The sequence below is a fragment of the Bordetella muralis genome (assembly GCF_054781015.1).
On record NZ_BAAGVF010000003.1, the window covers coordinates 170,694 to 227,230 of the forward strand.

The 56,537-nt window shown below is 60.7% G+C and carries 55 protein-coding genes (1 of these 55 only partly in view); 43 read left to right on the forward strand and 12 right to left on the reverse strand.

Annotated elements, in window-relative coordinates:
• The first annotated feature begins 88 nt into the window (after window positions 1-88).
• The 4 genes from trpB (at window position 89) to ACYVIT_RS05950 (ending at window position 3,798) form a co-directional block, all read left to right on the forward strand.
• Window positions 89-1,288, forward strand: a complete 1,200-nt coding sequence (gene trpB / locus ACYVIT_RS05935; protein WP_415808669.1) for a tryptophan synthase subunit beta — start codon at window positions 89-91, stop codon at window positions 1,286-1,288.
• Between the two features lie 4 nt (window positions 1,289-1,292).
• Window positions 1,293-2,153 carry a tryptophan synthase subunit alpha gene (trpA, locus tag ACYVIT_RS05940; RefSeq protein ID WP_415808668.1) on the forward strand — a complete coding sequence of 287 codons (861 nt, stop codon included), beginning with the start codon at window positions 1,293-1,295 and terminating at the stop codon, window positions 2,151-2,153.
• 33 nt (window positions 2,154-2,186) lie between these two features.
• Entirely contained in the window at window positions 2,187-3,062 is an 876-nt protein-coding gene (gene accD / locus ACYVIT_RS05945; protein ID WP_415808666.1) for an acetyl-CoA carboxylase, carboxyltransferase subunit beta, read from the forward strand.
• Between the two features lie 196 nt (window positions 3,063-3,258).
• The gene (locus ACYVIT_RS05950; protein ID WP_415808665.1) at window positions 3,259-3,798 is read left to right on the forward strand and encodes an acyloxyacyl hydrolase; all 540 of its coding nucleotides are present in this window, start codon (window positions 3,259-3,261) and stop codon (window positions 3,796-3,798) included.
• 207 nt (window positions 3,799-4,005) lie between these two features.
• On the opposite strand, the gene ACYVIT_RS05955 is transcribed toward ACYVIT_RS05950, so the two are convergent.
• Window positions 4,006-7,497 carry an Rne/Rng family ribonuclease gene (locus ACYVIT_RS05955; protein ID WP_415808664.1) on the reverse strand — a complete coding sequence of 1,164 codons (3,492 nt, stop codon included), beginning with the start codon at window positions 7,495-7,497 and terminating at the stop codon, window positions 4,006-4,008.
• A gap of 541 nt (window positions 7,498-8,038) precedes the next feature.
• Between ACYVIT_RS05955 and ACYVIT_RS05960 the strand changes: the two genes are divergently transcribed.
• The 4 genes from ACYVIT_RS05960 to msrQ all read left to right on the forward strand — a co-directional run bounded on the left by ACYVIT_RS05960 (window position 8,039) and on the right by msrQ (window position 11,389).
• Window positions 8,039-9,007 (forward strand): RluA family pseudouridine synthase, encoded by a 969-nt coding sequence (locus ACYVIT_RS05960; RefSeq protein ID WP_415808663.1) that lies wholly within the window; start codon window positions 8,039-8,041, stop codon window positions 9,005-9,007.
• A 2-nt stretch (window positions 9,008-9,009) separates the two neighbouring features.
• Window positions 9,010-9,669, forward strand: a complete 660-nt coding sequence (locus tag ACYVIT_RS05965; protein ID WP_415808662.1) for an HAD family hydrolase — start codon at window positions 9,010-9,012, stop codon at window positions 9,667-9,669.
• 98 nt (window positions 9,670-9,767) lie between these two features.
• Window positions 9,768-10,733 (forward strand): protein-methionine-sulfoxide reductase catalytic subunit MsrP, encoded by a 966-nt coding sequence (gene msrP, locus ACYVIT_RS05970; protein ID WP_415808661.1) that lies wholly within the window; start codon window positions 9,768-9,770, stop codon window positions 10,731-10,733.
• Between the two features lie 38 nt (window positions 10,734-10,771).
• The gene (msrQ, locus tag ACYVIT_RS05975) at window positions 10,772-11,389 is read left to right on the forward strand and encodes a protein-methionine-sulfoxide reductase heme-binding subunit MsrQ (protein WP_415808675.1); all 618 of its coding nucleotides are present in this window, start codon (window positions 10,772-10,774) and stop codon (window positions 11,387-11,389) included.
• Here the strand turns inward: msrQ and ACYVIT_RS05980 are convergent.
• The 3 genes from ACYVIT_RS05980 to ACYVIT_RS05990 all read right to left on the reverse strand — a co-directional run bounded on the left by ACYVIT_RS05980 (window position 11,369) and on the right by ACYVIT_RS05990 (window position 13,622).
• Window positions 11,369-12,163 (reverse strand): N-acetylmuramoyl-L-alanine amidase, encoded by a 795-nt coding sequence (locus ACYVIT_RS05980; protein WP_415808674.1) that lies wholly within the window; start codon window positions 12,161-12,163, stop codon window positions 11,369-11,371. The two genes, msrQ and ACYVIT_RS05980, sit on opposite strands and share 21 nt — an antisense overlap.
• Window positions 12,164-12,294: 131 nt before the next feature.
• Window positions 12,295-13,011: an SAM-dependent methyltransferase gene (locus ACYVIT_RS05985; RefSeq protein ID WP_415808660.1), complete on the reverse strand. Its 717-nt coding sequence runs from the start codon at window positions 13,009-13,011 to the stop codon at window positions 12,295-12,297.
• Window positions 13,008-13,622, reverse strand: a complete 615-nt coding sequence (locus tag ACYVIT_RS05990) for a Maf family nucleotide pyrophosphatase (protein WP_415808659.1) — start codon at window positions 13,620-13,622, stop codon at window positions 13,008-13,010. Before ACYVIT_RS05990 ends, ACYVIT_RS05985 begins: the two co-directional genes overlap by 4 nt.
• Before the next feature lie 166 nt (window positions 13,623-13,788).
• Between ACYVIT_RS05990 and ACYVIT_RS05995 the strand changes: the two genes are divergently transcribed.
• From ACYVIT_RS05995 to ACYVIT_RS06095, 21 genes are all read left to right on the forward strand, one after another.
• Window positions 13,789-14,406 carry a YceD family protein gene (locus ACYVIT_RS05995; protein ID WP_415808658.1) on the forward strand — a complete coding sequence of 206 codons (618 nt, stop codon included), beginning with the start codon at window positions 13,789-13,791 and terminating at the stop codon, window positions 14,404-14,406.
• A 52-nt stretch (window positions 14,407-14,458) separates the two neighbouring features.
• A complete protein-coding gene (gene rpmF, locus ACYVIT_RS06000; RefSeq protein ID WP_094820226.1) occupies window positions 14,459-14,641 on the forward strand; it encodes a 50S ribosomal protein L32 in 183 nt (60 codons plus the stop codon).
• Between the two features lie 49 nt (window positions 14,642-14,690).
• Window positions 14,691-15,755 (forward strand): phosphate acyltransferase PlsX, encoded by a 1,065-nt coding sequence (gene plsX / locus ACYVIT_RS06005; protein ID WP_415808657.1) that lies wholly within the window; start codon window positions 14,691-14,693, stop codon window positions 15,753-15,755.
• Window positions 15,755-16,741, forward strand: coding sequence for a beta-ketoacyl-ACP synthase III (locus tag ACYVIT_RS06010; RefSeq protein ID WP_415808656.1), 987 nt, complete (start codon window positions 15,755-15,757; stop codon window positions 16,739-16,741). Before plsX ends, ACYVIT_RS06010 begins: the two co-directional genes overlap by 1 nt.
• 105 nt (window positions 16,742-16,846) lie before the next feature.
• Window positions 16,847-17,782, forward strand: a complete 936-nt coding sequence (gene fabD / locus ACYVIT_RS06015; protein ID WP_415808655.1) for an ACP S-malonyltransferase — start codon at window positions 16,847-16,849, stop codon at window positions 17,780-17,782.
• Window positions 17,783-17,824: 42 nt separating this feature from the next.
• Complete coding sequence (gene fabG, locus ACYVIT_RS06020) at window positions 17,825-18,577, forward strand: 3-oxoacyl-ACP reductase FabG (protein WP_415808653.1); 753 nt, start codon at window positions 17,825-17,827, stop codon at window positions 18,575-18,577.
• A gap of 128 nt (window positions 18,578-18,705) precedes the next feature.
• Window positions 18,706-18,945, forward strand: a complete 240-nt coding sequence (gene acpP / locus ACYVIT_RS06025) for an acyl carrier protein (RefSeq protein WP_003813816.1) — start codon at window positions 18,706-18,708, stop codon at window positions 18,943-18,945.
• Between the two features lie 177 nt (window positions 18,946-19,122).
• Window positions 19,123-20,352, forward strand: a complete 1,230-nt coding sequence (fabF, locus tag ACYVIT_RS06030) for a beta-ketoacyl-ACP synthase II (protein WP_415808652.1) — start codon at window positions 19,123-19,125, stop codon at window positions 20,350-20,352.
• A 1-nt stretch (window position 20,353) separates the two neighbouring features.
• The gene (locus ACYVIT_RS06035; protein ID WP_415808651.1) at window positions 20,354-20,692 is read left to right on the forward strand and encodes a hypothetical protein; all 339 of its coding nucleotides are present in this window, start codon (window positions 20,354-20,356) and stop codon (window positions 20,690-20,692) included.
• Window positions 20,689-21,288, forward strand: coding sequence for an RNA polymerase sigma factor RpoE (gene rpoE / locus ACYVIT_RS06040; RefSeq protein ID WP_415808650.1), 600 nt, complete (start codon window positions 20,689-20,691; stop codon window positions 21,286-21,288). The genes ACYVIT_RS06035 and rpoE overlap by 4 nt, the downstream gene beginning before the upstream one ends.
• A 12-nt stretch (window positions 21,289-21,300) precedes the next feature.
• Window positions 21,301-21,801 carry a sigma-E factor negative regulatory protein gene (locus tag ACYVIT_RS06045; RefSeq protein WP_415808649.1) on the forward strand — a complete coding sequence of 167 codons (501 nt, stop codon included), beginning with the start codon at window positions 21,301-21,303 and terminating at the stop codon, window positions 21,799-21,801.
• Window positions 21,798-22,856 carry a MucB/RseB C-terminal domain-containing protein gene (locus ACYVIT_RS06050; protein WP_415808648.1) on the forward strand — a complete coding sequence of 353 codons (1,059 nt, stop codon included), beginning with the start codon at window positions 21,798-21,800 and terminating at the stop codon, window positions 22,854-22,856. The genes ACYVIT_RS06045 and ACYVIT_RS06050 overlap by 4 nt, the downstream gene beginning before the upstream one ends.
• 44 nt (window positions 22,857-22,900) lie before the next feature.
• Window positions 22,901-24,385 (forward strand): DegQ family serine endoprotease, encoded by a 1,485-nt coding sequence (locus ACYVIT_RS06055; protein WP_415808647.1) that lies wholly within the window; start codon window positions 22,901-22,903, stop codon window positions 24,383-24,385.
• A 273-nt stretch (window positions 24,386-24,658) separates the two neighbouring features.
• Window positions 24,659-26,452, forward strand: coding sequence for a translation elongation factor 4 (lepA, locus tag ACYVIT_RS06060; RefSeq protein ID WP_415808646.1), 1,794 nt, complete (start codon window positions 24,659-24,661; stop codon window positions 26,450-26,452).
• A gap of 21 nt (window positions 26,453-26,473) precedes the next feature.
• Window positions 26,474-27,358, forward strand: coding sequence for a signal peptidase I (gene lepB / locus ACYVIT_RS06065; RefSeq protein WP_415808645.1), 885 nt, complete (start codon window positions 26,474-26,476; stop codon window positions 27,356-27,358).
• A gap of 1 nt (window position 27,359) precedes the next feature.
• Window positions 27,360-28,121, forward strand: a complete 762-nt coding sequence (gene rnc / locus ACYVIT_RS06070) for a ribonuclease III (protein ID WP_415808644.1) — start codon at window positions 27,360-27,362, stop codon at window positions 28,119-28,121.
• Window positions 28,118-29,008 (forward strand): GTPase Era, encoded by an 891-nt coding sequence (gene era / locus ACYVIT_RS06075; protein ID WP_094820239.1) that lies wholly within the window; start codon window positions 28,118-28,120, stop codon window positions 29,006-29,008. Before rnc ends, era begins: the two co-directional genes overlap by 4 nt.
• Complete coding sequence (recO, locus tag ACYVIT_RS06080; RefSeq protein ID WP_094820240.1) at window positions 29,001-29,588, forward strand: DNA repair protein RecO; 588 nt, start codon at window positions 29,001-29,003, stop codon at window positions 29,586-29,588. Before era ends, recO begins: the two co-directional genes overlap by 8 nt.
• 131 nt (window positions 29,589-29,719) lie before the next feature.
• A complete protein-coding gene (locus tag ACYVIT_RS06085) occupies window positions 29,720-30,328 on the forward strand; it encodes a flavodoxin family protein (protein WP_415808643.1) in 609 nt (202 codons plus the stop codon).
• A 105-nt stretch (window positions 30,329-30,433) separates the two neighbouring features.
• Entirely contained in the window at window positions 30,434-30,670 is a 237-nt protein-coding gene (locus ACYVIT_RS06090) for a hypothetical protein (protein ID WP_415808642.1), read from the forward strand.
• A 151-nt stretch (window positions 30,671-30,821) separates the two neighbouring features.
• Window positions 30,822-32,054, forward strand: a complete 1,233-nt coding sequence (locus ACYVIT_RS06095; protein ID WP_415808641.1) for a VWA domain-containing protein — start codon at window positions 30,822-30,824, stop codon at window positions 32,052-32,054.
• A gap of 76 nt (window positions 32,055-32,130) precedes the next feature.
• Here ACYVIT_RS06095 and ACYVIT_RS06100 read toward each other — a convergent pair whose 3' ends face one another.
• From ACYVIT_RS06100 to ACYVIT_RS06115, 4 genes are all read right to left on the reverse strand, one after another.
• A complete protein-coding gene (locus ACYVIT_RS06100) occupies window positions 32,131-32,841 on the reverse strand; it encodes a Bax inhibitor-1/YccA family protein (RefSeq protein ID WP_415808640.1) in 711 nt (236 codons plus the stop codon).
• 238 nt (window positions 32,842-33,079) lie between these two features.
• A complete protein-coding gene (locus tag ACYVIT_RS06105) occupies window positions 33,080-33,649 on the reverse strand; it encodes a hypothetical protein (RefSeq protein ID WP_415808639.1) in 570 nt (189 codons plus the stop codon).
• Window positions 33,650-33,669: 20 nt separating this feature from the next.
• The gene (locus tag ACYVIT_RS06110) at window positions 33,670-34,113 is read right to left on the reverse strand and encodes a DNA polymerase III subunit chi (RefSeq protein ID WP_415808638.1); all 444 of its coding nucleotides are present in this window, start codon (window positions 34,111-34,113) and stop codon (window positions 33,670-33,672) included.
• A 128-nt stretch (window positions 34,114-34,241) separates the two neighbouring features.
• On the reverse strand, window positions 34,242-35,738 hold the full coding sequence (locus tag ACYVIT_RS06115) for a leucyl aminopeptidase (protein WP_415808637.1): 1,497 nt from the start codon (window positions 35,736-35,738) through the stop codon (window positions 34,242-34,244).
• A 54-nt stretch (window positions 35,739-35,792) separates the two neighbouring features.
• On the opposite strand from ACYVIT_RS06115, the gene lptF reads away from it, so the two are divergent.
• Window positions 35,793-36,890 (forward strand): LPS export ABC transporter permease LptF, encoded by a 1,098-nt coding sequence (gene lptF, locus ACYVIT_RS06120; protein WP_415808636.1) that lies wholly within the window; start codon window positions 35,793-35,795, stop codon window positions 36,888-36,890.
• 12 nt (window positions 36,891-36,902) lie between these two features.
• On the opposite strand, the gene ACYVIT_RS06125 is transcribed toward lptF, so the two are convergent.
• The gene (locus ACYVIT_RS06125) at window positions 36,903-37,823 is read right to left on the reverse strand and encodes a LysR family transcriptional regulator (protein WP_415808635.1); all 921 of its coding nucleotides are present in this window, start codon (window positions 37,821-37,823) and stop codon (window positions 36,903-36,905) included.
• 143 nt (window positions 37,824-37,966) lie between these two features.
• Here ACYVIT_RS06125 and ACYVIT_RS06130 point away from each other — a divergent pair, with 143 nt between their 5' ends.
• The 4 genes from ACYVIT_RS06130 (at window position 37,967) to ACYVIT_RS06145 (ending at window position 42,758) form a co-directional block, all read left to right on the forward strand.
• On the forward strand, window positions 37,967-39,184 hold the full coding sequence (locus tag ACYVIT_RS06130; RefSeq protein WP_415808634.1) for an ABC transporter substrate-binding protein: 1,218 nt from the start codon (window positions 37,967-37,969) through the stop codon (window positions 39,182-39,184).
• Between the two features lie 139 nt (window positions 39,185-39,323).
• Window positions 39,324-40,817 (forward strand): CoA-acylating methylmalonate-semialdehyde dehydrogenase, encoded by a 1,494-nt coding sequence (locus tag ACYVIT_RS06135; protein ID WP_415808633.1) that lies wholly within the window; start codon window positions 39,324-39,326, stop codon window positions 40,815-40,817.
• Window positions 40,818-41,254: 437 nt separating this feature from the next.
• Window positions 41,255-42,199 carry a CysB family HTH-type transcriptional regulator gene (locus ACYVIT_RS06140; RefSeq protein WP_415808595.1) on the forward strand — a complete coding sequence of 315 codons (945 nt, stop codon included), beginning with the start codon at window positions 41,255-41,257 and terminating at the stop codon, window positions 42,197-42,199.
• 247 nt (window positions 42,200-42,446) lie between these two features.
• A complete protein-coding gene (locus tag ACYVIT_RS06145; RefSeq protein WP_415808594.1) occupies window positions 42,447-42,758 on the forward strand; it encodes a DUF2325 domain-containing protein in 312 nt (103 codons plus the stop codon).
• 54 nt (window positions 42,759-42,812) lie between these two features.
• Here the strand turns inward: ACYVIT_RS06145 and ACYVIT_RS06150 are convergent, their stop codons facing one another.
• A complete protein-coding gene (locus ACYVIT_RS06150; RefSeq protein ID WP_415808593.1) occupies window positions 42,813-43,457 on the reverse strand; it encodes a C40 family peptidase in 645 nt (214 codons plus the stop codon).
• Window positions 43,458-43,712: 255 nt separating this feature from the next.
• On the opposite strand from ACYVIT_RS06150, the gene ACYVIT_RS06155 reads away from it, so the two are divergent.
• The 6 genes from ACYVIT_RS06155 to ltaE all read left to right on the forward strand — a co-directional run bounded on the left by ACYVIT_RS06155 (window position 43,713) and on the right by ltaE (window position 51,973).
• A complete protein-coding gene (locus ACYVIT_RS06155; RefSeq protein ID WP_415808592.1) occupies window positions 43,713-45,602 on the forward strand; it encodes a propionate--CoA ligase in 1,890 nt (629 codons plus the stop codon).
• Window positions 45,599-46,006, forward strand: a complete 408-nt coding sequence (locus tag ACYVIT_RS06160) for a heme-binding protein (protein ID WP_094820258.1) — start codon at window positions 45,599-45,601, stop codon at window positions 46,004-46,006. Before ACYVIT_RS06155 ends, ACYVIT_RS06160 begins: the two co-directional genes overlap by 4 nt.
• The gene (locus tag ACYVIT_RS06165) at window positions 46,003-47,343 is read left to right on the forward strand and encodes an MFS transporter (protein WP_415808591.1); all 1,341 of its coding nucleotides are present in this window, start codon (window positions 46,003-46,005) and stop codon (window positions 47,341-47,343) included. Before ACYVIT_RS06160 ends, ACYVIT_RS06165 begins: the two co-directional genes overlap by 4 nt.
• Window positions 47,344-47,786: 443 nt before the next feature.
• Window positions 47,787-49,766 carry an acetate--CoA ligase gene (gene acs, locus ACYVIT_RS06170; RefSeq protein ID WP_415808590.1) on the forward strand — a complete coding sequence of 660 codons (1,980 nt, stop codon included), beginning with the start codon at window positions 47,787-47,789 and terminating at the stop codon, window positions 49,764-49,766.
• 238 nt (window positions 49,767-50,004) lie between these two features.
• Window positions 50,005-50,889 carry a DMT family transporter gene (locus tag ACYVIT_RS06175; RefSeq protein WP_460478168.1) on the forward strand — a complete coding sequence of 295 codons (885 nt, stop codon included), beginning with the start codon at window positions 50,005-50,007 and terminating at the stop codon, window positions 50,887-50,889.
• 73 nt (window positions 50,890-50,962) lie between these two features.
• Window positions 50,963-51,973 (forward strand): low-specificity L-threonine aldolase, encoded by a 1,011-nt coding sequence (ltaE, locus tag ACYVIT_RS06180; RefSeq protein WP_415808589.1) that lies wholly within the window; start codon window positions 50,963-50,965, stop codon window positions 51,971-51,973.
• 44 nt (window positions 51,974-52,017) lie between these two features.
• Here the strand turns inward: ltaE and ACYVIT_RS06185 are convergent, their stop codons facing one another.
• Together ACYVIT_RS06185 and ACYVIT_RS06190 are read right to left on the reverse strand one after the other, a co-directional pair.
• Complete coding sequence (locus ACYVIT_RS06185) at window positions 52,018-52,854, reverse strand: NAD-dependent epimerase/dehydratase family protein (protein ID WP_415808588.1); 837 nt, start codon at window positions 52,852-52,854, stop codon at window positions 52,018-52,020.
• 3 nt (window positions 52,855-52,857) lie between these two features.
• Window positions 52,858-54,504 carry an electron transfer flavoprotein-ubiquinone oxidoreductase gene (locus ACYVIT_RS06190; RefSeq protein ID WP_415808587.1) on the reverse strand — a complete coding sequence of 549 codons (1,647 nt, stop codon included), beginning with the start codon at window positions 54,502-54,504 and terminating at the stop codon, window positions 52,858-52,860.
• A gap of 174 nt (window positions 54,505-54,678) precedes the next feature.
• Between ACYVIT_RS06190 and ACYVIT_RS06195 the strand changes: the two genes are divergently transcribed.
• From ACYVIT_RS06195 to ACYVIT_RS06205, 3 genes are all read left to right on the forward strand, one after another.
• Complete coding sequence (locus tag ACYVIT_RS06195; protein WP_415808585.1) at window positions 54,679-55,134, forward strand: acyl-CoA thioesterase; 456 nt, start codon at window positions 54,679-54,681, stop codon at window positions 55,132-55,134.
• Window positions 55,135-55,258: 124 nt separating this feature from the next.
• Window positions 55,259-55,957: a CoA transferase subunit A gene (locus ACYVIT_RS06200; RefSeq protein WP_415808584.1), complete on the forward strand. Its 699-nt coding sequence runs from the start codon at window positions 55,259-55,261 to the stop codon at window positions 55,955-55,957.
• A gap of 12 nt (window positions 55,958-55,969) precedes the next feature.
• Window positions 55,970-56,537: the 5' portion of a CoA transferase subunit B gene (locus ACYVIT_RS06205; RefSeq protein WP_094837561.1), read on the forward strand. 83 nt of this gene lie beyond the right edge of the window; only the first 568 of its 651 coding nucleotides appear in the window; the start codon lies at window positions 55,970-55,972; its stop codon lies off the right edge, out of view.

Genomic DNA, 56,537 nt, shown 5'->3' on the forward strand with positions numbered 1-56,537 from the left:
CGTCTATGGCGCGCTCGGGTAAAATAATGGGTTGCGAAACGGGTTGAGCGGCGAATGCGGTGTTCGCCTCCTGCCCAGGAGAAACTTGGTGAATTCTTACGATCTTCCGGATGCCCAGGGCCATTTCGGCCCCTATGGTGGCGTGTTCGTAGCTGAAACGCTGATGCATGCGCTCGACGAGCTGCGTGCCGCGTACGACAGCTGCCGCGTCGATCCTGCATTCATTGAGGCGTTCAACTACGAGCTCAAGCACTTTGTCGGACGCCCCAGCCCGGTCTACCATGCCGAGCGCTGGTCGCGCGAGCTGGGCGGCGCGCAGATCTGGTTCAAACGCGAGGATCTCAACCATACCGGCGCCCACAAGGTCAACAATTGCATTGGCCAGGCGCTGCTGGCTCGCCGCATGGGCAAGCCGCGCGTCATTGCCGAGACCGGTGCTGGCCAGCACGGTGTAGCGACGGCCACTGTCGCGGCCCGCTACGGTATGGAATGCGTGGTGTACATGGGTAGCGAGGACGTCCGGCGCCAGGCTTCCAACGTCTATCGCATGAAGCTCCTGGGCGCGACCGTCGTGCCGGTCGAGTCGGGGTCACGCACACTGAAAGACGCCCTGAACGAAGCCATGCGCGACTGGGTGACCAACATCGAAAACACGTTCTACATCATCGGCACGGTGGCCGGGCCCGATCCCTATCCGCGCATGGTGCGTGATTTCCAGACGGTAATCGGCAACGAATGCCTGCAACAAATGCCTCTGGACGCCGGCCGCCAGCCGGACTACGTGCTGGCCTCGGTGGGCGGCGGCTCGAATGCCATGGGCATTTTCCATCCCTATATCCCCTACGAAGACGTCAAGCTGATCGGTGTCGAGGCGGCCGGTGACGGCATGGAAACGGGCCGTCATGCGGCATCGCTGGCTGCCGGGCAGGTGGGGGTGTTGCACGGCAACCGCACGTACATTATTCAGAACGAGGACGGCCAGATCCTGGACACGCATTCTGTCTCGGCGGGCCTGGATTATCCGGGAGTCGGCCCCGAGCATGCCTGGCTGAAAGATAGCGGCCGTGCCGACTATGTCGGAATTACCGACGAAGAGGCCTTGGCGGCTTTCCATGATTGCTGCCGCATCGAGGGCATCATGCCCGCGCTGGAGTCTTCGCACGCCATTGCTCAGGCCGTGAAAATGGCGCCTGCGCTCTCGAAAGACAAAATCATTCTGGTCAATTTGTCGGGCCGTGGCGACAAAGACATGCACACCGTCGCCGAGCGCGCGGGCATTCAGTTCTGACACCATGACTAGCCGAACCGACCGTATCGCAGCAGCATTTTCCCGTGTGGCCGAATCCGGGCGCGCCGCTGCGTTGATTCCCTATATTGCTGCGGGTGATCCTTCACCCAGCGCCACGGTGCCTCTGATGCATGCCCTGACGAAAGCGGGCGCCGACATCATCGAGTTGGGCGTACCGTTTTCCGATCCCATGGCCGATGGGCCGGTGATCCAACGTGCCGCCGAGCGCGCCATTGCCCAAGGTGTGGGACTGCGCCGGACACTGGAGCTGGTTGCCGAGTTTCGGCGCGATGATGCCGAGACGCCAGTGGTGTTGATGGGCTACGCCAACCCGATCGAACGCATGGGCCAGGCGGCCTTTGCCCAAGCCGCTCAGGCTGCCGGTGTCGATGGCGTGCTGGTCGTCGATTATCCGCCCGAAGAGGTCGATGCCTTTGCCGGCCAACTCGAGGCCTGCAGCGTCGCGCCGATTTTCCTGTTGGCGCCGACCTCGACCGAGGAACGCATCAAAGCGGTGGCACGTGTTGCGCGTGGCTACGTTTACTATGTTTCGCTCAAGGGCGTGACGGGGGCTGGCAGCCTGAACACGGATGATGTGGCCGAACGCGTGGCGTTGATCAAGCAGCACGTTCGCATTCCGGTGGGCGTGGGCTTCGGCATTCGCGACGCGCAGAGCGCCCAGCGCATTGCCGGCAAGGCCGACGCCGTGGTCATCGGTTCCAAACTGATCGAAACCCTGGAACAGGCGGTTGCCTCTGCGCCCGCCGGCCAACAGACCGAGTCTGCCGTTACCGCCGCCAGCCAGTGGCTGGCCGGTATCCGTCAGGCACTCGACCAAGTCAAACGAGACGGCGCCCCGGCCTGAGGCTGGCGCGCGGTTTCCTCATGGAAAAAGACAATGAGCTGGATTGATAAACTCCTGCCTCCTCGTATCAACAAGACAAATGACAGTGGTGCACGCCGTGTACCCGAAGGCCTCTGGGTCAAGTGTCCGTCTTGCGAGTCAGTGCTCTACAGCGAAGACCTCGCTGCCAACTTGCATGTGTGCCCCAAATGCGATCATCACATGCGCATTGGTTCGCGTGCTCGCATCGATTCGTTGCTGGACGTCGAGGGGCGGGTCGAGATCGGCCAGACCACGCGGTCGGTGGATTCGCTCAAATTCAAGGACACGCGCAAGTATCCTGAACGTGTCCAAGAAGCTATGAAGCAAACCGGCGAGACTGATGCGCTGGTAGTCATGAGCGGCGCCATTCGCGGCGTGCCGGCAGTGGTGGCCTGCTTTGAGTTCGAGTTCATGGGCGGCTCGATGGGCTCGGTCGTGGGTGAGCGCTTTGCGCGCGGAGCCCAGGCGGCGCTGGACAACAAGACCCCCTTCATTTGTGTGGCGGCCTCGGGCGGCGCACGGATGCAGGAAAGCCTGCTGTCGCTGATGCAGATGGCCAAGACCAACGCCATGTTGACGCGTCTGTCCGCGGCGGGGCTGCCATTCATCAGTGTCTTGACCGACCCGACCATGGGCGGCGTATCGGCCAGTTTTGCTTTTATGGGCGATGTCGTGATTGCGGAGCCTAAGGCATTGATCGGTTTTGCCGGTCCGCGTGTGATTGAGCAGACCGTCCGCGAGAAATTGCCCGAGGGGTTTCAGCGAGCGGAGTTTTTGCTGCAAAAGGGCGCCATCGATATGGTGGTTGACCGGCGTCAGCTGCGCGAGGAAATTGCCCGTCTGTTGGCGTTGCTCACGGATCAGCCTGCAGACGTCGTCGCCGCTTGACGCTTTGTTGTGCCAGATAGGCGATACCGGTGGCGCGAGATACTCGGGCGATATTTCCATATTGAACAGGAATGCGCCCGGTATTCACCACGAGATGTCGGATTTTCCTAGAGAACTGTTGTCTGGGTCATACATAGGTTGCAGACAATTGCCGAATTTCTGATAACTTAATGGCGCACCCCATTCAGGAGCTTTCATGCTGAGTTTCAATAATAAAAACATGCTGGCAGCTGCGGCTGCCTTGTCGTTGGCTGGCCTGGCGTGCTCGGCCCAGGCTCAAAGCCAGGGCGGCATTGGCCTGCATTATGGCGTGGGCGACCATTATTCGCGCGCCGAGTTGGTGTACGAAACCCCCTCCCTCGAGTTGTATCGATTTGGCGGTAATTGGGGTCATATTGACCTGAACGGCGAGTTCGGTGCGGCCTATTGGTCTGCCAATGGTTCGCGTGATCCGAGCCACGTCTGGCAGTTCAATGCGATTCCGATGTTCCGCTGGTGGATGAGCGATCGTTTCTATGTCGAGGCGGGTATCGGCGCGACATTATTCACGCACACCAGGTTTGCAGACGAGAATATCAGTACGGCATACCAATTTGGCGATCACCTCGGTTTGGGCTTCTTGGTCACGCCGAACAACCGCTTGGGTCTGCGTTATTCGCATTTTTCCAATGCCAGCATCAAACGCCCGAACCCGGGTCTGGATATCTTGCAGTTGACGTACACGTATCAGTTCTGATGTTTGGTGAAGCAGGGTAGTTCCCTGCCTTGTTCAATGCGCTTGCCGCCGTCTGTGCGGGCTATGTCGCAGCGGACCTGATAACGCGCAACCCCGGCTTCGGCCGGGGTTTTGTTTTTTGCGCCGTCTCTGAATGAGCGGAGGTGGTCAGCAATAAAAAAACGCCGGCATTGCTGCCGGCGTTTTTGGGGCTCGCGTGACGCTGGTTTATTGGCGCTGCGTTTCCACTTGCACCAAGGGGGCGTTCGAGGCCGGGGCGACCGGCTTGCGTTCGCGGCCCAGACGGGCTGGGACATGGCCGGCAGCGATACGTTGCTGCGTCTGCGCATGGCGTTCCGGATCGGTTTCTACCCATTTCAGACCCGCCGCGTGCACGACGTCGTGCAAGGACTGGTTCGACGTGGCCGGTGCTGCCGGTACGACGATGGGTTGCGAAGCCGCAGACGCTGCGGCAGCGGCCGTAGCAGGGGCTTGAGCGACGGGCGCAGCGGCCGCCGGAGCGGGCGTTGCAGCGGCTTCGCTCGCTGCGGCTACCGAGGTGGCTGCCGGGGCCTGGGGCGCAGCGGCACTGGCTAGAGCCTCTGTTGCTGTCGCATCCGCGAGGCCGGCCGGGACCGCCACCGGGGCGACAGGCTCGGACGCAGTGGGAGCAGCCTCAGGGCTCGCAGGCTCGTGGACAGGGGCCGGTGCCGAAGGCGCGGAGGCCACAGCTTCGGTCGCTGTTGATACGCTTGCCACAGGAGCAGTGGTCACCGGTGTGGTCGTGTCGGCCTCAGTCGATGGCGTGGCGGTAGCGGGCTCCGCCTTGATCGCCGCCGTTTGGACGGGTGCTTCGGTCGTTCCGGCCTGGTCTGCTGCTGCGATGACCGGGGCTTCGCCTGCTGCGGGTTGAGCCGGTGCTACGTTCGCCGCGGCAGGTTCGGTCGTCGCCGGTTGCTCAGTCGTCGCCGCGGAGAGGGTGTCAACGGGTTTGGCCGTTTCGGCAGCGGCGGCGTTGCGCACGGCAGCGGCGGCTGCCGCGGTCGTTGCAGCGGCTGCTGCCGTTGCCGCAGCCGCTGCTGCTGTCGCTGCGGTCAGCGGCTGTACGGCGGATTCCGACGGCGTCGTAGCTTGCGAAGCCGGTTGAACGGCGGACGGTATGTCTTGTGCTGCAGTCGCGGCCTGAGCGGCGTCGGCTGCTGCTGTGGCGGCGTCAGCCGCAGACGAGGCCTGCGTAGCCAGTGCGTCCGAGGATTCAACAGCATCGGCTTGGTCGTTACCTTGATCGTCGGCACTCTGCAGGGCCTGATCTTCTTGGCTGCGGCGGCCACGACGGCTGCGGCGGCGGCGGCGCTTGCGTTCCGGATCGCCGGTGCCTTCGGTATCGCTACCTTCGGTGGCGGCTTCGATCCCTTGGCTGTCCGTGACGGCGGCGTCCGTTGCATTTTCGGAGACGGTTACCTTCGGCGCTTGCGCTGCGTCGGCTACGCGTTGCGTGTTGGCGGCAACGGCTTGGTCAGTCCCAGCAGCGACGGCAGCTGTCGCAACGGCTGCGCCGGCTGTCAGTGCGTTGTCCTGATCGTTCAAGGAGACGTCTTGCTGGTTGCTGTCGTCGCGACGATTGCGACCACGGCCGCGGCGATTGCGATTGCCGCGCGGTGCCTCGTCTGCCGAGACGTCAGAGCCTTGAGCGCGATCTTGACGGGCGTTGTCGCGATCGGCGCGTTCTGCGCGTGCCGTGGACTCGGCCTCTACGCGCGCATTGTCGCGCTCGGCACGGGCCGGGCGGTCTGCACGGTCGTCATGACGGCGATTGCCGCGCACGTGATGACGAGCTGCACCTTCGGACGTCTCGCCGGCATCCGAGGCTTGACGAGCGTCGTTGTTACGGCGCTGGCGGTTGCGATCCGAGCCCTGGCGGTCGCCACGGCGTTCCTGGCCGTCCTGGCCGCGCTTGCCGCGAGCCTGGTTGCCACGCTTCGGTTCGTCTTTGGTTTCGGTCGGGGCCGGGGTCGAGCTGCCGCTCAGCCAGCCGAACAGGCGTTTGAACAGATTGCCCAGACTGAAGCCGGACGATGCCGCAGCAGGCGCCGCGGCGGGCGTCGATACGGGAGCGGGTTGCGAAGGGGTGATGCCCTTGACCAAGGCTTCGGGGCGCGCCTTGATTTCTTGGTCTTTCGGAGCCCAGGTCATGTCGGTCGACGGAGCCTCGGCCAGGTCGAAGCTGGTTTTGAGCTCTTCGAGGCGCGGATCGTCGTGACGCAGGCGCTCGATATGATGGTGCGGGGTTTCCAGGTGCTTGTTGGGGATCAGCACCAGATTGACCTTGAGGCGGGCCTCCATCTTGGTGATGTCGGAACGCTTTTCGTTGAGCAGGAAGGTGGCCACGTCAACCGGCACCTGGGCGTGGACCGCCGCGGTGTTTTCCTTCATTGCTTCTTCTTGCAGCAGGCGCAGCACATGCAGGGCGCTGGATTCTGCGTCGCGGATCACGCCGGTGCCGTTGCAGCGCGGGCAAGTGATGTGCGAGCCTTCGTTCAGGGCGGGACGCAGTCGCTGGCGCGACAGTTCCATCAAGCCAAAACGGGAGATCTTGCCCATTTGCACGCGGGCACGGTCGAAATGCAGGGCATCACGCAGGCGCTGTTCGACGGCGCGCTGGTTTTTGCTGTCCTCCATATCGATAAAGTCGATGACGATCAGGCCACCCAGGTCACGCAGGCGCAACTGGCGGGCGACTTCGTCGGCAGCCTCGACATTGGTGCGCAGGGCGGTTTCTTCGATATCCGCGCCACGGGTCGAGCGCGCCGAGTTCACGTCCACCGCGACCAAGGCCTCGGTGTGGTCGATCACGACGGCGCCGCCCGAGGGCAATTGCACGGTACGCGAGTAGGCGGTTTCGATCTGGTGTTCGATCTGGAAACGCGAGAACAGCGGAATGTCGTCGCGGTAGCGTTTGACGCGCTGGACGTTGTCCGGCATCACCACGCTCATAAAGGCGGTAGCCTGGTCGGCGATCTCGTCGGTATCGATCAGGATTTCGCCGATTTCGGGCGAAAAATAGTCGCGGATGGCCCGGATGACCAGGCTGGACTCGAGATAAATCAGAATGGGGGCGGCATTGTCGCGAGCGGCCGAATCAATGGCCGTCCAGAGCTGCATCAAATAGGACAGGTCCCATTGCAGCTCGTCGACATTGCGGCCGATACCGGCGGTGCGGGCGATGATGCTCATGCCTTGCGGCACTTGCAGTTGCTCCATCGTATCGCGCAGTTCCTGGCGGTCTTCGCCTTCGACGCGGCGCGAGACGCCGCCGCCACGCGGGTTGTTGGGCATCAGGACCAGATAGCGGCCGGCTAGCGAGATGAATGTGGTCAGGGCGGCGCCCTTGTTGCCGCGTTCTTCTTTTTCGACCTGGACGATCAGTTCCTGGCCTTCGCGCAGGGCGTCCTGGATGCGGGCGCTGCGGACGTCGACGCCTTCTTTGAAGTAACTGCGGGCGACTTCCTTGAAGGGCAAAAAGCCGTGGCGGTCTTCGCCGTAGTTGACGAAGCAAGCCTCCAGGCCGGGCTCGATGCGGGTGATGACGCCTTTATAAATGTTGCCTTTGCGCTGTTCGCGGCCGGCGGTTTCGATGTCGAGGTCGATGAGTTTTTGCCCATCGACGATGGCAACGCGCAGTTCTTCCTGGTGCGTTGCATTGAACAGCATGCGCTTCATGAGTGGTGTTCTCCGTTGTCATGACGCGCCGATATCGGCGCGTGACCCCGGGCCACTCGGGCTGCGGACTGAAGCAGGGCAAGAAAATCAAGCGTCAAACGGCCGCCGGGCTGCGCCCAGGCAAGGCCGCCGCCGGTCAGGCGGGCACATCGTGCCAGAGGGCACGTGGTTCTGTCAGCAGGGGAGTCAGTTTCACTAAGTGGTTGACGGAAAGGGTTGCTGTGAACGAACAGATGCGGCGAACGATCAGCCTGCGCGCACCTGGTGCTTTAAATTACGCGATGATTCTTGCAGTGCTTCAGAGCCGCTTGCGGCATGCAACGACTCAGCCAGGACGGCGGGCAAAAAGTGCCACACCACCGTCCGGCAGAGCGCGGTTGCGCCGGCGACCGAGAGGCCCCGGAGCTGAACCAGCAGGCAGCGGTACAATGACGGCCCGCGCGCTCGACGGAGACGCGTTGTTGCATCTCTACGCCGGGCGGCTTGTTCAGCCCCGTTGTTCAGCCCCCGATGTTCAGCCCCTCAAGGCTGTCCCGATTATATGTCGCTTTCCGTAATGCGCAAAGAAACCCCTGTCTCGACCTCGTCTGCACCCGTTGTCCGCCTCGTCGAGGTGGACGCGGAACACGACGGCCAGCGTATCGATAATTTTCTGCTTCGCCTGTGCAAGGGCGTGCCCAAAAGCCATATCTACAAGGCGATCCGTGGCGGAGAGGTACGAGTAAATAAGGGACGTATTCAGGCAGACTACCGTGTCGTAGCTGGAGATGTGGTCCGCGTGCCACCGCTGCGGTTGCCGGCGGCGGGTGAGGCCAGGCCAGTACCCGGGAGCGAATTTCCCATCGTATTCGAGGACGATGCTTTGCTCGTCATCGACAAGCCTGCCGGGGTGGCGGTCCATGGGGGCAGCGGCGTCTCATTCGGTGTCATCGAGCAATTGCGGGCGGCGCGGCCTGAGGCCCGTTTCCTGGAATTGGTGCATCGCCTGGACCGTGAGACCTCGGGCTTGCTGATGGTGGCCAAGAAGCGCAGCGCGCTATTGGCGTTGCACGCCATGCTGCGCGAAGGCAAAGGCGACAAACATTACCTCGCGCTGGTCGAAGGTGACTGGGTCAATGATCGCCAGCATATTCGGCTGGCGCTGACCAAATGGACCACCCAGTCCGGCGAGCGCCGCGTGCGCCCCGATCCGGACGGACAATCGGCTCATACCATCGTCACGCTACGGCAACGCTTCGGCCGTTACAGTCTGGTCGACGCGGAACTGCGCAGTGGGCGTACGCATCAAATCCGTGTGCATTTGGCGGCCAGCGGTTTCCCGATCATTGGCGACGAGAAATACGGGGTGGATGAGACGAGGGCACAATTTGCCCGTCAGGGCTTTAATCGCATGTTTCTGCATGCCCATCAATTGACCTTGCCGCATCCCTTGACCGGCGAGATCCTCAGGTTGACGGCTGAGTTGCCGCCGGCCTGCCGTAAGCTGTTGCAGCAGTTGGAGAATCAATAACCATGTCGTCGTATTCGCTGGTGGTGTTCGATTGGGACGGAACCTTGATGGACTCCACCAACGGCATTGTTTCCGCCATTCAGGGCGCGTGCCGCGATCTGGATCTGCCCGTGCCGTCCGCCTCGGAGGCCAGTTGGGTGATTGGCTTGTCGCTGGAGAGCGCCTTGCGTCGTGCGGTGCCCGAGTTGACTCAGGCCATGTTGCCGCGGTTCCTCGAGCGTTATCGCATTCACTATTTATTGCGTGACCCCGATTTGCAGTTGTTCGAGGGAATAGAGCCTCTGCTGGGCGAACTGGCCGGCCAGAAAATCCGCTTGGCAGTCGCGACCGGAAAAAGCCGCGTCGGGCTCAATCGTGTGTTGGCCGCCACTGGCTTGCGCGATATCTTTGATGCTACGCGCACGGCCGACGAAACGTTCAGCAAGCCGCATCCCGCCATGTTGCATGAACTCATGCAGGAATTGGATGTCGAACCCGAACGCGTGATCATGGTGGGCGACACCTCGCATGACTTGAATATGGCGGCTAATGCCGGCGTGCATGGTCTGGGGGTCGCCTATGGTGCTCATAGCCCACAAGAATTGCTGGGGTGTACGCCCCAGGCTGTAGTCGATACTGTGCCTGCCTTGCGAGAGTGGCTATTGTCTCGCGTCGGGGCTTGATCGGGGTCTGATGCGCATCCTGGCGCCGTTTGCTTGCAGTGGTGGTTAGTCTGTTGTCATCTTTCGCGTCGACTGGAACGACGCCAGGAGATCTGGTCATGCTGATACGTAAGCCCCGTCACGAGCCCGCATCGTCCGAAATCACGCCCGAGGCGGTTTGGCAGTCGCGTCGCGAATGGATGGCGCGCGCTGCCATGGCCGCAGCGGCCGCGGGCTTGCCGGCTTGGGCGTCGCGCAGTGCGTTTGCCCAGAGCGGCGCCGAATTGCCCGGCCGGCCAAGTCCCGCCTATTCGGTCATGGACAAGCCGACCGAATGGAAAGACGTCACCACGTACAACAACTACTACGAGTTCGGGGTCGACAAAGGCGAGCCGGCAAAATACGCGGACAAGCTGCAGACCCGTCCCTGGACGGTCTCGGTCGAGGGCGAGGTGCTGCGTCCTCAAACCTTTGATATCGACACCCTGCTGAAACTGGCTCCTCTCGAGGACCGGGTCTATCGCCTGCGCTGTGTCGAGGGATGGTCCATGGTCATCCCGTGGGTGGGGTATTCGCTATCGACCTTGCTCAAGCAGGTCGAGCCCACAGGTAACGCCAAATATGTGGAGTTCACCACGGTCGAGCAGCGGGAAAATATGCCCGGATTGCGGTATCCCGTGCTCGAATGGCCCTATGTCGAAGCGCTGAGGTTGGACGAGGCCATGCATCCGTTGGCGTTACTGGTCTTTGGTTTATACGGAAAGGTCCTGCCGAATCAAAACGGTGCGCCAATGCGCCTGGCGGTGCCCTGGAAATATGGCTTCAAGTCGGCTAAATCGATTGTGCGTATTCGTCTGGTCGAACGTCAGCCGACGAGTTCGTGGATGCAGGCGGCTGCCAATGAATATGGCTTTTATGCCAACGTGAATCCCGACGTGCCTCATCCTCGCTGGAGCCAGGCGACGGAGCGGCGGATCGGCGAGGGCGGTTTTTTCACGCCCAAGCGCAAGACGCTGTTATTTAACGGGTATGCCGATCAGGTCGCCTCGCTGTATCAGGGGATGGATTTGACGGCGAACTATTGACGGCAAAATAGGTGTCTATGACTAAAGCCACTGCGTCTATGGCTGAGCCTGCTGCGCGTCGGGCGCAATGGTCCGCGGCAGCGGTGGCGCGATTCAAGCCGCTCTTATTTGTCGCGGGCTTGTTGCCATTGGCACGCTGGTTCTGGCTCGGGTTCAACGATGGCCTGACCGCCAATCCGATCGAGTTTTTGACACGTTCGTCTGGCACGTGGGCGCTAGTGTGTCTGTTGGTCACGCTGTCGATCACGCCTTTGCGCCGCTTGCTCAGGCAGCCGGCGCTGGTGCGCTTGCGCCGGCCCTGTGGGCTGTTTGCCTTTTTCTATGGCGCATTGCATTTCGTCGCCTGGGTGTGGTGGGATCGTGGTCTGGATGTCGGAGCCATGCTGCAAGACGTATGGGAGCGGCCTTTCATCACCGTCGGCTTTGCGGCTTTCGTGTGCATGACCGCATTGGCGCTCACCTCGACGCAGTGGGCCATCCGCAAGTTGGGGCGGCGATGGCAAATGCTGCATCGACTGGTGTATCTGATAGGTATCCTGGCCGTTGTGCACCTGTGGTGGCATAAGTCCGGCAAGAATGATTTTGAGCAACCCCTGATTTATGGCGCAATCCTGGCCGTGTTGCTGGGCTGGCGTCTAGTGCTGCGGCTCAAGTAGCGCCATGATGATGGCCCCTGTTTCCGCGTCGGGTTTGCCGTCGTAGTTGCTGGGGCGATAGTGCATCTGAAAGGCTGACAGCACGTTCTGGGTTTCGCGATCGAGTCGGCCGTGCTGGGGGCACGCGTAACCCAACTTGGCCAGCCGTTCCTGGAACCAGGCAACGTCGGGTGTGCCTTGGCGTTGCAGGGTGACCCAGTTCGTGGCGGCCTGCGCTTCGTTGTACCAGCGCCCGATGCCGGCTTCGGCGAGCTGCTTCCAGGGAAATAACGGGCCTGGGTCGGTTTTGCGCTGAGGGGCGATATCACTGTGTCCCACCACGTTTTCCGCACGGATGCCGTACCGTTTAGTCAGATCTTTTAACAGCAGAATCAGGGTCTGGATCTGGTGTTCGGAATAGGGCGCCCAGCGGGTCTGGCCGTGTGCCAGGTCGGTACGGCCGATATTGACCAGTTCGATGCCGATGGATACGGGGTTCAGCGACACCTGGTTGTACCACCGGCTTTCTCCCGCGTGCCAGGCGCTCTGGGTTTCGTCGACCAGGCGGTAGATGCGGGGGCGTGCGTCATCCGTGATCAGGTAGTGGGTACTGACTTGGCCCTGTGCCAACAGCCTCAGCGAGTTCTCTGTGTCCGTCGAGGTGTAGTGCAGCACGATATACCGCACCCGGCTGTCGTGACTGACGGCTTTGATCGAATCATCGACATCCAGGCGGGTAGACACGGGCTGGGGCCCCACGCAGCCCGCCAGGGCGAGTACCGCACCCGCCCACATCAGCCCCAGATGGCGTCGAGGGTGCGCGAAGCGGGAACTTGGGGGTATCGGCATAGGGCGGACTTACGTGCGTTGAGCAAGCGGCGATGATTGCAGGTGGCAAGGGCCGTCGGTCGTCGGCTAGGACGAGTTTACGCGCGCGGAGCGAGATACAGGAATAAGGTCGGCTGTTTGTCCAGTTCCGGCGCGAGCTGTTTTTTCCATTCGGCGATGCTGTAGGTGCGTACCCATTCGTCGTCTGTCGTGAGGGATCGGGCGACGCATAGCCGCGTGTCGCCGCGCAGTGCCGAGAGCAGGGTCGCGAACATGGCGGCGTTGCGATAGGGGGTTTCGATCAACAGTTGGGTCTGGTGGTGGCGGGCGGAGTGCTGCTCCCAGGCTTTCAATTGCTTGGCGCGTTCGCCCGGGTCGACAGGAGCGTAGCCATGGAATGCAAAGCGCTGTCCATCCAGGCCGCTCGCCATTAATCCCAGCAAAATCGACGAGGGTCCGACCCAGGGACGGACATGAATGCCGAGCCGATGCGCCGCGGCGACAACCGTGGCGCCGGGGTCGGCGACGGCAGGGCAGCCGGCCTCGGATACGAGGCCGATGTCCTGCCCCTTGTGCACGGGGGCCAGCCACTCTTGTATCTGGCCCACATCCGTTTTGGGGCTGAGCGTGTGGATGGTGATTTCCTGCAGCGGGCGCGCCGTGCCGATCTGTTTGAGAAATGCCCGCGCGGTTTTTGCGTTTTCGGCGATATAGGTGTCCAAGCTGCCTGCCAGGGCACGGGCATCCGCCGGTAACCAGCGCTCGGGTTGCGCAGGTCCCAGACCCACGGGGATGAGGTGTAGCGTGCCGCTCATGCTGCTTGTCCCTCGGGCTGCGCATGCGTCAGTGGGTCCAAGCCAAACGTGGTCAGCATGCCGGTCAGCGTGATCAGCGGCAGGCCGATGATGGCGGTAGGGTCATCGCTGCGGATATATTCCATCAATGCAATGCCCAGGCTTTCCGCTTTGGCGCTGCCTGCCGTATCAAAGGGAGCTTCGGCGCGCAGGTAAGCGTCGATGGCCGCATCCGAAAGCGGGCGGAATCGGCATTGCGTGACGACATCGGCTTTTTCCACGTGTTGGCCATCGGTGACCGCCAGCGCGCTATGGAACTCTACCGTTTGCCCGGCCAGCATCCGCAGTTGGGCCTGCGCGCGGCTAAAATCACCTGGTTTTCCGATCGGATTGCCATCGATGGTGGCGACCTGATCAGAGCCGATGATGATGCAGCCCGGTCGTTGGGCCGCTATGGCCATGGCCTTGTCGACGGATAGGCGCAGCGCCAGTGCCGCAGGGGACTCGTTCTCGTGGGGCGTTTCGTCCACATTTGGGGAAATTGCCTCAAAGGGCAGGCGCAACCGGGACAGCAGTTCACGGCGGTATGGCGAGCTCGAAGCCAGGATCAGGCGAGGTGTGGAAATGGGCATGCGTTGTTTGACGGTTAGGCGTAAGTCACGGTATTATCTAACGTTTTGCGGGATTTTTGCACGGCGCCTCGGTTTTGGGCGCTGAGGGATGTCTGCGCTTGCGGTCGCGAGAATATGTTTTGCGATGCGTGCAGCACAGCTAAAACGACAGGGTTACGGAGTTCGCATGAGTGACAATCAACGGGCAGGGGCGGCATCGCCGCGCGCGTCCGTGTCGGCGGATACTGTGATCGACGCGTTTGCGCTGGCCAGGCAAGGCGATTTTGTTCAGGGCGAGATACCACTGGTACGCTTGGCCCGGGCTGTCGAGGGGTTACCCGAGCAGCCCAGTGGCGAGGCGGGATTGGTCCGCTGGTCGGTCCAGGGCGAAATCGGCAAGGGTGTGATTGGAACGAGCTTTGCGTCCGGTCAGCCGCTCCTGCGCTTGCGTGTGCAGGCGCATCCTGTGCTGATTTGTCAGCGGTGCAATGCCCCGTTTGCTTTTGCAGTGGATTCCCAGGCAGTATTGCAGTTGGTCAAGTCCGAGGACGAGCTCGACGACGATCTGTCCTTTGATGCGCAAGACCCGGATGTTGCAGATTCGCTACCCGAAAAGGTCGTGGGTTCGCATCGTTTTGATCTGTTGGCCCAGGTCGAAGACGAGCTCATTTTGAGTATTCCATATGTGCCCAAGCATCCTGTATGCCCGGGCGCACAGGCCAAAGACGGCGACGCGCAGCAGGCGCCCGCCACCCAGCGTCCGTCGCCGTTCGCGGTGCTCGAACAATTAAAGCGTAAAGATTAGGTCAACATCGGGCGTGCATCGCGTACAATGCGCCCCGTTTCTAGGAGTCATCATGGCTGTTCAACAAAACAAAAAGTCCCCGTCCAAGCGTGGCATGCATCGCTCGCACGATTTTCTGGTCAACCCGCCGACCGCGATCGAGCCCACCACTGGCGAAAACCATCTGCGTCACCACATCAGCCCCAACGGCTTTTATCGTGGCCGCAAGGTCCTCAAGACCAAGGCTGACGAATAAGCCGCTGTAAAAGCGCTTTCGCACTCACGGCAGCAGCTGTACTGCACCTGTGATACGTATCGCCATTGACTGCATGGGCGGCGACTTCGGTCTGCCCGTTACGATTCCGGCCGCGATCGAGTTCGCCCGGCAGTTCCCCGATTCCAAGCTATTGCTGGTCGGGCTGCCTGACGCTATCGAAGCGGCCTTGAACGAACACAAGACCGCCCCGCGTGATCGTCTGGAAATCGTCCCCGCGACCGAGGTTGTCACGATGGACGATCCGGTCGAGGTCGCTTTACGTCGTAAAAAAGATTCGTCCATGCGCCTGGCGGCTCAAGCCGTCAAGGACGGGCGTGCCGACGCTTGCGTGTCCGCAGGCAATACCGGCGCGTGGATGGCGATCTCCCGCTATGTGCTGAAGACCCTGGATGGCATCGATCGTCCAGCGATCGCCACGTCCATTCCCAACCAGACCGGCCGGGCAACGACCGTGCTCGATCTGGGGGCCAACGTCGATTGCTCGGCGCAACACCTGTTGCAGTTTGCCATCATGGGTGCGGCGTTGACCCAGGCTGTCGATCATCGAGACAATCCGTCGGTGGGTTTGCTGAATATCGGCGAAGAAGTCATCAAGGGCAATGAGGTCGTCAAAGAGGCTGCAGAGCTCTTGCGCCGCAGTCCGCTGAATTTCTACGGAAACGTCGAAGGCAACGATATTTTCAAGGGCACCGTCGATGTAGTGGTTTGCGACGGTTTCGTTGGTAATGTCGTCCTCAAGTCCGTCGAAGGGCTGGCAAAAATGCTCTCCAGCGTGATCCGCGAGGAATTCAAGCGCAATTTGGTCACGCTGCTGGCCGGAGCCATCGCCAAGCCCGTACTCAACCGCCTGCGCGGCCGCGTCGACAATCGCCGCTACAACGGTGCTGCTTTGTTGGGCCTGCGTGGTGTGGTGATCAAAAGCCACGGCTCGGCTGACGTATATGCGTACGGGTTCGCCTTGCAGCGTGCGCGCGAGGCGGTAGTGAGTAAACTGCAAGAACGTACCGCCCAGACCGTGGCGCTGATCACTCAGCGCGTCCAGATGGGCGAAGCAGCCTCCGGCGCGTCCGAAACGGCCGGAGATACCGTTTGATGGGTAATGCAATGACATATGCCGTGATCGCGGGCTCTGGCAGTTTTCTGCCCGAGCGGGTCGTGTCCAACGACGAGCTGGCTGCCGAGCTGGCTACGCGTAATATTGCCACGTCCGACGAATGGATCGTTGAGCGGACGGGGATACGCCAACGTCACTTGGCCGAGCGTGGTGTGACTACCAGCCACCTGGCGACCGAGGCCGCCAAGCGTGCATTGGTAGATGCAGGTGTTCAGGCGGCGGATGTCGATCTGATCATCGTCGCGACCTCGACACCGGACTTCGTCTTTCCCAGCACCGCCTGTCTGGTTCAAGCCAATCTGGGCACCAAAGGCGGGGCTGCATTTGATGTGCAGGCCGTTTGCAGCGGGTTCGTCTATGCGCTCAGCACGGCGGATGCGTTTGTGCGGGCTGGCCGGGCGCGTTGCGCGCTCGTGATTGGCGCCGAGGTGTTTTCCAGCATTCTCGATTGGAACGACCGCAGCACCTGCGTGTTGTTCGGTGATGGGGCGGGGGCGGTGGTTCTCAAGGCCTCGGATCAGCCGGGCATCCTGGCTGCTCAGTTGCATGCCGATGGCTCTCAAACCAAAATCCTGTGCGCCGCGGGCAACGTCGCCTATGGCAGCGTCGTGGGCGATCCGTTCCTGCGCATGGATGGCCAGGCTGTGTTCAAGCAGGCCGTGACGGTACTCGATCGCTCCGCGCGAGACGTATGTGCAGAGGCAGGCGTGGGCGTGTCAGATGTCGACTGGCTCATCCCTCATCAGGCCAACGTCCGTATTTTGAATTTCCTGGCCCGTAAATTGCACGTTCCGACTGAAAAGGTCGTCATTACGGTCGATTCCCATGCCAATACCTCTGCCGCCAGCGTTCCTTTGGCGCTGGATGCCGCGCGCCGTGACGGGCGAGTCAAGCCGGGGCAACTGGTGTTGATGCAGGGCGTGGGAGGCGGTTTTACCTGGGGCTCGGTGCTGGCGCGCATGTAGTGCGGCACGTCCATGTGTTGCCTGCGCCACGAGGGCGGTGGCAACCTCAGCGGTCGCCCGATGTCGGGTATTCTCCCAAATCTGAAATCTGTTGATACTTCCATCATGAAAATCGCGTTTGTGTTTCCTGGCCAGGGTTCGCAGTCGGTCGGCATGCTCGATGTCTGGGCCGGTAACGCTGCTGTGGCCGATGTCATTGCCCGTGCGGGTCAGGCACTCGACCAGGATCTCGGCGCCTTGATTGCACAAGGTCCTGCGGATCAGCTCAATCTGACTATCAACACCCAGCCCGCCATGTTGACGGCAGGCGTTGCCGTATACGCTGCCTGGCGTGCTGCCGGCGGCCCGCTGCCGGCGCTGATGGCCGGCCATAGCCTGGGCGAATACGCCGCCTTGACGGCTGCCGGCGCGCTGACTCTCGAGGACGCCGTGCGCCTGGTGCGTGTGCGCGCCGATGCGATGCAAGCCGCTGTGCCCGTTGGCACGGGAGGCATGGCCGCGATCCTGGGCTTGGATGACGATGCGGTGCGTGCTGCTTGTGCTCAGGCTGCCCAGGGCGAAATCGTCGAAGCTGTGAATTTCAATGCGCCTGCCCAGGTCGTGATCGCCGGCCACAAGGCCGCCGTCGAACGCGCCTGCGAGGCTGCCAAGGCTGCAGGCGCCAAGCGTGCCTTGCCGCTGCCTGTATCGGCGCCATTTCACTCCAGCTTGCTAAAGCCCGCTGCCGAGGTGCTGGCCAGCGCTTTGTCGCAAGCCTCCGTATTGGCGCCTCAGGTGCCCGTCATCAACAACGTGGATGTTGCTGCGCCTGGCGAGCCGGACGCCATCCGGGATGCGCTGGTGCGCCAGGCATGGCATCCTGTGCGCTGGGTGGAAACCTTGCGCGCCATGAAGGAACAAGGCGTCACTCACGTCGTCGAATGCGGCCCTGGCAAGGTACTGGCGGGGCTGACCAAGCGTATCGACAGCGAGCTCATCGGGCTTTCGATCACCGATCCGGCCTCTCTCGAGGCCGCTCTGGCGACGTTAGGACAGGCCTGAGGCCGTTCTGCGTACCGATCGCCAGTCATTACGGAAACGGATATGGATAAACAATCAGCAGAATTGCAGGGCAAAGTGGCATTGGTCACGGGTGCCACACGCGGTATCGGCAAGGCCATTGCCTTAGAACTCGCACAGCGCGGCGCCATCGTCGTCGGCACAGCCACCAGCGAGTCCGGCGCCCAGGCCATCGGCGAAGCGCTTGCGCCGCTGGGCGGTCGCGGTGTCGTGCTGGACGTTACCGACGCGCAGGCTTGTGATGCGCTGATCGACACCTTGAGCAAGGCGCCCGAGGGTGGCCCTCACATCCTGGTCAATAACGCCGGCATTACACGCGACAATCTCGCCATGCGGATGAAGGACGAGGAATGGTCTGCGGTGATCGATACCAACCTGGCTTCGGTGTTTCGCCTGTCCCGCGCCGTATTGCGCGGCATGATGAAAGCCCGTTGGGGCCGCATCATCAATGTGACCTCTGTGGTGGGCTCCAGCGGCAACCCCGGTCAGGCCAACTACGCGGCGGCCAAAGCCGGCGTTGCAGGGATGTCGCGTGCATTGGCACGCGAGCTCGGCAGCCGCAACGTGACCGTCAATTGCGTGGCGCCCGGTTTCATTGATACTGACATGACTCGCGCTCTGGGCGAAACCCAGACGGCGGCACTGTTGCAGCAGATTCCGCTGGGCCGTTTAGGCTCGCCGACGGACATTGCTCATGCCGTGGCCTTTTTGTCCGGACCGCAGGCAGGTTACATTACGGGAACAACGCTGCACGTAAACGGCGGAATGTACATGTAAAGTCGGCCTGAAAAAGGGCGATTTTGGGGTGCGTCTCACGGCGTACTGTTACTTTTATCACGGCCAGGCGTTTGCATTCCTCTACGCTTGGCTATAATTCGCGGGATTTTTCCCACTTGGAGATCTGCATGGAAAGCATCGAACAGCGCGTCAAGAAGATCGTCGCTGAACAACTTGGCGTTAACGAAGCCGAGATCAAAAACGAGTCCTCCTTCCTTGACGACCTCGGTGCCGATTCGCTCGATATGGTTGAACTGGTCATGGCGCTCGAAGACGAATTCGAGACCGAGATCCCCGACGAAGAGGCCGAAAAGATCACCACCGTGCAGCAGGCGATTGATTACATCAATTCGCACGGTAAGCAGTAAGCGCAGCCTATATTGTTCCCGGCGTTATCCCATACAGGGGTAGCGATCGGGAGTCGGGGCGGTTTCAGAGGTGTCGTGCGGTTCGCATGCGAGAGTATTGTTACGATATTCTTGCTTGTCTGCCGTTCGCACGGCGCATCCGAAAGCCGCCTTTCTTTTGTCTTTTAGGAGTCCTCCGTGAAGCGACGAGTCGTCATTACCGGCCTGGGTATCATCTCGCCCGTGGGCAACGATATCTCCAGCGCCTGGGACAATATCGTCAACGGACGTTCTGGCATCAGCCGCATCTCCCGTTTCGATCCTTCTGCCATCACCACGCATATCGCCGGTGAGGTCAAGGATTTCGACGTCACGCAGTACATGCCCGCCAAAGAAGCCCGCCAGATGGATACCTTCATCCATTACGGTATGGCTGCGGGCATTCAAGCCTGGCAAGACAGCGGGCTGGACGTTACCGAAGCCAATGCTGACCGCATTGGCGTGATCGTGGGGTCCGGCATTGGCGGTCTTCCCCGTATCGAAGAAACGCAGACCGAACTGCTCGCCAAAGGTCCGCGACGTATTTCCCCCTTTTTCGTGCCTGGCTCGCTGATCAACCTGATTTCCGGCCAGTTATCGATCCGATTCGGCATGAAAGGCCCGAGCTATGCTGTGGTGTCCGCATGTACGACGGGCTTGCACTGCATCGGTGATGCCGCGCGCCTGATCGAATACGGCGATGCCGACGTCATGCTGGCGGGCGGTGCCGAGTCCACCGTATCGCCCCTGGGTATCGGCGGTTTTGCTGCCATGCGCGCCCTGTCGACCCGTAACGACGATCCGACGACGGCATCGCGCCCCTGGGACCGAGACCGCGATGGTTTCGTGCTGGGTGAGGGCGCTGGCGTCCTGGTCCTCGAGGAATACGAGCACGCCAAAAAACGCGGTGCTCGCATTTACGGCGAGTTCGCGGGCTATGGGATGAGCTCGGATGCGCATCACATCACCGCTCCCGACAAGGACGGTCCCCGCCGTGGTGTGGTCAACGCCTTGCGTAATGGCGGCATCAACCTCGACGAGGTGGATTACGTCAACGCCCATGGCACCTCGACGCCGTTGGGCGACAAAAACGAATCCGATGCGTTGAAACTGGCCTTTGGCGATCACGCCAAAAAGCTGGTGGTGAATTCGACTAAATCGATGACGGGTCACCTGCTCGGGGCTGCCGGCGGTATCGAGGCGGTGTTCACCACGCTTGCGGTGTACCACCAGAAATCGCCACCCACCATCAATATCTTCAACCAGGATCCCGAGTGTGACCTGGATTACTGCGCCAACGAGGCTCGGGACATGAAGATCGACGTGGGGCTTTCCAATTCCTTTGGTTTTGGCGGCACCAACGGCTCCATGGCCGTTCGCCGGGTTTAATTTGACCGTCCTCTGGGAACCCGGCCTGCGGACGCTGTGCGTTCCGGTGCGCGCGACGCGTCACGCGGCCGTGCGCGCGATCCGCGCGGTTGCGGGCAGCCGTCGCTGGCAGATCCGCCAGGGGCGGCACTGGGTTCACGCCGTCTTGCAAGATAGCCAGCGCGGCCCGTGCTGGCTGAGCCTGCGCCTGCAGGCCGATGCGTCTGCTGCGGGCCCTCGTACCCTCTATCGCGTCTCCATTTGGCAACCGGGCGTTCCCGCAGCAGTCTGGCGTCGGGTTTGCCTGCTGGCTGGGGCCGCTCAGCGCCTGCAAGCATCACCTGTGCAGGGGGCGTCATGAGCGAGCGCGATGTCGACGCCGAATTAGTCGCCCGCGTACAACGGGGCGACAAGAAAGCCTTTGACCTGCTGGTGCTCAAGTACCAGCGCAAAATCCTGCGGCTATTGGGCCGCATGATCCGCGATCCCGCCGAAATCGAGGATGTCGCTCAAGAGGCCTTTATCAAGGCCTACCGGGCGCTGCCCCAATTTCGCGGCGAGAGCGCCTTTTATACCTGGCTTTACCGCATTGCCGTCAATACGGCCCGCAATTGGCTGGCCTCTGCCGGGCGTCGTCCCAGCGCGCCAAATGCAATTGAAACCGAAGACGGTGAAACTTTTAACGAAACAGACAACCTAACCGATATCAGCACACCGGAATCCATGGTGGCTAGCCGGGAAATCGCCGAGACAGTGAACGCCGTCATCGAGGAATTGCCCGAAGAGCTCCGGACCGCTATCGTGCTGCGTGAAATCGAAGGTATGAGTTACGAAGACATCGCCCAAAGCATGGACTGCCCCATTGGCACGGTACGTTCGCGCATATTTCGTGCGCGCGAAGCCATCGCCACCCGGTTGCGTCCATTGCTGGACACCGATGCCGAGCGTCGTTGGTAAGGAGCGGCAGTCATGCAGTCAACAGCAAAATCAGTGGTAGAGACCGAAGTTTCCCTCGAGGAGTCGGTGTCGGCCTGGATGGACGGTGAGCCATCCGATTTCAATTTTCCCGACCTTTCCACTGAGCAAGGCCGTCGAACCTGGGATACCTATCACCTGATAGGCGATGCTCTGCGCAACGCCGATCTGGCTGTCAGCCCCAGTGCGAATTTTCACGCGCGTCTGTCTCGTGCGCTCGATGCCGAGCTGCCGATTGTTGCGCCGCAGCGACGTCGTTCTCCGTTACGTTTCGGGCTCTCCAGCCTGGCCGTTGCCGCCGCCGTTGCTACCGTGGCGTGGGTAGCCCAGCCTTACATCATGGGCGGCAATAGCCGCCCGGCCGATACCCGTACGTTGGCGGATGCGTCCATCAACGAAACTCCGGCGCTACGTGACTACCTCGAGGCTCATCGCCAGATGGCGGGGCCCAGTGCGGTACGCCAGGTGTCGTTTGATGCCGGAGCCGGACGTTGATCGCACAGTTACAACATTTCTGTCGTCCCGCATGGCATCGTGCCGGCTTGATCCGCCGGCCGATACAAGGGGCAGGGTGGGCGTTGACTGCGGTTTTCCTGGTCGCGTTTTCCTCTTTGCATGACGCCGCCCGGGCTGCCGAGGCTGCGGCACCGGACTCGGCAGTACAACTGCTCTACGATATTCAGCAGGCTGCGCGCAAGCAGGACTATGCGGGCGTATTCATGTACCAGCAGGGCGAGGCCATTCAGTCGTCCCGGCTCGTTCATGTAATTGATGGCACAGGCGAGCGTGAGCGTCTGGAAATCCTGGATGGCCAGCCTCGCGAATACTTGCGCCACAACGACGAAATTCAATGCCTCATTCCCGAGCGCAAGACTGTGTTGATGGAGCCGCGTCGCGGTGACCGCTTCCCGGGCTTGCTGCTGGGTAATCCGACAGATTTGGCGCAACATTACGACATTCGGGTGCAAGACAAGCTGCACCGTGTCGCGGACCGCCAATGCCGGATCATCACGATTCAGCCGCGCGACGGGCAGCGCTATGGCTATCGGTTGTGCGCAGATGTGGCCACTAATTTGCTGCTCCGCGCGCAGACGGTGGACAGCGATCACAGCGTCGTCGAGCAGGTATCGTTCAGTTCCATCCGCTTGGGCGACAAGGTCGATGCGAATGAGTTGACGTCGCCGTGGAACACGCGAGACTGGAAGATCTTGCAGCCCAAGATCGAGACCATCGATCTGGCGGCTCAGGGATGGCGTATTCCTGCCCCGGCCGGGTTCGTCTCGGTCATGCAGGTAGTGCGTTCGATGGGGCGCAGCAATGTCAGCCAGCTCGTGCTGTCTGATGGGCTGGCCGCCATTTCTGTCTTTATCGAACCCTATGATGATCAACGCGACCATCCCATGTCCAACGGGGCGGTGCGGCGCGGTGCGATCAATATCTATAGCACGCGCATCGCTGATTTCTGGCTGACGGCGCTGGGCGAGGTCCCCGCCGAGACGCTGGAGCAGCTTGCCACCTCTACTGAATACGTGCCTGTATCTTCTCAATAACAATAAAGCCTGCAAAAGGTATGGGGAGTTTTCGGAGTTCTCTCATGGAATCACTTTCAGTGTCGAAACCTTTTATCCGGCGCTTTGCCCCTGCAGTCATGTCAGCCGTCTTGCTGGCCGGCGCCTACGGGCCTGTTGCACAAGCACAGACGCAAGCACCGGCTGCGGCCAGTCCCGCGGTAGTGCTGCCTGATTTCAGCGACGTCATTGCCAAAGCCGATCCTGCTGTGGTCAATATCCGCACGACGGCCAACGTGCCGGTGCGTTCGCCAGGCGGCAGCGGTGACCCCTACGAATTATTCCGCTGGTTCTTCGGTCCGGATTTCCAAGGCCCCGGCGTCCCGCAGCAACCGCATCCTACGCCCCGTCAGGCCCCCGAGGAGCGCAAAGTCCCCCGTGGTGTCGGTTCAGGATTCTTTATCTCGGCTGATGGCTACATCCTGACCAACAATCACGTTGTCAGCGACGCGGCTGATATCTATGTCACGCTGACCGATGGGCGCGAGTTCAAGGCCAAGGTCATCGGGACGGACGAGCGCACCGATGTGGCGCTGATCAAGATCGATGCCAAGGATATGACTCCCCTGGCGATCGGCGACCCCAAACAGCTCAAAAAGGGCCAATGGGTACTGGCAATCGGCTCGCCGTTTGGGCTGGATTCCACTGCAACGGCGGGTATCGTCAGCGCCATGAGCCGCGATACAGGTGAATACCTCCCCTTCATTCAGACCGATGTGGCGGTCAACCCCGGCAACTCGGGCGGCCCGCTGATCAACCTGAAAGGCGAGGTCGTCGGGATCAACTCGCAGATCGTCTCGCGTAGCGGCGGTTTCATGGGTATTTCCCTGGCCATTCCGATTGACGAAGCCATGCGCGTGGCCGACCAGCTGCGTGCCAGCGGCAAGGTGACTCGTGGCCGTATCGGCGTGCAGATCGGTGAGGTCGGCAAGGACGTTGCCAGTGCCATTGGTCTGCCCAAGGCCGAAGGCGCGCTGGTCAGCAATGTCGAGACTGACGGCCCCGCTGGAGATGCCGGCGTCAAGGCGGGTGACGTGATTACGTCATTCAACGGCGAGACCATCAAACGCTGGTCCGATTTGCCTCGTATCGTCGGGGAGACCAAGCCGGGCACCCGTGCCGACATGGAAGTCTGGCGCCGTGGCAAAACCGTGACGCTGTCGGTCAAAGTGGGCGAGCTTACTGCCAAGGCCGATGATTCCGAGGAGACCCCTCAGGAAGAGGCCCAGCCGGCCGGCAATGCCCTGGGATTGGGCGTGGTGAATGTTCCCAATGATGTTCAGCGCAAACTGGGCATCAAGGGCGGCGTTCAAGTGCGTACAGCCACCGGCGCGGCGGACGCTGCCGGCCTGCAGCCCGGCGATATCGTCCTGGCGGTCAATAACACCGACGTGACGGATGCGAGCCAGTTCAACAGTCTGGTCAGCAAGCTGCCCAAGGGCAAAGCGGCAGGTTTATTGGTCCGTCGTGGTGACCAAGCGCAGTGGGTGGCGGTCGAGCCGTCCAAATAAGCGCCAAGACCGGCTAAAATGGCTGGTTGCCACAAAAGTGGCTGCCACGCCGTATCCGAGGTTTGTTGCTCCCATAGGGGCGGCACATACCTCGGGAGCGGCCAGGCGGCACAGCAGGGGGCGCGATGCGCCCCCTCGTTTTTGGCTGGTTCTTTTCTCGTGACCCGAGTGACATCGGGGCTCGGTATGGTGACCGCAGTCTTGTATGGCTTGCGTTTGTGTCTCTGTCGCGCACCGGGTTTGCGTGCGTTTTGTCCCTAATAAATCCACTCTATGCAGCATATTCGCAATTTTTCCATCATCGCCCACATCGATCACGGCAAATCGACCTTGGCCGACCGCCTGATCCAACGTTGCGGCGGGCTGGCAGCGCGCGAGATGTCCGCTCAGGTGCTGGATTCGATGGACATCGAACGCGAGCGGGGCATCACCATCAAAGCCCAGACCGCTGCGCTGGAATACCATGCCCAGGACGGCAAGGTCTACAATCTGAACCTGATCGACACTCCGGGCCACGTCGATTTTTCATACGAAGTCAGCCGCTCGCTGTCAGCCTGCGAGGGCGCATTGCTGGTCGTTGATGCTTCGCAGGGCGTTGAGGCACAAACGGTCGCCAACTGCTATACCGCGATCGAACTGGGCGTCGAAGTGTTGCCCGTACTCAACAAGATGGATCTGCCACAAGCCGATCCCGATGCCGCCCGCCAAGAAGTCGAGGATGTGATTGGCATCGATGCCAGTCAGGCCGTATTGGCCAGCGCCAAGACCGGGATGGGGATCGACGAGATTCTCGAGACTGTCGTGTCGCGTGTGCCGCCTCCTGTCGGCGATCCGGACGCACCGCTGCAGGCGCTGATCATCGACTCCTGGTTCGACAACTACGTAGGCGTTGTGATGCTGGTGCGTATCGTCAACGGTACGCTCAATCCCAAGGACAAAATCCTGCTGATGGCGTCCGGCGCCACGCATTTGTGTGAGCAATTAGGGGTGTTTACCCCAAAGTCCCAACCCCGCACCAGGCTATCGGCAGGCGAGGTGGGCTTTATCATCGCGGGCATCAAAGAGCTCGCCAACGCCAAAGTCGGCGATACCATTACGCTCGCCGGCAAGCCCGCGCCCACACCGCTGCCCGGCTTCAAAGAGGTCAAGCCGCAGGTGTTTGCTGGCTTGTATCCGGTCGAAAGCTCTGAATATGACCAACTGCGCGACTCGCTCGAAAAGCTCAAGCTCAACGATGCCGCGCTGATGTTCGAACCCGAGGTCTCTCAGGCGCTGGGCTTTGGTTTCCGCTGCGGCTTTTTGGGCCTGCTGCACATGGAGATCGTGCAAGAGCGCCTGGAGCGCGAGTTCGATATGGACATCATCACCACCGCGCCGTCGGTGGTGTACGAGGTCGAGCAACGCGATGGCACTCTGGCCGTGATCGACAGCCCGGCGCGCATGCCGGAAGTCGGACATATCGTCGATATACGCGAGCCCATCGTCAAGGTGACGCTATTCATGCCCCAGGAATACGTGGGGCCGGTCATGACGCTGTGCAATCAAAAGCGCGGTGCGCAGATCAACATGAGTTACCACGGCCGCCAGGTCCATCTGACGTACGAGATCCCCTTGGCTGAAATCGTGCTCGATTTCTTCGACAAACTGAAATCCGTGTCGCGCGGCTATGCGTCGATGGACTATGAGTTCCTCGAATACCGCTCGGCAGACGTGGTCAAGGTCGATCTGCTCATCAACGGCGATCGTGTGGACGCCCTGGCCATGATCGTGCACCGGGCCAATGCCCGCTATCGTGCGCGTGACGTGGTGACGCGGATGCGTGGCCTGATTCCTCGCCAGATGTTCGATGTCGCGATTCAGGCGGCCATTGGTGCCGAGGTGATCGCGCGCGAAAACGTCAAGGCCTTGCGCAAGAACGTGCTGGCCAAGTGCTACGGCGGCGACATCACCCGCAAGAAAAAACTGCTTGAAAAGCAGAAAGCGGGCAAAAAGCGCATGAAACAAGTGGGTAGCGTGGAAATCCCCCAAGAGGCGTTCCTGGCTATTTTGCAGGTCGAAGACAAGTAGTAAGAAAAAGGCGGCAACCCTATGAGTTGGAATTTTGCACTGATACTTTTTGTGCTGTTGGTGGTGACCGGTATTGTTTGGGCGCTGGACGTGTCGATGCTGCGTCGCAAGCGCGCGCAACGCGGCCGGGAGGCCGCCGACGCCGTCGATACCAGCTATGTGACGGATCCCCAGGAGGCCACTCGCATGCGCCAGGCCGCGCTTGAGTCCGCGACCCGTGTGCCGTGGTGGATCGAGTATGCCGTCAGCTTCTTTCCCGTCATTTTGTTCGTGTTCGTACTGCGCTCTTTTGTGGTCGAACCATTTCGCATTCCGTCGGGGTCCATGCTGCCCACACTGCAATCGGGCGATCTGATCCTGGTGAACAAATTCAGCTACGGCGTGCGTCTGCCTATCGTTGACAAAAAAGTCGTCGATACCGGCTCGCCTCAGCGCGGCGATGTGGTCGTTTTCCGCTATCCCGTAGACCCCAGCGTGGACTACATCAAGCGTATTGTCGGCTTGCCGGGTGACGAGGTCGCCTATCTGGACAAAAAACTCTACGTCAATGGCCAGCTGGTGCCCCATGTCCAGGATGGCGAGTATTTCGAGCCGGATCGGGTGTCGTATATTGCCCAATACAAGGAAAAATTGGGCGATGTTGAACACCAAATCCTGCTAGATGAGGGTAAAACACAGATGTACGGCCCAATTTGGCAGTTTCCCAACATGGGCAACTGCCAGTATGCCCGTAATGGAGTACGCTGCAAGGTGCCGGAAGGACAATATTTCGCCATGGGCGACAACCGGGATAACAGCGCCGATAGCCGTTACTGGGGGTTTGTCCCGGATGCCAATATCGTCGGAAAGGCATTCTTTATCTGGATGAACTTCAGCGACTTAGGCCGCATCGGCAGCTTTCACTGACATGTCTCTCGCCACGCTGGAAACCCGCCTCGATCATCGCTTCAGCGATGCGAGCCTGCTTGAGCAGGCGCTGACGCATCGCAGCCATAGCGCACGTCACAACGAGCGCCTGGAGTTTCTCGGGGATTCGGTGTTGAACTTTGTCGTGGCAGCGTTGCTGTTCGAGCGGTTCCCCAAGCTGGACGAGGGCGATTTGTCCCGCTTGCGCGCCAATTTGGTCAAACAAGCGTCGTTGGCCGAAATCGGCCAGCGTCTCGAGCTTTCCCAGCATCTGCGCCTGGGCGAGGGCGAGCTCAAAAGCGGCGGCTTTCGCCGTCCGTCCATTCTGGCTGACGCGGTCGAGGCCATTTTTGGCGCGGCCTTTCTGGACGGTGGTTTTGAGGTGGCTCGCAAGGTCATTGCGCGGCAATATCAGCCGGTGTTGGCCAGCGTAGACCCCAAAACCCTGGGCAAAGACGCCAAAACCTTGCTGCAAGAGTTCCTGCAGGGCCGGAAACTGGCCCTGCCGCTTTATACGGTTGTCGCGACGCACGGTGCGGCGCACAGCCAGCAATTCGAGGTCGAGTGTTCCATCCCGGCCCTGGAAATCAAAATCGTAGCCCCCGGCGCCAGCCGCCGTGCCGCCGAGCAATCCGCCGCCAAGCTGGCCCTGGAGGCCGCCCAGGTCGCGAGTCCGCCAGGACGTCCGGCCCGTAAATCGGGCAAAGCCCGTAAAACAGCGCAATTGTCACTGCCCGTGGCAGTGTCTCAAGAGGTCAAATGAGCGATACCCCTTTCCGAACCGGTTTCGTGGCCGTGGTGGGCCGTCCCAACGTGGGCAAGTCCACCCTGACCAATGCCTTGATCGGCTCGAAAATCTCCATCGTCTCGCGCAAGGCGCAGACGACGCGTCACCGTATTCACGGCGTGCTCACGCGAGAGCATGAGCAATTCGTTTTTGTCGATACTCCCGGCTTTCAGACGCGCCATGGCGGAGCGATGAACCGCATGATGAATCGCGTCGTGACGCAGGCACTGGCCGACGTGGACGTCGTGGTGCATGTCGTCGAGGCCGGCAAATGGACCGACGGCGACGCCAAGCTGCTGCCACTGTTGCCCGATGCCAAGCGCACCATTCTGGTCGTGAGCAAGATCGATGCGATCAAACGGCGCGATGACCTGTTCGCCTTTGTCTCCAAGATCGTGGCCCTGCATCCCTATGATGCGGTGGTGCCGGTCAGCGCGCTCAAGTCTCAGCAACTCGATCAATTGCTGCAGGAAATTGCGACGCGCTTGCCTGAGGGCGAGCCCATGTTCGAGGAAGACACGCTCACCGATCGGCCCGTGCGGTTCATCGCGGCCGAATTGCTCCGCGAAAAGATCTTTCGTCTGGTCGGCGACGAGTTACCCTACGCGTGCACCGTCGTCATCGAGCAATGGGAAGAAAACGATCAGGCGCTACGTGTGGCGGCCTGCGTGGTGGTCGAACGCGAGAGCCATCGGCCTATCTTGCTGGGCGCCGGCGGTGAACACATGAAGCGCATCGCGACCGAGGCGCGCCAAGACATCGCCAAGCTGGTGGACAAGCCCGTGCATCTGGAGGTCTATATCAAGGTGCGCAAGGGCTGGTCTGACCGCGAAAGTGCGTTGCGCGATTTAGGCTATGAGTAAAAGGGCGCATCGCGTCCAGGATTGTCCTGCCTTTATGCTTCACGCCACGCCGTGGCGCGAAACCTCTCTTATCGTCCAGAGTTTCTCCCGCGATCACGGCTGTGTAGCCCTGGTCGCCAAGGGGGCAAAGCGGCCGTATTCGGTGCTACGGCCGGTGTTGTCCGCGTTTCAACCCCTGTTGTTGTCGTGGAGCGGAGCGGGCGAAGTCAAAACCCTGACTCGTGCCGAGGTCGTCGGCTTGCGGCCGTTGAAAGGCACGGCACTCATGTCCGCCTGGTACATGAACGAGCTGCTGTTGCGCTTGCTGCCGCGTGAGGATGCGCATCCTGCCTTGTTCGACGCCTACGACACGGCATTGCAGCAATTGGCGGGCGGGACGCGGGCAGCCGGTGCGTTGCGGCGCTTTGAATGGACGTTGCTTAGTGAAACCGGCTATGGCATTGATGAGGCCGCCCCGGATTTCGATGATCCGGCGATTGAGCCTGCATTACGGCGAGATCTCCGTGAACGGTTGGCCGCCAATTTAGTAGGCCGTCCATTGTCTACGCGCCGCGTATTACTGGATTTGCAGCGGTTGTAATCATCGCGCTTGTCAGCGATTCGTAAAACGGGGTGGGCAGATCGAGCCGATACGCACAGCCCGGGGGCCTTGCATCCTGCGGCAGGCATGGGACTTGCGCAATTCCAGCGTCTGCCTACGGAGGACGCGTCATGGCTCTTTCAGCGATTGCCATTAATTGCACACTCAAAAAATCTCCTGCCGCCTCATCGTGTGACAAGCTGCTCAGCCAAGTCGCAGAGGCGCTTCGCAAGCAAGGTGTTCAATGTGATGATGTAGTACGTGCGGTCGACTTGGCCATTTCACCCGGCGTGACGTCGGATGAAGGTGCTGGCGACCAATGGCCGGATCTGCGGCGCCGCATTCTCGCGGCCGACATCCTGATATTGGGAACACCGATTTGGCTGGGCCATCCTTCCAGCATATGCCAGCGTATTCTCGAGCGTATGGACGCGTTTCTAGGCGAGTTGGATGACGCCGGCCGTATGGTGACTTACGGCCGGGTAGCCGGGGTCGTGGTAGTCGGTAATGAGGATGGCGCACACCATGTCAGTGCTGAATTGTTTCAGGCCCTGAATGATGTGGGTTTCACATTGCCGGCCAGCGCAGTGACCTATTGGGTCGGAGAAGCCATGCAAAAAACGAATTTTGACGACCTGCCTGTCACGCCACAAAAGACAGCTCAGACGACAGTGGAGCTGGCGCTTAATTGCGCACACCTGGCGAACGTCTTGCGTGCCTCGCCTTATCCGCCCCGCTAAGGAGCGGCCAGGCTTGAAACTTGCGGGTCCCCGGGGGCGTCGGGACGTGGTGTAGGTGGCCAGTCCGGGCGAGTCATTCAAGACGACTTGATCGAGGAGGCCGACATGGCGAAGTGTGATTCGTGTGGAAATGAATATGACAAATCTTTTGAAATAGCTATCCAGGGAAAGTCATATACGTTCGATAGCTTTGAATGCGCCATTAAAACGCTGGCCCCCACCTGCGAACATTGTGGCGTTCGAATCATTGGGCACGGGCTTGAAAAAGAGGGAAAAATGTATTGTTGCGCGCACTGTGCCGAGGCAATGGGTGCGCCCGAGTTTAAAGATCGTGCAGGTTAAAAGACGCTCGTAGCGCTTACAGCAGTTATAGGCCGTAGCGCTTGTAACGGCTTTGCCAAGGTTTTTCGACGCTATGGTGCTGGCGCCGGTGGTATCGTTGGCCCCGGAATCTGGGGGCGATGAGCATCGCCTCCTTTGATGGAGGCGAATCTTGGACGGCGCAGCATTGACGTATAAAACCCGCTTGGCGACACGCCGATGGCTAGGGTTGGCCGTGGGTTGCGCGTGGCTGTTGCCTATCACCGTCATGAGCGCCGATGTCCCGACACTGGCGGCGAAAAGGGACTTCTGGACGGCAGAGGATCTATATACGGACTTTCTCTCCGAGTTTGGCGAGTCTGCCGATGCCTGCTATTCGGACTATCGACTCCATGCGGGGCCGCCCCTGCCGGACGCGCCTCAGACATTGGGGCAACGTTGGAGCACGGCCGTCATCGCCATTGATGCCTCGGGTTCGATGCGAGGCCGCGCGGGGGGCAAACGCAAACTGGACGCTGTTAAAACCGCTACACGGGCGTTTCTGCAAACCGTCCCCAGCGATGCCGAAGTGGGTTTATTAGCGTTTGGCCATCGCGGTAGCAATGATGAACGAGACAAGGCGATGTCATGCACTGCAGTTGAGGTGCTTTCTGATCCGGCTCGCATGAGTCAGCCGAAACTCGAGAAGGCATTAGATGGCTTGCAAGCCAAAGGCTGGACGCCGTTAGCTGCCGCGATTACCCAGGCAGGGGCTGCATTCAAATCAGAGACGGATAAGAAAAAAGAGCACAGGGCCGTCTTTGTCGTGTCAGATGGACTGGAAACCTGTGATGGAGATCCAGTCGCCGCTGCGCAGGCGCTGCGTAACTCCAACGTGAAAGCGGTGGTGAACGTCATCGGCTTTGACGTTCCCAAAAAGGATCGCCACACCCTCGAGCAGATCGCTCACGCGGGCGGGGGCGTATTTGTTCACGCCGCGAATCAGCGAGAACTGGAAAAACACCTGCGTGTCAGATATACCAACCCGGAAAAAAAGACTGCCTACGAAACAGCGGCCCTGCAGGTGAAGGACGAAAATACACAGCAAGCGCTACACGCCTCAAATCACGCCAACACCTGTGTCTCCAATATCATCAGTCGCGAGTCGGCCCAATTTCTGGACATGACACACCGCATGATTGAGGACGGGCAAACCGACGCTCAGTCCGCCCGCGACGCGTATAACGAATTGAAGATACATCATGATGACCTGCACGCCGACATGCGGGCGTTTCGTGACCAGGCCAAGGCAGAACTCGCGGAAATGAATGCGCGTATCGATGCAGATAGAGCTCGCGTCAACGCGGCCTATGGCGATCATTCGCACTGGTCTGGGATCACGCCGCCGCCGGTTCCTCGCCATTGATTGATCGACCATAGCAAGGCTCTCAATGAAAAAGGCCCGCACAAGGCGGGCCTCAGGATGCCGAGCTGCGGACGGTTTATTCGCGATTACCGCCAAAGATGCCCAACAGCATCAACAGGTTCGAGAAGACGTTGTAGACGTCCAGATAGATGGCCAAGGTCGCCGACACATAGTTGGTCTCGCCACCATTGACCACACGCTGCAGGTCCACCAGCATGAAGGCCGAGAAAATCACGATGGCCAGGACCGAGATGGTCAGCATCAGCGCCGGCATCTGCAGGAAGATGTTGGCCAGTGCGGCGACCAGGATGACCACTGCGCCGGTAAACAGCCATTTCTGCATGCCGGACAGGTCACGCTTGATGGTGGTGGCCAGCGTTGCCATCGTACCGAACACCACGGCCGTACCACCAAAGGCGGTCATGACCAGCTGAGCGCCATTACCCATGCCCAGTACAAAGCCCAGCAGGCGCGACAGCATCACACCCATAAAGAACGTAAAGGCCAGCAGCAGGACCACGCCCAGCGAGCTGTTCTTGTTCTTTTCGATGGCGAACATCAGGCCAAACGCGCCGACCAGAAAGATGATGGCCGACAGGCCCGGGCTGGCCATCATGACCTGGTTGATGCCGCTATACAGGCCGACTGCCGCGCCCAGCACGGTGGGGATCAGCGACAGCGCCAGCAGCCAATAGGTGTTGCGCAGGACTTTATTGCGGACGACTTCGCCCGGCGCGCCAGCATAGGCGCCAGAGCGGTTGAAAGGGGAAGGACGGTAATCGTTCATGGACGGCTCCTGTGTACGGCAAACGGGTTGCCCAACGTATTAGAGGTATAGGATACCTTACAGTTCCCTGAAAAATCTACTGGCGGGCAGGATTTGCCGGTATCCGGTTTGCCTTGAACCCAATATGGGGGCCATATGGCACGAAACAAGGGGTAAGTATCCGGTGCACTTCGGCCTGACTTGGACGCTCTTGGTCGAGGCCAGGATACTGCTCGTCTTCTCACAAGACCTTTTCGCCTCAACCCGGCCGGACTTTGCTGAGCGCACGCGTGATCAACGTGGGCAATTCCGCTTCCAGACGGGCGCGCACGCCGGCCGCGGCGTCGTCCAGCGCCTGTTGCAGGGCTTGTTCGAGTTCGGCCTGCAGGGCCGCCCTGAGGACCGCCGTGTTGGCATCTGTGCCGCCTGCCGTGGTGCTGAAAGCTGCCTGCGGCAGGCCGGCGCCACCCGCAGCGCCCGCGACGGCCTCCGATGAGGAATACCCTGCGTCCTGGTCGCTGGCGATGTCGGTCAACACGGGGAACTCGTCTCGATCCTGCTGTTCGGACGCGAGCGATCCGGATGCGGCAGGCGAGGGGGTCGAGTCGGCGATGTCGGTCAAGACCGGCAGCTCGTTCTCATCCTGCCGTTCCGCCGGCGTTGTACGGGACGGGGCCGAGACCGGTGCCGAGTCCGTGACATCGGTCAAGACCGGCAAATCATCGTGGTGATCTTGCTCGGCACGGCTTTTGTCCGGCTGCGCAGGAGCGAAGGTCGGCTCGACGCGCTGCGTCAACGTAGGGATGCCAGGGTCTGAATAGTGGGGCATAAGGGCTCCTGAATCAGCCCTTATGCTAAACGACCGGCGAGATCGTGGCCGTGCAGATCGTGTCCGCCAGCCTGATAAGTCCGCCAGCGCTGGCGTGCTGCATGGCGGTCGTCGGGCTCTCCTGACACAATCTCCAGAACCCGCGGAAATGCTTCGTAACCGGGCGGGCAATCATCATCGAGATTCATCAGCCACGGCCCCTCGGCATCCTCCGAGAGGGGCGCGGCTGGCGGAGCTGCCGTGAGAACCACCGGTGTGCTGGCTGCCAAGGGGTCGCTCGCCAGCACGTGTGGCACAAAAGAAATATCGTCAAACGCCCAAAGCAAACGATCGAACGCGGACAGGCGAGACCCGTTGGCGCAGTACACCACGAGCCGCTGGCCTGCCAGATAACGCTTGCGCGCTACCTGGCAGGCGGCACGCAGTCTGTCGTTGGCCCCAAATGCAAAATCGATGCGCGTCATGAATGAACGCAGTTCTGAGGTCTGCGCCAGGGCAGGGCAAGGCCCTGCTGCCCCTCCATGAGGAGGAAGCCGTCCCGAAAATGGCCGGCTTTTCCTGGCGCGGTAACGTTAATAAGCATGCAACGAACTCAGGCCTGATCCAGCAAGTATTGCATCAGCAGGGGCACGGGGCGGCCGGTGGCTCCCTTGTCCTTGCCGCTGCGCCATGCAGTGCCGGCGATGTCCAGGTGCGCCCAGCGATAGGCCTTGGTAAAGCGTGACAGGAAGCACGCCGCCGTGACCGAACCCGCCGGTGGGCCGCCAATGTTGGCCATATCGGCGAAGTTCGATTTCAACTGGTCTTGGTAGGCGTCATCCATCGGCATGCGCCATGCCGTATCGAGCGACTGTTTGCCCGCCGACAACAACGCATCGGCCAGGCTGTCGTCAGGCGAGAACAGCCCCGTGTTGACGTGGCCCAGGGCGACGACGCAGGCACCGGTCAAGGTGGCGATATCGATGACAGCCGAGGGTTTGAAGCGTTCGGCATAGGTCAAGGCATCGCATAGCACCAGACGGCCTTCGGCATCGGTGTTCAGGATTTCGATGGTCTGGCCGGACATGCTGGTCACGACGTCGCCAGGCTTGTTGGCTTTGCCGCTGGGCAGGTTTTCGCAGGCGGGAATCAGGCCGACGACTTCGACCGGCAGCTCCAGTTCGGCCAGGGCGCGGAACGTTCCGAGCACGCTGGCTGCGCCGCACATGTCGTATTTCATTTCGTCCATGGTGGCCGCCGGCTTGAGCGAGATGCCGCCCGCGTCGAACGTGATGCCCTTGCCGACCAGCACGACCGGGCCGGATTTGGATTTCTTGGCGTTCTTGATCTGGTGGCGCAGTACGATGAAGCGCAGCGGTTCCTCTGATCCACGGGCAACCGACAGGAACGATCCCATGCCCAGTGCCTCGACTTGTTTGCGATCCAGGACTTCGGCCTTGAGCGATTGGAACTCGCGCGCCAGCTTCTTGGCGGTGTCGCCCAGGTACGTTGGTGTGCAGACGTTACCAGGCAGATTGCCCAGCGTGCGGGTCAATTCCATCCCGTGGGCAATGGCGGCGCCTTCGCGCAGGCCTTGCTGGGCTGTTGCGGCGTCGGCGCGCTCGACGACCTGGACGATTTTTTTCAATTTTGGACGGTTGTCCCGATCAGGCGAGCCGAACGTGGTGTCATAGTGATACGTTGCTGCGCCGGCCGCAATGGCCGCGGCACGCGCGCGGGCGCGCAGATCGACGTCGGCGACCGGGTTGGCGGCCAGGGTGGAGACCCCCTCGGTCAAGCGGGCAGCGACGCAGGCCGCGGCAAAGCCTTGCTCTGCAGATGCATGTGCGCGGGCGTTGTATTCGCTTTGTTTGCCCAGGCCGACCAGGACGACGCGTTGCGCGCTGACACCGGGCAAGGCCCGCAGAACCAGCGTAGCGCCTGCACGGCCACGGAACTCGGTTTTTACGACATTACGCACGGCGTGATTGCTCGCGCGGTCGATGACATCGGCGGCGGGACTGAGTTCGCCGTCAGCATAGACGCCTATCGCCAGTGCGGCTGTCTTGATTTGGTGCAAAGAGGCGGTGGTCTGTGTGCTAAATTCCATGGAGGATTCCCGTGTGCGTGGTGCAGTGCGGTTGATTATCCCGCATATTCTCACATGTCTCTATTCAAACGGTCTGTCGTTGCTGAGATCACCAGCCATGCTGGGGTCGTATTTTCCACGTTGGTCGTGGTGTGGCTTAGCGTCCTCTTGGTACGCCTGTTGGGCGAAGCCGCGGGCGGAACTATTGGCGCGGATGTCGTCCTGGGGCTGGCCGCGTTTTCCACCATTACTGCGCTGCCTACCGTATTGGCGGTATCCCTGTTCATCGCCGTGTTGACGACGGTGACCCGCAATTATCGCGAATCCGAAATGGTGGTCTGGTTCGCCAGCGGGTTGTCACTGGCGGATTGGCTGCGTCCGGTCTTGCGCGTAGCAATACCAGTGTCGATTCTTGTCGCGGTCCTGACGCTAGGTGCCTCTCCTTGGGCGTATCGCCAGATTGCGGAATATCGCGAGCGCTTCGAACAGCGTTCGGACCTGTCGAAAGTCGCGGCCGGCCAGTTCGCTGAATCCAACGGCGGAGAACGCGTCTTTTTTGCTGAAGAGCCCTCCCACGCCAGTGATGAACTGGGCGCCGTATTCGCCCGCGAAACCGGCCCTGAATGGCACAGCGTCATGACCGCAAGCAGCGCACGTATCGAGACTGAGCCGAATGGCGATCGTTTCCTGGTCCTGGGTAAAGGCCATCGTTATGACTTGAAACCGGGGACCCCCGAAATTCGCCTGGTGGACTTTGAGGGATATGGCTTTCGCCTGGAGAGCAAGTCCGGCGATCCCATCGCCGAGGCGCGGGCTGCCGCGGAGCGTTCGAGCAAGGCGCGCCCGACGTTGCAGTTGGTGGCTGATGACACGGATAGCTCCTGGTCACAGATCATGTGGCGGATTTCCCTGCCCATCGCGGCCCTCAATCTGGCGCTGTTGGCGATCCCGTTGGGCGCAGTGAATCCGCGCCTGGGCCGCTCGGGCGATCTGCTGATCGCGGGTCTCGTCGGCTTGCTCTACATGAATATGATCAACCTGTCGCGAGCCTGGATCAGCAGCGGCAAATTGCCGTTCGGTGTCGGGGTTTGGGTGATTCACGCCGCCGTCGCCGGACTGGCGATCTACCTGCTGATGCGGCGTTTACGGGTCAAGGCGCCAAAAGGCGCGTGAGGCTGCCAATCCTCAGGGCAGGTAACGCATGGCGCCTTGTTTGCCCGCCAACAGCTTGGCATTGCGCATTACGGATTTGCGCATGAAATCCCACAAAATCGCCATCCGTTTGAGTTTGTGCAGATCTTCATGGCAGTACATCCAAAAGCTGCGCGTGATGGTGATGTCATTTTCCAGCACGGGCACCAGCCGTGGATCCTGGGCGGCGATAAAGCAGGGCAAAATGGCCAGCGATCGGCCTTGCAGTGCGGCGTGATATTGGGCAATCACGCTAGTGCTGCGCAAGACGACCCGGCTCTCGGGCAGCAGGTCTTCCAGATAGCGTAGCCGCTCGCTGAACAGCAATTCATCCACATAGCCGATGAACGTATGCTCGGTCAGATCCGTGCGGCGTGTGATCGGCGCATGATTGGCCAGATATCCAGGCGTCCCATATAGCCGCAACGTGTAGTCGCACAGTTTGGTGCACACATAGGGTCCGCGTTGCGGCCGTTCGATGGTGATGGCCAGATCCGCCTCGCGTTTCGACAGGCTGACAAATCGCGGCACCGGCAGGATATCCAGCGTGATATGGGGATAGCGCCGCTGAAAGTCGGCCGCCAGTGGCGTCAATACATAACTGCCGAAGCCTTCGGTTGCCCCGATGCGTAGATGGCCCGACAGAGCTTGTCCGATTCCCGACAAATTTTCTCGCGCCGTATGCACTGCGCTTTCCATTTGCTCGGCGTAGACAAATAGCCGATGGCCATCTTCTGTCAGCAGGAACCCCGTGTTGCGCGATTTCTCGAACAGCAGCGAATCGAGCTCAGCCTCCAGCGCGCGTATGCGCCGCGACACCGTCGTGTGCTCCACGCCCAATTTACGTGCGGCGGCGCTGACGCGCTGCGTGCGGGCGACCTCCAGAAAATAGCGCAGGCTGTCCCAATCCAGCATGGTGGCTTCCTTGTGTATCTATGCACAACGAATGTGCAATTTGTGCTGTTGCTGGATGATTTTTACACATCTACACTAGACCAGCAGGTCCGAACGGTGCATCGGCCTGCAAACAAGATAAATAATCACCGGAGACAATCATCATGACACTGCATGCGCGCGGCCTGGCCGCAAGTTTGTGCCTGGGCGCCATCTTGACCGCCCCAGCCTGGGCAGCGGACAAGCCGCCCGTCAAAATCGGGGTGCTGACAGATATGTCGGGTACCTATGCCGCAATGGGCGGCGCCGGCTCGGTGGCCGCTGCACAGATGGCGATCGACGACTGCCTGGCCGCCGAATGCAAGGGCATGAAGATCGAACTGGTGTCGGCCGACAATCAAAACAAGGCCGATGTCGGCGCCGCTCGCGCCCGTGAATGGTTCGACCGCGAAGGCGTCACCGCGATCGCCGACCTGACCAATTCCGCCGTAGCCCTGGCCGTACAGGGTATTGCCCGCGAAAAAGACAAAGTCGTGATGTTCTCCGGGCCTGCGACGACGGCGCTGACCAACAAAGAATGTTCGCCGGTCGGTTTTCACTGGATGTTCGACACCTATTCGCAATCGGCTGGCGGCGCCAAAGCCACGGTAAGGGCGGGCGGCAAGTCCTGGTACTTCATTACCGTGGACTATGCGTTCGGCCATTCGCTCGAGGCAGATACCGCCAAGGCCGTGAAAGCCCTGGGCGGTACTGTCGCAGGCTCGGTCCGTCATCCCTTGAATGCCCCCGATTTCGCATCCTATCTATTGCAGGCGCAGAGCTCCAAAGCACAAGTCGTGGCGTTGGCCAATGGTGGTCAGGACACCGTCAATGCCGTCAAACAGGCTCGTGAATTCGGCATCGTCGCGGGTGGTCAACGGCTGGTGTCGTTGTTGATCTTCTTGTCGGACTTGCGTGCCTTGGGCTTGGATAACGCGCAGGGCCTGTCCTATGTCGACGGCTTTTATTGGGACTACGACGACGCGACGCGCGAATGGTCAGCTCGATTCGAAAAAGCGTTTCGCGGGTTAAAGCCGACGATGACGCAGGCAGGCGTGTATTCCAGCGTCTTGCATTACCTGCGCGCGGTCGCCGCTACGGGCAGCACCGAAGGGCGCGCAGTGGCCGACAAGATGCGCGCGCTGCCGATCAAGGATCCGATCATGCGCAACGCCAGCATCCGGCCCGACGGTCGCGTGATTCACGACATGTATTTGTATGAGGTCAAAAAACCGGACGAATCCAAAGGCGGTTGGGATTATTCCAAGCTGATCGCCACGATCCCGGCCGACGAAGCCTTTCAGCCGTTGGCGGACTCCAGCTGCCCGCTGCTCAAGAAATAGATTTTATTTTTATCCCAGGCCCGCCACGCAGGAAAAGTGCCAATTCAGGCGCAGCATGCCAACGTAGCGGCGGGCGCGGGGCCTTTCAAATCACGGGCTGCGCAACAGCGCAGCGGTTTTTTCGGAATAAGGAGTCATCATGAGTGAAGTTCCCAACGTCCCGCTACTGATCGGCGGCAAGCTCGTGCAGTCCAAGACGACAGAATGGCGCGACGTCATCGATCCCGCCACGCAGAAAGTTGTCGCCCGAGTCCCCTTTGCGACTCGGGAAGAATTGGATCTGGCGGTAGCCAATGCCAAAGAGGCTTTTCAGACCTGGCGTAACAGCGGGCAGGGCGCGCGTATGCGCGTCATGCTGAAGCTGCAGCAACTGCTGCGCGAAAACACAGGCAAACTCGCCGAAATGATCACGCGCGAACACGGCAAGACTCTGCCTGACGCGGAGGGCGAAGTGGGCCGCGGCCTGGAGGTCGTAGAGCATGCATGCTCGATCGCCAACCTGCAACTGGGCGAATACGCCGAGAATGCGGCGGGCGGCATCGACGTCTATACCTTGATTCAACCGCTGGGCGTGTGCGCGGGCATCACCGCGTTCAACTTCCCCGTGATGTTGCCGTGCTTCATGTTCCCCATTGCGGTGGCCTGCGGCAATACCTTTGTGCTCAAGCCCTCGGAACAAGACCCAACGTCATCGCTGTTCCTCGCCCAATTGGCCCTGGAGGCAGGCTTGCCGCCGGGCGTACTGAACGTCGTGCACGGCGGCCCCGAAATTGCCAACGGCCTGTGCGAGCATCCCGACATCAAGGCCGTATCGTTCATCGGCTCGACCCGCGTGGGCTCCGAGATCTATCAACGTGCCTCCAATGCCGGCAAGCGTTGCCAGGCCATGATGGGCGCCAAAAATCACTGCGTGATTTTGCCGGACGCCGATCCCGAAGTCGCGCTCAATCAACTGATCGGCGCCGCATTCGGCGCAGCCGGTCAGCGCTGCATGGCTGCATCGGTCGCCGTGCTGGTGGGCGAGGCCCGCAATTGGCTGCCTGATTTCGTCGAGCGCGCCAAGCGCCTGAAAGTCAACGCCGGCACCGACCGCGAAGCAGATCTGGGCCCGCTGGTATCGCCCAATGCCAAAAAACGCGTCGAGAGCCTGATCCAAAAAGGCGTCGACGAAGGCGCCAAACTGTTGCTCGATGGCCGTAACCTGAAAGTCTCCGGTTTTGAAGAAGGCAACTTTGTCGGCCCGACCGTGTTCGACGGCGTGACCGAAAACATGACCATCTATACCGAGGAAATCTTTGGCCCCGTGCTGTGCGTGGTCGGCGTCGAAACCCTCGAGGATGCCGTCGCGTTCATCAACCGCAACCCCAACGGCAACGGTGTCGCGCTATTCACCCAAGACGGCGGCGCGGCCCGTTACTTCCAAAACAATATCGACGTAGGCCAAGTCGGGATCAACATTCCCATTCCCGTACCCGTAGCATGGTTCAGCTTCACAGGCTCTCGCGGCTCAAAACTAGGCGACCTAGGTCCGAACGGAAAGCAGGCAGTACAGTTCTGGACCCAAACCAAAACAGTCACAGCCCGCTGGTCCGCGCACGGAAGAACAGTAAACACCACCATCTCAATGCGCTGATCCCCCCGTTGGGCCACCGGTTGGGCTCCATCCCGGTGGAGCCCAACCAGCCCCCAGAACCTCCGCGAGCCCTCTAACGCAAGTTTGTCGCAGTCGGGCAGGAGGGGCGGGCGGGCCTGTTGGAAGCTGCCGAGTCCGTGAAGGATTGGCGGGGGCAGTCCGGGGGCCATGTCTGAGCGAAGCGAGTTTGGCCCCCGGCCCGCCAATCCTTCACGGACGTAGGCCGAGTCCCCGTTCAGGGGACGAGTCAGCGGACCAGGCCCGTCCGCCCCTCCTGCCCGACTGTGGCAAACGTCTCAAGAACTCCGTACGTTCCCTCTAGCCCCCCCCAACCCATGCACCAATTCAGGGACACAGCCCCCTCTAAGTTTATAAATATAAGTAATATAAACAACCTTCTATATAACCTATAATGCCCCAATCTATCCGGGGCCATTATGAACCTGCAACAATTCCGTTTCGTCCGCGAGACCATTCGCCGCGACTTCAACCTGACCGAAGCCGCCCGGATGCTATACACCTCCCAGCCGGGGGTATCAAAGGCCATCATCGAGTTCGAAGACGAACTCGGCATCAAGATCTTCGAACGCCACGGCAAGCGCATCAAAGGCCTGACCAAGCCGGGCTTGGCAGTGTCCCAGGTGATCGACCGCATCATGCGCGAAGTCGACAACCTGAAAAAAGTCAGCGACGAGTTTGCCCGCCGCGACGAAGGCGGCCTGGTCATTGCATGCACTCATACCCAGGCACGCTATCTGTTGCCGCGCGTCATCCCGGACTTTCGCAAGCAATTCCCCAAAGTGCACCTGTCCTTGGCCGAGGGCAGCCCCGCCCAATTGGCCGAAATGGTGTTGCACGAACAAGCCGACCTGGCACTGGCGACCGAATCGCTCGCGCTGACCCCAGGCTTGGCGACCTTGCCCGTCTACGCCTGGGAGCACACTGTCGTAGTCCGGCCGGATCATCCCCTGGCCGAACTGACCTCCAGCGCTGCAAAGAACCTGACCCTGGCGCAATTGGCCGAATATCCCATCGTGACCTACGATCGCGCCTTTACCGGCCGCAGCACGATCGACGAAGTGTTCGCCAGCCAAAGCATCCATCCCGATATCGTGCTCGAGGCCATCGATGCCGACGTGATCAAGACCTACGTCGACGTCGGCCTGGGCATAGGTATCATTGCCGGAGTGGCCTACGATCCCCGCCGCGACGGCAATCTGGTCGGCCTGCCGGTAGGGCATCTGTTTGGCACACACACCACGCGCGTGGGAGTCAAGGCGGGCGTGTTCCTGCGTGATTACGTCTACACGTTCCTGGAAATGATGGCGCCTGCGCTGACTCGTCAGGTCGTCACCGATGCAGTGCAGGGCAGGCGTGAATAATCGCGGATTTCCTGCTATTGCCGATATACCGGCCCGGCTTCATGCCGGGTTTTTTTATCGCATTTCCTGTCATTTCCGGCTTAGCTTATTACCGATTTATGTGACTTCTTATCGCGTTTGAGAGCCTTGCTATGCCAGATCAAAACCCGATAAATATATTAAATAAGAACCGATCTCATTTGTGTTGACTAAAAAATAGGAATCATTATCATTAACTCCACTTCCTCAACGATCTGGAGTACACATCATGACATCAGCGCTTAGCGCAGTGGTAGTAGGCGCCGACAGGCTGGGCAATATTCCAGACCTGCTGAAAGGGCACAACATATCGATCACGCATCACATCAGTGGGCGTGATCCGTCTCATCAGAAAAAAACCCTGCAATTGCCCTCGGGCACTCAGCTGGTCATTTTGCTGACGGATTTTTTGGGCCACAACGTGATGAAGACCTTCCGGAATGCGGCCCAGCGCGGTGGTATCCGGGTCGTGGCATGCCGCCGTTCGGTATGCAGCATGCAGCAGGCTTTGCAGCAATGCGGCCTGTGCGGCCTGCATTGATGGCGCGCCTGCTCGGGCCCGATGTCAGCTGTTGCTGATCGGGCCTGTTTTCGTTTAACGCCGCGTGTTGCTGGCCGATGCCAACAGATTGCCATCGAGACGCCGGGCGCCGTTATAGCGTTTGGCCCAGTACTTCATGGTGATTTTTTCGATACGAACCACACCGCCCGCACTGGGCGAATGCACGAAGCGATCGTCGCCCAGATAGATTCCGACGTGCGAATAACGCCGTCCCAGAGTATTGAAAAACACCAGATCACCAGGACGCAACTCGGGCTTGTCGATCGACGTGCCTACCAATGCGATGGCCGATGCATTGCGAGGTAGTTTCAGTCCCAAACCTTGTTCGGCACTGTAGGCCACCAGGCCACTGCAATCAAAGCCCGTGTCAGGCGACGATCCACCATAGCGATAGCGTATGCCGAGTTGATCGAGCGCTGCGTCGATTAATGGATTGGTAATGGCCTGCCGCCGTTCGGCGCTGATCGTACGGCGAGTGGCGGTGGTAGTGGCCAGTGCCCCGATGGGATCGCTGGACAATGAGGCGAGTTCGATGTCCTGTTCGTCCAGGACGCCTGCGTCGGCACTATGGCGATTGGTGCCTGCGCAGCCCGCCAGTACCACGCAGAGGGCGGCAATCAGTAAACCCGGAATACGATAAGTAAAGCGGTCGCTTTGCGTATGGTGCGCGCGCGTCATGAGTGCCGGTGGAGGCTGCCCCGCAGAGGGACGCCGTAAAAATGTGGGATGCGGGGATTCTAGCAAATGCTTGGTTGCAAATTGGGTAAATGCTTACACCAATCGCTTATTTATTTTTTATTTTCGCCCCATCTGCGCAAAACCAGCTCGATAACTACGGGAATACCCCAGGTTCAGCGGCAAGTCTGATGCAAGCTTTGCCCGCGACAATAGCGCAAACGAGACCACAGCGTCCGCATATCACCGGAGACAGGTATGCAAAGAACCCGCGATTTTCACCGCCGTTCGATTGACGACCGCGATGCTTTTTGGCGCGCCGAGGCTGAGCGTATCCATTGGGAAACGCCCTTCGAACAAGTGCTGGATTTTTCCCGTCCGCCTTTTGCCCGCTGGTTTGTCGGGGGGCAGACCAATCTTTGCTACAACGCCGTTGACCGCTGGGTGCCGCAGCAGGCCGACCAGCCTGCATTGATCTGGGTATCTACCGAAGTCGATCAAGAGATCACGTACACGCGCCGGCAACTGTATGACGAGGTCAATGCCGTGGCTGCCATGCTGCGCGAGCAGGGTGTGGGCCGCGGCGACCGCGTGCTGCTTTATATGCCGATGGTGCCCGAGGCCGTGTTTACGATGCTCGCCTGTGCGCGTCTGGGGGCGGTGCATTCGGTGGTGTTTGGCGGATTCGCTTCGGTGAATCTGGCGCAGCGCATCGATGATGCGACACCCAAGGTCATCGTCTCGACCGATGCCGGCTCGCGTGCAGGCAAGGTCGTGCCGTACAAGCCCTTGCTCGACAAGGCGCTCAGCCTCTGCACGCGTCCGCCGGGCGCTGTGATCGTGCTGGATCGCGGCCTGGCGCCGTGCGATCGCCAACCGGGTCGGGACCTGGACTATGCCGAGCTGCGCCAGCGTCACGACGGCAGTCAGGTACCTGTGCAGTGGCTGGAGTCTTCCGAACCCAGCTATATCCTGTACACCTCCGGCACGACCGGCAAGCCTAAAGGCGTGCAACGCGATGTGGGCGGTTATGCCGTGGCGCTGGCGTCGTCCATGGAGTATCTGTTCGACGGCAAGCCGGGCGACACCTATTTTTGCACCAGTGACATAGGCTGGGTCGTCGGCCATTCTTATATTGTCTATGGTCCCTTGATCGGTGGACAGGCGACGATCCTGTACGAAGGCACACCGGTACGCCCCGATGGGGCAATATTGTGGAAGCTGGTCGAACGCTTTGGCGTCAATACCTTGTTTTCGGCACCGACCGCCGTGCGCGTGCTCAAACGCCAGGCGCCGGAGCTGCTCTCGCGGCATGATCTGTCATCGCTGCGTGCAGTCTATCTGGCCGGCGAGCCGCTTGATGAACCCACGGCACAATGGATTTCGCAAGGGCTGGGCAAGCCTATCATCGACAATTATTGGCAGACGGAATCGGGGTGGCCGATTCTCTCGGCCCAGCCTGGGGTCGAGCGGGTACCGACGCGTTTTGGCAGCCCTTCATTCCCCGTGTACGGCTTTGATGCCCGCATTGTCAGCGAGCACACCGGCGAGGATCTCGGGCCTGGCGAAAAGGGCGTGGTCGCGATAGCGCCGCCTCTGCCGCCCGGCGCGATGTCGACGATCTGGGGCGACGACGAACGGTTCGTACAGACCTATTTCACGTCGATTCCTGGCCGGCAGTTGTATTCGACCTTCGATTGGGGGAGGGTCGATGAGGACGGCTATTGGTTCATCCTGGGCCGTACCGACGATGTGATCAACGTGGCGGGTCATCGCCTGGGGACGCGCGAAATCGAAGAGTCCGTCAACAGCCACGCGGGGATTGCCGAATGCGCAGTCGTAGGCGTGGCCGATTCCTTGAAAGGCCAGGTGGCGATGGCCTTTGCCGTGCTGAAAAATCCCGCGGCGGCGGAACGGCCCGACGATGCGCGCGCGCTGGAAGGCGATATCATGCGCGTAGTGGAGGATCAGTTGGGCGCGGTGGCGCGCCCAGCCCGTATTCGGTTCGTGTCCGCCTTGCCGAAAACGCGCTCAGGCAAAGTCCTGCGCCGCGCGATCGTCGCCGTGTGCGAGGGCAGGGACCCGGGGGATCTCACTACGATCGAAGACCCTACCTCACTTGAACAAATAAAGGATTCGTTGCAATGAAAAGCAAACCCGTATTGACCGCCGAAGACGTCAAGAAAATCCTGGCGGCCGCCGAAGCACACGCCGTCAAGAACGGCTGGGCCGTGACCATCTCTGTGGTGGACGACGGTGGGCATACATTGGGTCTGCTGCGTCTGGACGGGGCCGCACCGATTTCCAGCTACATCTCGCCGGCCAAGGGCAAAACCGCCGCATTGGGCCGCCGTGAGTCCGCCGGCTACGAGGACATCATCAACAATGGCCGTTATGCCTTTCTGTCGGTTCCGCAGCTCGAAGGCCTGTTGGAGGGCGGTGTGCCCGTGATCGTCGACGGCGAAGTCGTGGGGGCGGTAGGCGTGTCCGGGGTGAAATCCTCCGAAGACGTCGAAATTGCTCGTGCAGGCATCGCCGCGCTAGGGCTGTGACACAGCCTTTGCCGCCACCGGCTGGCGCAACCGAGAGCACGCCGGGCAACGTCTCGAGCGCGCTGAATCCTGGCGTGGCTCGGCGCGAGGTCTGGGCCTGGGCGATGTATGACTTCGCCAATTCGGGCTATACCACCGTGATATTGACCACGGTGTTCAGTACGTATTTCGTCAGCGTGGTGGGCCAGCGCGCCCATTGGGCCACGCTGGCGTGGACGGCCGCGTTGTCGCTGTCATATCTGTTGATCATGTTGACCATGCCGCGGCTGGGCGCACGTGCCGATGCACGGGCCGCCAAGCGGCGATTGCTCTATACCAGCACCATAGGCTGCGTCGTCGCCACACTGGTGCTGACACAGGCCGGGCCGGGCGATGTGTGGCTGGCACTCGCTGCGCTGGCCGTGTCCAACTACTGCTATTGCATCGGCGAGTCGGTCGTGGCGGCCTTCTTGCCCGAGCTGGCGCGACCCGATGCGCTGGGCCGCGTATCGGGCTGGGGCTGGAGCTTTGGCTATTGCGGCGGCATGCTTACGCTGGGCTTGTCTCTGGCTGCAGTCACCGTAGGCGAATCGCGCGGATTGACTGCGTCCGAGTATGTGCCGTGGGTCATCGTCATCACTGCTGCCGTCTTTGCCCTGGCTGCCTTGCCCTCGTTTTTCCTGTTGCGCGAGCGGGCCAGGCCGCAAGGCATGGCGCTCAATGCGTCGGGGATGCTGAGCCAACTGGCTGCCGTGTGGCGCGATACCGGCACCCACTATCCCGAATTTCGTCGATTGCTGATGTGTGGCGCCTGCTATCAGGCCGGCATTGCCGTCGTCGTCACCCTGGCTGCCGTGTATGCAGATCAGGTCATGGGCTTTACCATGCCGCAGATCATGCTGCTGGTGTTCACCGTCAACATCGGTGCGGCCGTTGGCGCATTCAGTTTTGGCTACGTACAAGACCGTATTGGCCATAAACGAGCCTTGGCCATCACCCTCGTTGGCTGGATCATCATGGTGTTGGTGGCCTATGCTGCCGTGACCGTGGCGGTATTCTGGGTCGCTGCCATCCTGGCAGGCCTGTGCATGGGCACAAGCCAGAGCGCCGGCCGCGCGATGGTGGGTGCGCTCGCGCCCGGCAAACGCCTGGCCGAATTCTTCGCCCTCTGGACCTTCGCCGTACAACTGGCCGCCGTCGTCGGGCCATTGACCTATGGCCTGGTCACCTGGTTGACGATGGGCAATCATCGCCTGGCCATCCTGGTCACGGGCATCTTCTTTGTCGGCGGCCTGTTGCTACTGACCCGCGTCGACGTACGCCGCGGCCTGGCACGCCGCGCCCAAGAGCCCGCGTAGATCGTCACGACCAAGTATCCGCGAACAACAGAAATCGCGAGCCAGCGGCCGCCGAGTAAAAGCTCCGTCGGCCCGTAGAGCGGCGATTCAGCCTCGCGCAGCGAGGCCGAGGCCCCTGCTCACGGGCCGAGTCGCCGCGATAGGGCCGGCGGGGCTTTTACACGGCGGCCGCTGGCGCCAAAAGAACTCTACAGGCCGCAGTCATGCAATGCCCAAACCGCCCCTGAGTCCAACCCACGCATCCTCGTCCCATGCTGCACCGCCATAAAACACCCCTTCCCAGACTGTTATCCTTACACCAACAGCCGTGACCCACGCCTCGCGCAGGCCCGAAAGCCCCAAGCGATCTGCACCATCGTAAGGTGCCCGTAAGAGCACGGCGATACGGTTAGGTATAGCCAGCATTGCCATACCTAAAACACCACGCATTCGGAGACAGAACCATGTCCAACACTATCGAGTCCGTCCTGGTCGAAACGCGCGTATTCCCGCCGCCTGAGCGGGCAACAAAAGGCGCCCGCATCGACAGCCTCGATGCCTATCGCGCCCTGTGCCAGGAGGTCGAACAGGATTTCGACGGTTTCTGGACCCGCCATGCGCGCGAGCATCTGACCTGGACCAAACCTTTTACCGAGGTCCTGGACGAGTCCAACGCACCGTTTTACCGCTGGTTCGGCGACGGCGAACTCAACGTGTCCGCCAACTGCCTCGACGTGCATCTGACCAATGGCAACGCTGACAAAACCGCCATCATTTTCGAGGCCGACGACGGCAAAGTCGCCAAAGTCACCTATCGCGAATTGCTGGCGCGAGTCAGCCGTTTTGCCAATGGCCTGAAATCCCTGGGATACAAAACAGGCGACCGCGCCATCATCTACATGCCCATGTCGATCGAGGCCGTCGTCGCCATGCAGGCCTGCGCACGCCTGGGCGTCACCCATTCCGTCGTGTTCGGTGGTTTCTCCGCCAAGAGCCTGCAAGAACGCATCGGCGATGTGGGCGCATCGGTCGTGATCACCGCCGACGAACAAGTGCGCGGCGGCAAGACTATCCCGCTCAAGCCTGCCGTCGATGATGCCATTGCCATGGGCGGCTGCGATGCCGTGACCAAGATCGTCGTCTATCGCCGCACCGGTGGCAACATTCCCTGGACCGAAGGGCGCGACCTGTGGATGCATGATGTCGAATCCGGCCAGTCCGATACCTGCGAGCCCGTGCCGGTCAACGCCGAGCACCCGCTCTTCATCCTGTATACCTCCGGTTCTACTGGCAAACCCAAGGGCGTGCAGCACTCGTCGGCCGGTTATCTGTTGTGGGCCTTGCTGACGGTCAAATGGACTTTCGACGCGCGTAAAGACGACGTCTATTGGTGCACCGCCGATGTGGGCTGGGTCACGGGCCACACCTACATTACCTATGGGCCGTTGGCCGCAGGCCTGACGCAAATCGTCTTCGAGGGCGTGCCTACCTATCCGGATGCGGGCCGTTTCTGGGACATGATTGCACGGCACAAGGTCACGACGTTCTACACGGCGCCGACGGCCATCCGTTCGCTGATCAAGGCCTCCGAGGCCACGCCGTCCACGCATCCGGGCAACTACGATTTGAACAGCCTGCGCATCATCGGAACAGTCGGCGAGCCCATCAATCCCGAGGCCTGGATGTGGTACCACAAGAACGTGGGCCAGGAACGTTGCCCCATCGTGGACACCTGGTGGCAGACCGAGACTGGCGGCCACATGATCAATCCCTTGCCGGGCGCCACGCCGACCAAGCCGGGCTCGTGCACCTTGCCTTTGCCGGGGATTGCGGCGGCGATCGTGGACGAAACGGGCAAGGACGTCGAGCCGGGCAATGGCGGGTTCCTGGCGATCAAACGCCCGTGGCCGTCGATGATCCGCACGATCTGGGGCGACCCGGAGCGCTTCAAGAAAAGCTATTTCCCGCCGGAACTCAACGGCTGCTATCTGGCCGGTGATGGCGCACAGCGCGATGCCGATGGCTATTTCTGGATCATGGGCCGTATCGATGACGTGCTCAACGTGTCCGGCCATCGTTTGGGAACGATGGAGGTCGAGTCCGCCCTGGTCGCGCATGAGTTGGTGGCCGAGGCCGCTGTCGTGGGCCGTCCCGACGACACGACCGGCGAGGCCGTGGTGGCCTTTGTGGTGCTCAAGGGGGCTCGCCCCGAGGGTGATCAGGCACAAGCGATTGCCAAGCAATTGCGCGACTGGGTCGGCAAGGAAATCGGCCCCATCGCCAAACCGAAAGACATCCGTTTCGGCGACAACCTGCCCAAGACCCGCTCGGGCAAGATCATGCGCCGTTTGTTGCGTGTCGTCGCCAAGGGCGAGGAAATCACGCAGGACGTGTCCACATTGGAGAACCCCGCCATTCTGGATCAACTGGCGAAATCGGTGTGACGCCGGCTCTGAACCAGGTGCTGTTCTATTCGATCCGTCAGGGGAATCCCCGGCTGACGAACGCGATGTGCCGGTCATGATCACCAGCGATGTCATATCGATGACGTCAGCATGATCTACCGTTCCGATTCCCGAACAGGGGCGGAGCGGGTCGGTCGGCGACAGGAGTATCATCGAGTGCGCTCGATCCGACTGATGTCGGATCGAGCGCTTTTTCTTTTCTTTGACGAGTTTTTCAGTGAGTAGCAGCAATTTCGATAGGACCGGCCTGATTTTGATGTTCACCACGATTGTGGTGTGGGCAGGAAGTTGGATATCGATGAAGCTGCTGGTCGCGTACATGGGGCCATTTCAAGTCGTGGCCGCACGATATTTGATTGGCGCAGCAGTGTTGTTCGCATTGCTGATCGTGTTGCGGCGGCCGCTGGCGATGACGCCTTGGAAATTGACCTTGCTCACGGGTTTGACGCAAACGGCTGGGTTTCAGACACTGGTTCAACTGGCCTTGCTCAGCGGCGGTGTAGGCAAGGTTTCGGTATTGGCGTACACCATGCCGTTCTGGGTAATCCCGTTTGCCTGGCTTATTCTGAAGGAGCGGCCGACGGCGCGTCATGGCGTTGCAATCGCTGTGGCCGCGGCGGGCTTGGTCTGTTTTCTGCAACCGTGGAGCGGGATGGGGGATTGGGCTTCGGCTGTTCTCGCGCTCGCCGGAGGCCTGAGCTGGGGATTGGGAACGGTGCTGTCCAAACGCATGTTCGATCTGCACGCGCCGGATTTGATGACCTTCACCACCTGGCAGATGTTGCTGGGCGGATTGTTGACGGTACCTGCCGCGATCTGGGTGCCCCATGCGCCCGTGGTGTGGGGATGGGAGGTCACTTTGGGGCTGCTTTATTCCGGCCTGATTGCCACGGCGGCGGGATGGCTGCTGTGGTTGTCAGTGGTGCGCCGTGTGCCTGCATCGATCGCGGGGTTGTCCAGTTTGGGTGTGCCCATCATGGCAACACTGCTGGCGTGGCTGCTGCTGGGCGAGCAGCCGGCGACTGTGGAAATAATGGGAATGGCGCTGGTCATGGTGGGATTGGTCGTAGTGAGCCGAGCGCCTCGTAGTAAAACCAAGTAAACGATCGGCGGCCTGATGGCCGCGCCTCTTTTTTCCCGGTGTCGATGATGCTGGGGTATATCGGGAGCTTTTGATGATTGATCTGCGTAGCGATACCGTCACTCGGCCGACTGCCGCCATGTTGCAGGCGATGGCCAATGCACCTGTGGGCGATGATGTGATGGGGGCGGATCCTACCGTTCAGCGGCTGCAGCAAACGCTGGCCGAGCGCGTAGGTAAAGAAGCGGGATTGTTTTTCCCATCCGGCACGCAAAGCAATCTGGCGGCGCTGATGGCGCATTGCGGGCGAGGCGACGAATATTTGGTGGGCCAGTTGGCGCACACCTATAAATACGAGGGCGGTGGGGCGGCGGTGCTGGGCAGTATCCAGCCGCAGCCGGTCGAACACGCCGACGATGGCAGCCTGCCGTTGGAAAAGTTGGCAGCAGCCGTCAAACCCAAAGGTGACCCGCACTACGCGCGTACGCGTCTGTTGGCGCTGGAAAACACCTTTCAAGGCAAAGTGATTCCAGCGGCCTATATCGATCAGGCCGCCCAGTTTGCGCGAGAGCATGGGCTGGGCTTGCACCTGGATGGCGCTCGTGTGTTCAATGCGGCGGTCGCGTCAGGCCGTACGGCACATGAGGTGTGTGCGCCTTTCGATAGCGTCTCAATCTGCTTTTCCAAGGGGCTGGGCGCGCCAGTGGGGTCTGTGCTGGTTGGCAGCAAAGCCCTGATTGACGAGGCACGCCGTTGGCGCAAAGTGTTGGGCGGCGGCATGCGGCAATCAGGTTTTCTGGCGGCGGCGTGTTTGCATGCCCTGGACCATCATGTCGAGCGTCTGGCACAAGACCACGAGAATGCCGCGTTGCTGGCAGAGGGGCTGCGTGGCATTGACGGTGTGCAGGTGCTGGCCCAGAACACCAACATGGTGTTTGCCGAATTCGCGCCTGAGCATACTGAAAAGCTGTCCCAAGCCTTGCAGGCACAGGACATCATCCTCCGTGCGGTCTATCGTGGCCCGACGCGTATGGTGACGCACTTGGATGTGTCGCAAGACGACATCCGCAAAGTGGTCGACGCTGTTCGGGCGTATTTCGGTTGACGCGATAGGTGTGTGCGTGTCGCAGAAAATGCCGCGCACCGCAACTAGCGCAATAGTGCGGCGTAGCCAGCGCGCGAATCAGGCCACGCTGGTGTCCAGCCGCTGGCTCGCAGCCGTGCATTGCTGAGTTTTTTACTGCCTACATTGGCGGGCGCGGGGCCTTCGCCAGGGGGCTGTGCGTGGATCAGCGCTGCCAGATATTCGTAAAGCGTGTGCAGTGGCAAAGGCGTATCGTCGCCGCCCAGATAGAGCGCATCCGGATGTGGCAATGCCAGCAGATGCACCGCCGCCGCCGCCGCATCGTCGATGTGAATTCGATTGGCCCAATGCGGCGGGTGCCGGGGAGCGCGCGCGGATCCGGCGCGGAGCCGTTCGATCAACTGCAGACGGCCAGGGCCATACAGCCCAGCCAGACGCAGGCTGATGGAGGATACGGACTGCGCGGCCAGCCAGCGTTCCGTGTCAAGCAAAATGCGGCCATTAAAGCCTGCTGGATCAGTAGGTGTCGACTCGTCGATCCACTCGCCATGGTGTTCTCCATACACGGCAGTCGATGATACGAACAAGACCCGTTGCAAGGCCGTGTGATCCAGCGCAGTCAACAGTGCGGGCAGCCCCTCTTGAAACACCGCGCGATAGACATCGGGATCGCGCGAATCCGGTGCGGGCAGATAGGCGACATGCGTGATGCCCGCCGGTAATGTGGCGAGTGTTTCCGGACGCGTCAAATCCCCTTGCAGCCAGCGTATGGCGGGCTCGCGCCCATCATCGCGCGGCGGCCGGCGGCGCAGCGCCCAGACTTCGGCGCCGCGTGCCGACAAGTGCTGTGCTACGCGCAAGCCCAGATCTCCGCAGCCTGCCAGCAACACGCGCTCTGTCATGGATTACATCCCGCTATAGACGGGGCCTTCGCCGCCCTGGGGCGCCACCCAGACGATGTTCTGCGTCGGATCTTTGATGTCGCAGGTCTTGCAATGCACGCAGTTTTGCGCATTGATCTGCAGACGATCGTCGCCATGGTCGTCTTTGACGAATTCGTACACCCCGGCCGGACAGTAGCGGGATTCCGGACCGCCGTATTTGGCCAGGTTGACCGACACCGGAATGGTCGGGTCTTTCAGCGTCAGGTGGACGGGTTCGTTTTCATCGTGATTGGTGTTCGAGATGAAAACCGAGCTGAGTTTGTCGAACGTCAGCTTGCCGTCCGGCTTCGGATAGTCGATGCGCGCACATTCCGAGGCAGGCTGCAGGCAGGCATGGTCGGGTTTGGTGCGGTGGATGGTCCAGGGAATATTGCCCTTGAGGACGAATTGCTCGATGCCCGTCATGATGGTGGCGATCGTGCGGCCCTTTTTGAACCATTGTTTGAAATTGCGCGCCTTGTTCAATTCGGTGTGCAGCCACGACGACTCGAACGCAGCCGGGTAGGCCGAGAGTTCGTCCTGTTTGCGGTCGGCGACGACGGCGTCAAAGGTGGCGTCGGCTGCCAGCATGCCGGTCTTGATCGCGGCGTGGCTTCCCTTGATGCGCGATGCGTTCAAGAAGCCCGCTTCGCAGCCGACCAGCACGCCGCCCGGGAACGTGAGTTTGGGCAAGGACAGCAACCCACCCGCCGTAATGGCCCGTGCGCCGTATGCGATGCGTTTGCCGCCTTCGAACGTCGGACGAATGGCGGGATGTGTCTTGTAGCGTTGGAACTCGTCAAAAGGCGAGAGCCAGGGGTTGGCGTAGTCCAGGCCCACGACCATGCCGACCGCGACCAGGTTGTTATCGAGGTGATAGAGGAACGAGCCGCCGTAGGTGTCGGCGTCCAGCGGCCAGCCAGCCGTGTGCACGACGAGGCCGGGCCGCGATTGCGCGGGGTCGATTTCCCACATTTCTTTCAACCCGATCCCGTAAGCCTGCGGGTCGCGGCCCTCGTCGAGCTTGTAGCGCTCGATCAACTGGCGTCCCAACTGGCCTCGCGCGCCTTCGGCAAAGATGGTGTAGCGCGCCAGGAGCTCCATGCCGGGCTGGTAGTGTTCGGTGTGCGAACCGTCGCGCGCCACGCCCATGTCGCCCGTGGCCACGCCACGCACCGCGCCGTTTTCGTCGTACAGGACTTCAGCAGCGGCAAAGCCGGGGAAAATATCGACGCCGGCGGCTTCCGCCTGCTCGCCCATCCATTTCACGACGTCGCCCAAACGGACGATGTAATTGCCGTGATTCTGAAAACAGGCTGGCAAGAGCCAATTAGGCGTGCTGCGCGCGCCCGTCTGGCTCAGGAACAGGAACCGGTCCTCGGTGACGGGCACATTCAGCGGTGCGCCCTTGTCTTTCCAGTCTGGAATCAACTCCGTCAGTGCCTGCGGGTCCATCACCGCGCCAGAGAGGATGTGAGCACCGAGCTCGGCGCCTTTCTCCAATACGCACACGCTCAGTTCGTGATTTTTCTGGGTGGCCAGCTGCTTTAGACGTAGCGCAGCAGCCAAGCCAGCCGGCCCGCCACCCACAATGACCACGTCATATTCCATCGACTCGCGTTCGGACATTACTCCAATCCCCTCTAATGGTGCCTTCTGATGTTGCAAGGAAGTATTATCATTGATTGTATTGCAATGCTGCGGTGCAGGAATTTTTGCCGCCGGGCCGCCCCAAGGCAAAAACGCCCCCTCGGGGGGCAGCAAGCCGTAGGCGCGGCGTGGGGGCGTTTTTAGGAGTTCTCCGTGAGTCAGGAGCTTTACGGCTCGCGCACCCTTCAGGTGGGCGATTGCCATCATGTCGATTTGCCCATGCGTTGGGGCGATGCCGACCCGCTCAATCATATGAACAACACCGTCTACTTTCGTATGATGGAAGAGGCGCGTATGCAGATGCTCTATGGCAGCGCCATGGTGCTGCCATCCGATCAAGGCTTTATCCTGGCGCACGCATCCTGTGATTTTGTCCGATCTTTCACGTACCCCTGCGATGTGCGTGTCACGCACAAAGTTACCCGCATCGGCCGCTCCAGCCTGGAAACAGACTTGATCCTGGGTAAGTCCGACGACGACACAGGACCCTATGCGCAGGGGCGCACGGTGATGGTCTGGATCGACTATGGCACCAATCGCTCTGCGCCGTTGCCGGATCAGGTGCTGCGGGCATTGGCTGCAGCGTGCGTGCCCGCGGCGCAAGCCTAGGACGATTCACGTCGCCAAGCCGCTACAATCAACGCAAACATCAAAAGCAGTCAATATTCGACCGGGCGTGCCACCCCTTGCAGCCGCGCCTATCCAATTTGGAATGTCATTAGGAGTTGGAGAGATGGACAAAGTGTATGCAAGCGCCGCCGAGGCGCTGGCAGGTGTCGTCAAAGACGACCAGATGATTGCCGTGGGCGGTTTCGGCCTGTGCGGCATTCCCGAGGCGTTGATCGCTGCGCTGCGTGATTCGGGTGTGAAAAACCTGACCTGCATCAGCAACAACGCCGGGGTGGATGGGTTTGGTTTGGGCCAGTTGCTCAACACCCGCCAGGTGCGCAAAATGATCGCCTCATATGTGGGCGAAAACAAGGAATTCGAACGCCAGTACCTGGCAGGCGAACTCGAGCTGGAATTCACGCCGCAGGGCACGCTGGCAGAAAAACTGCGTGCCGGCGGTGCCGGTATTCCGGCGTTTTTCACTCGCACGGGCGTGGGCACGATCGTGGCCGATGGCAAAGAGTTGCGCGAGTTTGACGGCCAGCAATACGTCATGGAGCGTTCCTTGGTGCCCGATGTGTCGCTGGTCAAGGCGCACATCGCCGACCGCAGCGGCAACCTGGTGTTCCGCAAGACCGCGCGCAATTTCAATCCCAACGTGGCGATGGCGGGCAAGATCACCGTGGTCGAAGTCGAGAAAATCGTCGACACCGGATCGCTCGACCCCGATCAGATCCATCTTCCGGGCATTTACGTGCATCGCATCGTGGTAAATGCGAATCCGGAAAAGCGCATCGAACAACGCACCACTCGCCCGGCCTAAGGAGAAGACGACATGGCATGGTCCCGCGATGAAATGGCGGCACGCGCCGCGCGCGAGCTGCAAGACGGCTTTTATGTGAACCTGGGCATTGGTCTGCCTACCCTGGTCGCCAACCACGTGCCCGCGGGCATCGAGGTATGGCTGCAATCCGAGAACGGTCTGTTGGGCATCGGCCCATTTCCGACTGACGATCAGGTCGATCCTGATCTGATCAATGCTGGCAAGCAAACGGTCACGACCTTGCCCGGCTCGTCGATTTTTTCCTCGGCTGATTCCTTTGCGATGATCCGCGGCGGCAAGATCAACCTGGCGATTCTGGGCGCGATGCAGGTCTCGGAAAAGGGCGATCTGGCCAACTGGATGATCCCCGGCAAAATGGTCAAGGGCATGGGCGGCGCCATGGATCTGGTTGCTGGCGTCGGCAAGGTTGTGGTCCTGATGGAGCACGTGGCCAAGAAAAAAGACGGCACCGAGGACATCAAGCTGTTGCCTGAGTGCAATTTGCCGTTGACCGGCGTCGGCGTGGTCAACCTGATCATCACCGATCTGGGCGTGATGGAAGTCACGGACAACGGTTTGA

Excerpts from the sequence above, each read along its gene's own strand:
- acs (WP_415808590.1), top strand. The coding sequence starts at position 47,787 with ATGTCCAACACTATCGAGTCCGTCCTGGTCGAAACGCGCGTATTCCCG.
- ACYVIT_RS06140 (WP_415808595.1), top strand. The coding sequence starts at position 41,255 with ATGAACCTGCAACAATTCCGTTTCGTCCGCGAGACCATTCGCCGCGAC.
- ACYVIT_RS06135 (WP_415808633.1), top strand. The coding sequence starts at position 39,324 with ATGAGTGAAGTTCCCAACGTCCCGCTACTGATCGGCGGCAAGCTCGTG.
- ltaE (WP_415808589.1), top strand. The coding sequence starts at position 50,963 with ATGATTGATCTGCGTAGCGATACCGTCACTCGGCCGACTGCCGCCATG.
- rpmF (WP_094820226.1), top strand. The coding sequence starts at position 14,459 with ATGGCTGTTCAACAAAACAAAAAGTCCCCGTCCAAGCGTGGCATGCAT.
- ACYVIT_RS05990 (WP_415808659.1), bottom strand. The coding sequence starts at position 13,622 with ATGCCCATTTCCACACCTCGCCTGATCCTGGCTTCGAGCTCGCCATAC.
- ACYVIT_RS06010 (WP_415808656.1), top strand. The coding sequence starts at position 15,755 with ATGGGTAATGCAATGACATATGCCGTGATCGCGGGCTCTGGCAGTTTT.
- ACYVIT_RS06100 (WP_415808640.1), bottom strand. The coding sequence starts at position 32,841 with ATGAACGATTACCGTCCTTCCCCTTTCAACCGCTCTGGCGCCTATGCT.
- lptF (WP_415808636.1), top strand. The coding sequence starts at position 35,793 with ATGTCTCTATTCAAACGGTCTGTCGTTGCTGAGATCACCAGCCATGCT.
- ACYVIT_RS05965 (WP_415808662.1), top strand. The coding sequence starts at position 9,010 with ATGTCGTCGTATTCGCTGGTGGTGTTCGATTGGGACGGAACCTTGATG.
- fabD (WP_415808655.1), top strand. The coding sequence starts at position 16,847 with ATGAAAATCGCGTTTGTGTTTCCTGGCCAGGGTTCGCAGTCGGTCGGC.
- ACYVIT_RS05960 (WP_415808663.1), top strand. The coding sequence starts at position 8,039 with ATGTCGCTTTCCGTAATGCGCAAAGAAACCCCTGTCTCGACCTCGTCT.
- fabG (WP_415808653.1), top strand. The coding sequence starts at position 17,825 with ATGGATAAACAATCAGCAGAATTGCAGGGCAAAGTGGCATTGGTCACG.
- ACYVIT_RS06105 (WP_415808639.1), bottom strand. The coding sequence starts at position 33,649 with ATGCCCCACTATTCAGACCCTGGCATCCCTACGTTGACGCAGCGCGTC.
- ACYVIT_RS06115 (WP_415808637.1), bottom strand. The coding sequence starts at position 35,738 with ATGGAATTTAGCACACAGACCACCGCCTCTTTGCACCAAATCAAGACA.
- ACYVIT_RS06160 (WP_094820258.1), top strand. The coding sequence starts at position 45,599 with ATGAAAAGCAAACCCGTATTGACCGCCGAAGACGTCAAGAAAATCCTG.
- ACYVIT_RS05955 (WP_415808664.1), bottom strand. The coding sequence starts at position 7,497 with ATGAAGCGCATGCTGTTCAATGCAACGCACCAGGAAGAACTGCGCGTT.
- ACYVIT_RS06085 (WP_415808643.1), top strand. The coding sequence starts at position 29,720 with ATGGCTCTTTCAGCGATTGCCATTAATTGCACACTCAAAAAATCTCCT.
- acpP (WP_003813816.1), top strand. The coding sequence starts at position 18,706 with ATGGAAAGCATCGAACAGCGCGTCAAGAAGATCGTCGCTGAACAACTT.
- ACYVIT_RS06090 (WP_415808642.1), top strand. The coding sequence starts at position 30,434 with ATGGCGAAGTGTGATTCGTGTGGAAATGAATATGACAAATCTTTTGAA.
- ACYVIT_RS06200 (WP_415808584.1), top strand. The coding sequence starts at position 55,259 with ATGGACAAAGTGTATGCAAGCGCCGCCGAGGCGCTGGCAGGTGTCGTC.
- era (WP_094820239.1), top strand. The coding sequence starts at position 28,118 with ATGAGCGATACCCCTTTCCGAACCGGTTTCGTGGCCGTGGTGGGCCGT.
- rnc (WP_415808644.1), top strand. The coding sequence starts at position 27,360 with ATGTCTCTCGCCACGCTGGAAACCCGCCTCGATCATCGCTTCAGCGAT.
- msrP (WP_415808661.1), top strand. The coding sequence starts at position 9,768 with ATGCTGATACGTAAGCCCCGTCACGAGCCCGCATCGTCCGAAATCACG.
- ACYVIT_RS06145 (WP_415808594.1), top strand. The coding sequence starts at position 42,447 with ATGACATCAGCGCTTAGCGCAGTGGTAGTAGGCGCCGACAGGCTGGGC.
- ACYVIT_RS05985 (WP_415808660.1), bottom strand. The coding sequence starts at position 13,011 with ATGAGCGGCACGCTACACCTCATCCCCGTGGGTCTGGGACCTGCGCAA.
- ACYVIT_RS06185 (WP_415808588.1), bottom strand. The coding sequence starts at position 52,854 with ATGACAGAGCGCGTGTTGCTGGCAGGCTGCGGAGATCTGGGCTTGCGC.
- ACYVIT_RS06045 (WP_415808649.1), top strand. The coding sequence starts at position 21,301 with ATGCAGTCAACAGCAAAATCAGTGGTAGAGACCGAAGTTTCCCTCGAG.
- ACYVIT_RS06110 (WP_415808638.1), bottom strand. The coding sequence starts at position 34,113 with ATGACGCGCATCGATTTTGCATTTGGGGCCAACGACAGACTGCGTGCC.
- msrQ (WP_415808675.1), top strand. The coding sequence starts at position 10,772 with ATGGCTGAGCCTGCTGCGCGTCGGGCGCAATGGTCCGCGGCAGCGGTG.
- ACYVIT_RS06055 (WP_415808647.1), top strand. The coding sequence starts at position 22,901 with ATGGAATCACTTTCAGTGTCGAAACCTTTTATCCGGCGCTTTGCCCCT.
- ACYVIT_RS06190 (WP_415808587.1), bottom strand. The coding sequence starts at position 54,504 with ATGTCCGAACGCGAGTCGATGGAATATGACGTGGTCATTGTGGGTGGC.
- ACYVIT_RS06125 (WP_415808635.1), bottom strand. The coding sequence starts at position 37,823 with ATGCTGGATTGGGACAGCCTGCGCTATTTTCTGGAGGTCGCCCGCACG.
- recO (WP_094820240.1), top strand. The coding sequence starts at position 29,001 with ATGAGTAAAAGGGCGCATCGCGTCCAGGATTGTCCTGCCTTTATGCTT.
- lepA (WP_415808646.1), top strand. The coding sequence starts at position 24,659 with ATGCAGCATATTCGCAATTTTTCCATCATCGCCCACATCGATCACGGC.
- ACYVIT_RS05950 (WP_415808665.1), top strand. The coding sequence starts at position 3,259 with ATGCTGAGTTTCAATAATAAAAACATGCTGGCAGCTGCGGCTGCCTTG.
- accD (WP_415808666.1), top strand. The coding sequence starts at position 2,187 with ATGAGCTGGATTGATAAACTCCTGCCTCCTCGTATCAACAAGACAAAT.
- lepB (WP_415808645.1), top strand. The coding sequence starts at position 26,474 with ATGAGTTGGAATTTTGCACTGATACTTTTTGTGCTGTTGGTGGTGACC.
- trpA (WP_415808668.1), top strand. The coding sequence starts at position 1,293 with ATGACTAGCCGAACCGACCGTATCGCAGCAGCATTTTCCCGTGTGGCC.
- ACYVIT_RS05980 (WP_415808674.1), bottom strand. The coding sequence starts at position 12,163 with ATGTGGGCGGGTGCGGTACTCGCCCTGGCGGGCTGCGTGGGGCCCCAG.
- ACYVIT_RS05995 (WP_415808658.1), top strand. The coding sequence starts at position 13,789 with ATGAGTGACAATCAACGGGCAGGGGCGGCATCGCCGCGCGCGTCCGTG.
- ACYVIT_RS06150 (WP_415808593.1), bottom strand. The coding sequence starts at position 43,457 with ATGACGCGCGCGCACCATACGCAAAGCGACCGCTTTACTTATCGTATT.
- rpoE (WP_415808650.1), top strand. The coding sequence starts at position 20,689 with ATGAGCGAGCGCGATGTCGACGCCGAATTAGTCGCCCGCGTACAACGG.
- ACYVIT_RS06130 (WP_415808634.1), top strand. The coding sequence starts at position 37,967 with ATGACACTGCATGCGCGCGGCCTGGCCGCAAGTTTGTGCCTGGGCGCC.
- ACYVIT_RS06155 (WP_415808592.1), top strand. The coding sequence starts at position 43,713 with ATGCAAAGAACCCGCGATTTTCACCGCCGTTCGATTGACGACCGCGAT.